At 64.0% G+C, this 57,671-nt stretch carries 48 protein-coding genes (1 of these 48 cut by a window edge); 27 read left to right on the forward strand and 21 right to left on the reverse strand.

Annotated elements, in window-relative coordinates; genetic code table 11:
- Positions 1-133: 133 nt before the first annotated feature.
- Positions 134-1,198, reverse strand: a complete 1,065-nt coding sequence (gene rlmM, locus M2S36_RS19000; protein ID WP_233687114.1) for a 23S rRNA (cytidine(2498)-2'-O)-methyltransferase RlmM — start codon at positions 1,196-1,198, stop codon at positions 134-136.
- Between the two features lie 216 nt (positions 1,199-1,414).
- Here rlmM and acnA point away from each other — a divergent pair, with 216 nt between their 5' ends.
- The 3 genes from acnA (at position 1,415) to M2S36_RS19015 (ending at position 6,773) form a co-directional block, all read left to right on the forward strand.
- Positions 1,415-4,156, forward strand: a complete 2,742-nt coding sequence (gene acnA / locus M2S36_RS19005; protein ID WP_207831723.1) for an aconitate hydratase AcnA — start codon at positions 1,415-1,417, stop codon at positions 4,154-4,156.
- A 76-nt stretch (positions 4,157-4,232) separates the two neighbouring features.
- Positions 4,233-5,009 (forward strand): CPBP family intramembrane glutamic endopeptidase, encoded by a 777-nt coding sequence (locus M2S36_RS19010; RefSeq protein ID WP_333957633.1) that lies wholly within the window; start codon positions 4,233-4,235, stop codon positions 5,007-5,009.
- Positions 5,010-5,207: 198 nt separating this feature from the next.
- Entirely contained in the window at positions 5,208-6,773 is a 1,566-nt protein-coding gene (locus M2S36_RS19015; RefSeq protein WP_333957634.1) for a methyl-accepting chemotaxis protein, read from the forward strand.
- A 241-nt stretch (positions 6,774-7,014) separates the two neighbouring features.
- Here M2S36_RS19015 and M2S36_RS19020 read toward each other — a convergent pair whose 3' ends face one another.
- The 5 genes from M2S36_RS19020 to M2S36_RS19040 all read right to left on the reverse strand — a co-directional run bounded on the left by M2S36_RS19020 (position 7,015) and on the right by M2S36_RS19040 (position 10,363).
- Positions 7,015-7,899, reverse strand: coding sequence for a pseudouridine synthase (locus tag M2S36_RS19020; RefSeq protein WP_207831729.1), 885 nt, complete (start codon positions 7,897-7,899; stop codon positions 7,015-7,017).
- A gap of 51 nt (positions 7,900-7,950) precedes the next feature.
- Positions 7,951-8,259, reverse strand: a complete 309-nt coding sequence (locus tag M2S36_RS19025; protein WP_207831731.1) for a transcriptional regulator — start codon at positions 8,257-8,259, stop codon at positions 7,951-7,953.
- A gap of 65 nt (positions 8,260-8,324) precedes the next feature.
- On the reverse strand, positions 8,325-8,756 hold the full coding sequence (locus M2S36_RS19030; RefSeq protein WP_207831733.1) for a D-Ala-D-Ala carboxypeptidase family metallohydrolase: 432 nt from the start codon (positions 8,754-8,756) through the stop codon (positions 8,325-8,327).
- 87 nt (positions 8,757-8,843) lie between these two features.
- Positions 8,844-9,083, reverse strand: coding sequence for a glutaredoxin family protein (locus M2S36_RS19035; RefSeq protein WP_019096182.1), 240 nt, complete (start codon positions 9,081-9,083; stop codon positions 8,844-8,846).
- Positions 9,084-9,154: 71 nt separating this feature from the next.
- Positions 9,155-10,363 (reverse strand): ammonium transporter, encoded by a 1,209-nt coding sequence (locus tag M2S36_RS19040; RefSeq protein WP_207831735.1) that lies wholly within the window; start codon positions 10,361-10,363, stop codon positions 9,155-9,157.
- A 314-nt stretch (positions 10,364-10,677) separates the two neighbouring features.
- Between M2S36_RS19040 and M2S36_RS19045 the strand changes: the two genes are divergently transcribed.
- The 8 genes from M2S36_RS19045 (at position 10,678) to dacB (ending at position 19,794) form a co-directional block, all read left to right on the forward strand.
- Complete coding sequence (locus M2S36_RS19045; protein WP_063913869.1) at positions 10,678-10,992, forward strand: DUF883 family protein; 315 nt, start codon at positions 10,678-10,680, stop codon at positions 10,990-10,992.
- A gap of 9 nt (positions 10,993-11,001) precedes the next feature.
- Positions 11,002-11,376 carry a phage holin family protein gene (locus M2S36_RS19050; RefSeq protein ID WP_013971683.1) on the forward strand — a complete coding sequence of 125 codons (375 nt, stop codon included), beginning with the start codon at positions 11,002-11,004 and terminating at the stop codon, positions 11,374-11,376.
- Positions 11,373-11,702 (forward strand): hypothetical protein, encoded by a 330-nt coding sequence (locus M2S36_RS19055; RefSeq protein ID WP_207831737.1) that lies wholly within the window; start codon positions 11,373-11,375, stop codon positions 11,700-11,702. Before M2S36_RS19050 ends, M2S36_RS19055 begins: the two co-directional genes overlap by 4 nt.
- 189 nt (positions 11,703-11,891) lie before the next feature.
- The gene (locus M2S36_RS19060; protein ID WP_063913867.1) at positions 11,892-13,223 is read left to right on the forward strand and encodes a deoxyguanosinetriphosphate triphosphohydrolase; all 1,332 of its coding nucleotides are present in this window, start codon (positions 11,892-11,894) and stop codon (positions 13,221-13,223) included.
- A gap of 283 nt (positions 13,224-13,506) precedes the next feature.
- Positions 13,507-14,124: a response regulator transcription factor gene (locus M2S36_RS19065; RefSeq protein WP_207831741.1), complete on the forward strand. Its 618-nt coding sequence runs from the start codon at positions 13,507-13,509 to the stop codon at positions 14,122-14,124.
- An 8-nt stretch (positions 14,125-14,132) separates the two neighbouring features.
- Positions 14,133-17,765 (forward strand): ATP-binding protein, encoded by a 3,633-nt coding sequence (locus tag M2S36_RS19070; RefSeq protein WP_333957636.1) that lies wholly within the window; start codon positions 14,133-14,135, stop codon positions 17,763-17,765.
- Between the two features lie 41 nt (positions 17,766-17,806).
- Positions 17,807-18,151: a YggL family protein gene (locus tag M2S36_RS19075; protein ID WP_004376110.1), complete on the forward strand. Its 345-nt coding sequence runs from the start codon at positions 17,807-17,809 to the stop codon at positions 18,149-18,151.
- A 185-nt stretch (positions 18,152-18,336) separates the two neighbouring features.
- Positions 18,337-19,794 (forward strand): D-alanyl-D-alanine carboxypeptidase/D-alanyl-D-alanine endopeptidase, encoded by a 1,458-nt coding sequence (dacB, locus tag M2S36_RS19080; RefSeq protein ID WP_333957638.1) that lies wholly within the window; start codon positions 18,337-18,339, stop codon positions 19,792-19,794.
- Between the two features lie 130 nt (positions 19,795-19,924).
- Here the strand turns inward: dacB and M2S36_RS19085 are convergent, their stop codons facing one another.
- Together M2S36_RS19085 and rlmKL are read right to left on the reverse strand one after the other, a co-directional pair.
- On the reverse strand, positions 19,925-22,315 hold the full coding sequence (locus tag M2S36_RS19085; RefSeq protein ID WP_207831746.1) for a sensor domain-containing diguanylate cyclase: 2,391 nt from the start codon (positions 22,313-22,315) through the stop codon (positions 19,925-19,927).
- 94 nt (positions 22,316-22,409) lie between these two features.
- The gene (rlmKL, locus tag M2S36_RS19090) at positions 22,410-24,602 is read right to left on the reverse strand and encodes a bifunctional 23S rRNA (guanine(2069)-N(7))-methyltransferase RlmK/23S rRNA (guanine(2445)-N(2))-methyltransferase RlmL (protein WP_207831748.1); all 2,193 of its coding nucleotides are present in this window, start codon (positions 24,600-24,602) and stop codon (positions 22,410-22,412) included.
- Between the two features lie 561 nt (positions 24,603-25,163).
- Between rlmKL and rmf the strand changes: the two genes are divergently transcribed.
- Positions 25,164-25,379, forward strand: a complete 216-nt coding sequence (gene rmf / locus M2S36_RS19095; protein ID WP_003248687.1) for a ribosome modulation factor — start codon at positions 25,164-25,166, stop codon at positions 25,377-25,379.
- A gap of 216 nt (positions 25,380-25,595) precedes the next feature.
- Here the strand turns inward: rmf and M2S36_RS19100 are convergent, their stop codons facing one another.
- Entirely contained in the window at positions 25,596-26,618 is a 1,023-nt protein-coding gene (locus tag M2S36_RS19100; RefSeq protein ID WP_207831749.1) for a quinone-dependent dihydroorotate dehydrogenase, read from the reverse strand.
- Between the two features lie 238 nt (positions 26,619-26,856).
- On the opposite strand from M2S36_RS19100, the gene M2S36_RS19105 reads away from it, so the two are divergent.
- The 5 genes from M2S36_RS19105 (at position 26,857) to cobA (ending at position 32,544) form a co-directional block, all read left to right on the forward strand.
- On the forward strand, positions 26,857-28,071 hold the full coding sequence (locus M2S36_RS19105) for a CmpA/NrtA family ABC transporter substrate-binding protein (protein ID WP_333957644.1): 1,215 nt from the start codon (positions 26,857-26,859) through the stop codon (positions 28,069-28,071).
- A gap of 11 nt (positions 28,072-28,082) precedes the next feature.
- Positions 28,083-28,658, forward strand: coding sequence for an ANTAR domain-containing response regulator (locus tag M2S36_RS19110; RefSeq protein WP_207831753.1), 576 nt, complete (start codon positions 28,083-28,085; stop codon positions 28,656-28,658).
- A 226-nt stretch (positions 28,659-28,884) separates the two neighbouring features.
- Positions 28,885-30,096, forward strand: coding sequence for a nitrate/nitrite transporter (locus M2S36_RS19115; RefSeq protein ID WP_333957645.1), 1,212 nt, complete (start codon positions 28,885-28,887; stop codon positions 30,094-30,096).
- Between the two features lie 9 nt (positions 30,097-30,105).
- On the forward strand, positions 30,106-31,776 hold the full coding sequence (locus M2S36_RS19120; protein WP_207831755.1) for a bifunctional protein-serine/threonine kinase/phosphatase: 1,671 nt from the start codon (positions 30,106-30,108) through the stop codon (positions 31,774-31,776).
- A gap of 27 nt (positions 31,777-31,803) precedes the next feature.
- Positions 31,804-32,544, forward strand: coding sequence for a uroporphyrinogen-III C-methyltransferase (gene cobA, locus M2S36_RS19125; RefSeq protein ID WP_207831757.1), 741 nt, complete (start codon positions 31,804-31,806; stop codon positions 32,542-32,544).
- 182 nt (positions 32,545-32,726) lie between these two features.
- Here cobA and M2S36_RS19130 read toward each other — a convergent pair whose 3' ends face one another.
- From M2S36_RS19130 to ppsA, 8 genes are all read right to left on the reverse strand, one after another.
- Complete coding sequence (locus tag M2S36_RS19130) at positions 32,727-33,764, reverse strand: OmpA family protein (protein WP_063913856.1); 1,038 nt, start codon at positions 33,762-33,764, stop codon at positions 32,727-32,729.
- Between the two features lie 111 nt (positions 33,765-33,875).
- Positions 33,876-34,442, reverse strand: a complete 567-nt coding sequence (sigX, locus tag M2S36_RS19135; RefSeq protein WP_003248665.1) for an RNA polymerase sigma factor SigX — start codon at positions 34,440-34,442, stop codon at positions 33,876-33,878.
- Positions 34,443-34,554: 112 nt separating this feature from the next.
- Positions 34,555-35,379 (reverse strand): mechanosensitive ion channel family protein, encoded by an 825-nt coding sequence (locus M2S36_RS19140; RefSeq protein WP_004376138.1) that lies wholly within the window; start codon positions 35,377-35,379, stop codon positions 34,555-34,557.
- A 2-nt stretch (positions 35,380-35,381) separates the two neighbouring features.
- Positions 35,382-35,654 carry a hypothetical protein gene (locus M2S36_RS19145; protein WP_004376140.1) on the reverse strand — a complete coding sequence of 91 codons (273 nt, stop codon included), beginning with the start codon at positions 35,652-35,654 and terminating at the stop codon, positions 35,382-35,384.
- Between the two features lie 122 nt (positions 35,655-35,776).
- Positions 35,777-36,772 (reverse strand): zinc transporter ZntB, encoded by a 996-nt coding sequence (locus tag M2S36_RS19150; RefSeq protein WP_207831759.1) that lies wholly within the window; start codon positions 36,770-36,772, stop codon positions 35,777-35,779.
- Between the two features lie 27 nt (positions 36,773-36,799).
- Positions 36,800-37,291 carry a ribonuclease E activity regulator RraA gene (gene rraA, locus M2S36_RS19155; RefSeq protein WP_207831761.1) on the reverse strand — a complete coding sequence of 164 codons (492 nt, stop codon included), beginning with the start codon at positions 37,289-37,291 and terminating at the stop codon, positions 36,800-36,802.
- Positions 37,292-37,510: 219 nt separating this feature from the next.
- A complete protein-coding gene (locus tag M2S36_RS19160; protein WP_333957647.1) occupies positions 37,511-38,503 on the reverse strand; it encodes an alpha/beta fold hydrolase in 993 nt (330 codons plus the stop codon).
- 102 nt (positions 38,504-38,605) lie between these two features.
- Positions 38,606-40,981, reverse strand: a complete 2,376-nt coding sequence (gene ppsA, locus M2S36_RS19165; RefSeq protein WP_207831821.1) for a phosphoenolpyruvate synthase — start codon at positions 40,979-40,981, stop codon at positions 38,606-38,608.
- Between the two features lie 177 nt (positions 40,982-41,158).
- Here ppsA and ppsR point away from each other — a divergent pair, with 177 nt between their 5' ends.
- Positions 41,159-41,977 carry a posphoenolpyruvate synthetase regulatory kinase/phosphorylase PpsR gene (ppsR, locus tag M2S36_RS19170; protein WP_063913850.1) on the forward strand — a complete coding sequence of 273 codons (819 nt, stop codon included), beginning with the start codon at positions 41,159-41,161 and terminating at the stop codon, positions 41,975-41,977.
- 166 nt (positions 41,978-42,143) lie between these two features.
- Here the strand turns inward: ppsR and M2S36_RS19175 are convergent, their stop codons facing one another.
- Positions 42,144-47,009 carry an NAD-glutamate dehydrogenase gene (locus M2S36_RS19175; RefSeq protein ID WP_233687123.1) on the reverse strand — a complete coding sequence of 1,622 codons (4,866 nt, stop codon included), beginning with the start codon at positions 47,007-47,009 and terminating at the stop codon, positions 42,144-42,146.
- A gap of 274 nt (positions 47,010-47,283) precedes the next feature.
- Here M2S36_RS19175 and M2S36_RS19180 point away from each other — a divergent pair, with 274 nt between their 5' ends.
- Complete coding sequence (locus M2S36_RS19180) at positions 47,284-47,637, forward strand: hypothetical protein (RefSeq protein WP_013971664.1); 354 nt, start codon at positions 47,284-47,286, stop codon at positions 47,635-47,637.
- Between the two features lie 161 nt (positions 47,638-47,798).
- Here the strand turns inward: M2S36_RS19180 and M2S36_RS19185 are convergent, their stop codons facing one another.
- Entirely contained in the window at positions 47,799-48,704 is a 906-nt protein-coding gene (locus M2S36_RS19185; RefSeq protein ID WP_207831764.1) for a LysR family transcriptional regulator, read from the reverse strand.
- A gap of 123 nt (positions 48,705-48,827) precedes the next feature.
- Here M2S36_RS19185 and lysA point away from each other — a divergent pair, with 123 nt between their 5' ends.
- The 4 genes from lysA (at position 48,828) to soxR (ending at position 52,146) form a co-directional block, all read left to right on the forward strand.
- A complete protein-coding gene (lysA, locus tag M2S36_RS19190; RefSeq protein ID WP_233694779.1) occupies positions 48,828-50,060 on the forward strand; it encodes a diaminopimelate decarboxylase in 1,233 nt (410 codons plus the stop codon).
- Between the two features lie 211 nt (positions 50,061-50,271).
- Positions 50,272-50,715, forward strand: a complete 444-nt coding sequence (locus M2S36_RS19195; protein WP_063913847.1) for an acetyltransferase — start codon at positions 50,272-50,274, stop codon at positions 50,713-50,715.
- Between the two features lie 59 nt (positions 50,716-50,774).
- Entirely contained in the window at positions 50,775-51,512 is a 738-nt protein-coding gene (locus M2S36_RS19200) for a GntR family transcriptional regulator (RefSeq protein ID WP_207831768.1), read from the forward strand.
- Positions 51,513-51,690: 178 nt separating this feature from the next.
- Positions 51,691-52,146 carry a redox-sensitive transcriptional activator SoxR gene (soxR, locus tag M2S36_RS19205; RefSeq protein WP_207831770.1) on the forward strand — a complete coding sequence of 152 codons (456 nt, stop codon included), beginning with the start codon at positions 51,691-51,693 and terminating at the stop codon, positions 52,144-52,146.
- Between the two features lie 107 nt (positions 52,147-52,253).
- Here the strand turns inward: soxR and M2S36_RS19210 are convergent, their stop codons facing one another.
- Positions 52,254-52,550, reverse strand: a complete 297-nt coding sequence (locus M2S36_RS19210; RefSeq protein WP_207831772.1) for a DUF3144 domain-containing protein — start codon at positions 52,548-52,550, stop codon at positions 52,254-52,256.
- A 143-nt stretch (positions 52,551-52,693) separates the two neighbouring features.
- Between M2S36_RS19210 and M2S36_RS19215 the strand changes: the two genes are divergently transcribed.
- From M2S36_RS19215 to M2S36_RS19225, 3 genes are all read left to right on the forward strand, one after another.
- Entirely contained in the window at positions 52,694-53,554 is an 861-nt protein-coding gene (locus M2S36_RS19215) for a CAP domain-containing protein (protein WP_207831774.1), read from the forward strand.
- Positions 53,555-53,778: 224 nt separating this feature from the next.
- Positions 53,779-54,561, forward strand: coding sequence for an aldolase (locus M2S36_RS19220; RefSeq protein ID WP_207831776.1), 783 nt, complete (start codon positions 53,779-53,781; stop codon positions 54,559-54,561).
- A gap of 44 nt (positions 54,562-54,605) precedes the next feature.
- On the forward strand, positions 54,606-55,493 hold the full coding sequence (locus M2S36_RS19225) for a dihydrodipicolinate synthase family protein (RefSeq protein ID WP_333957649.1): 888 nt from the start codon (positions 54,606-54,608) through the stop codon (positions 55,491-55,493).
- A 38-nt stretch (positions 55,494-55,531) separates the two neighbouring features.
- Here the strand turns inward: M2S36_RS19225 and pdxR are convergent, their stop codons facing one another.
- Positions 55,532-57,043: a MocR-like pyridoxine biosynthesis transcription factor PdxR gene (pdxR, locus tag M2S36_RS19230; protein ID WP_233687130.1), complete on the reverse strand. Its 1,512-nt coding sequence runs from the start codon at positions 57,041-57,043 to the stop codon at positions 55,532-55,534.
- Positions 57,044-57,146: 103 nt separating this feature from the next.
- Here pdxR and M2S36_RS19235 point away from each other — a divergent pair, with 103 nt between their 5' ends.
- Positions 57,147-57,671: the 5' portion of a benzoate/H(+) symporter BenE family transporter gene (locus tag M2S36_RS19235; RefSeq protein ID WP_207831782.1), read on the forward strand. 690 nt of this gene lie beyond the right edge of the window; only the first 525 of its 1,215 coding nucleotides appear in the window; its start codon is at positions 57,147-57,149; its stop codon lies off the right edge, out of view.

The following is a 57,671-nucleotide window of genomic DNA, read 5'->3' on the forward strand; positions in this document are numbered from 1 at the left end:
TGACGGGCATCCATGCCCGTCACCTCCCTCCGCAGTCCCTTCGCTCGGCCTCCTGAAGTCGCAATCTGCGGCGCCTGAACTATCGCGCGCTTAGAAGCAAAAGCCGAAGCAAGAGCAAAGCGATTCGCTGTGCTCAGCGCGGTTTCAAGTCCATCCGGCGCAGATGGCAGGTCACTTCCTCACGGTCGTGGTACAGCTGCTTGCAGGCAATCGACACCTTGATCTTGCGCGCCTTGAACGTCGCCTCCATGCGGTCGAGCAGCCGGCGTACTTCGGCGTAGCGCTGCTTCATCGGCAGCTTCAGGTTGACCACCGCCTCACGGCACAGCCCCTCACCCAGCCAGGTCTCGATCAGCGAAGTGGTACGCGCCGGCTTCTCGACGATGTCGCACACCATCCAGTCCACCGGCTGCTTCGGTTGCCAGGTGAAACCATCGGCCATCAGGTGCTGGACCAGCCCTGTGTCCATCAGGCTTTCGGCCATCGGCCCATTGTCGATGGCAGTCACCAGCATGCCCCGGCGCACCAGTTGGTAGGTCCAGCCACCCGGCGAAGCCCCCAGGTCGACACCGGTCATGTCATCGCCCAGGCGCTGTTCCCACTGCTCGCGCGGAATGAACTGGTGCCAGGCTTCTTCCAGCTTGAGGGTCGAGCGGCTGGGTGCCTCGCGGGGGAATTTCAAACGCGGGATGCCCATGGGCCACAGCGCGCTGTTGGTAGCAGGGGCAACGCCAGCGAACACCCGGCGGCCGCTGATGAAGGTGAGCAGCAGGCGTGGGCGGCTGGCATCGTCGACCAGGCGGCCGGCCTTTTCCAGGGCCTTGCGCAGCGGCACCTCGAACTTGCGGCAGAAGGTAGACAGTTCCTTGCCTTCGTTGCTGTCCAGCACCTCCAGCCACAGGCTGCCGAACACCGGAAAGTCGGCCAGGTGCGCCAGCAACACACTGATACGGTCGCTTTCCGGCAGTTCGACATAACCGCCACGGGCCCACTGCCGCGGGAAAATCAGCTGGTTGAAGCGCAGTTCCCCCATCAAGCGCTCGGCACCGCCCTCCTCGCTACAGACAAACTCGGCACTGGCACTTTGCGGCTTGCCTTTGGCATAGCCGGCAACGCCCAGGCGGGCGGCATGTTCGCTGATTTCGGCGCACACCTCACCCTCGAAACCGGGCCGGCAATGCATGAACAGGGTATTCATCTCTCACTCCACTACGGCTGGCGCACCACAGGCGCTGGCAGGGCGGCGATGATAAAGGAAGATCGGAACCTGCGACACGCCCCGCCGGTCCAGAAAAGGGTCAGGTGACGCAAAGCGGTCTAACCTGACCTTTCAGCCAGGTCCGTGCCGTGCGGATCGACACAGAGCGGTGCCACCGGCAGATCTTGCCAGGCACCGGCGCAGAAGGAGTTGGCAATGCCCTCGCTCGATAGCCTGAATACCCTCAAATCCCTCAAGGTCGGCGACCAGACCTACCATTACTTCAGCCTCACCGAGGCCGCCCGCCAGCTGGGCGACCTGCAGCGTCTGCCCATGTCGCTGAAGGTGCTGCTGGAAAACCTGCTGCGCTGGGAGGACGGCAAGACCGTCACCGGCGACGACCTGCGCGCCCTCGCCCAATGGCTGGGCGAGCGGCGCTCCGACCGCGAGATCCAGTACCGCCCCGCGCGGGTACTTATGCAGGACTTCACCGGTGTGCCGGCCGTGGTCGACCTGGCCGCCATGCGCGCAGCCATGGCCAAGGCCGGTGGTGACCCGCAGCGAATCAACCCGCTGTCACCGGTGGACCTGGTAATCGACCATTCGGTGATGGTCGACCACTACGGCACGCCGCAGGCCTTCAGCGAGAACGTCGATATCGAAATGCAGCGCAACGGCGAGCGCTACGCCTTCCTGCGCTGGGGGCAGAGCGCCTTCACCAACTTCCGCGTGGTACCGCCGGGCACCGGTATCTGCCACCAGGTCAACCTGGAATACCTGGGCCGCACCGTCTGGACCCGTGAAGCCGATGGTCGCACCTACGCCTTCCCCGACACCCTGGTCGGCACCGATTCGCACACCACCATGATCAACGGCCTGGGTGTGCTCGGCTGGGGCGTGGGCGGCATCGAAGCGGAGGCGGCCATGCTCGGCCAGCCAGTGTCGATGCTGATCCCCGAAGTGATCGGCTTCAAGCTGACCGGCAAGCTGCGTGAAGGCATCACCGCCACCGACCTGGTGCTGACGGTGACGCAGATGCTGCGCAAGAAGGGCGTGGTGGGCAAGTTCGTCGAATTCTATGGTGATGGCCTGGCCGAGCTGCCCTTGGCCGACCGTGCGACCATCGCCAACATGGCCCCGGAATACGGCGCCACCTGCGGCTTCTTCCCGGTCGACCAGGTGACCCTGGACTACCTGCGCCTGTCAGGGCGCCCCGAGGCGACCGTGCAACTGGTCGAGCAGTACTGCAAAGCCCAGGGCCTGTGGCGGCTGCCGGGCCAGGAGCCACTGTTCAGCGACAGCCTGGCGCTGGACATGCAAGAGGTCGAGGCCAGCCTGGCCGGGCCCAAGCGACCGCAGGACCGGGTGGCCCTTGGCCAGGTCAGCCAGGCCTTCGACCACTTCATCGAACTGCAACCCAAACCGCTGGCCAAAGAGGTCAGCCGCCTGGAAAGCGAAGGTGGCGGCGGCGTGGCGGTAGGCAACGCCGACCAGGCCGGGGAAATCGAATACAGCCATCAGGGCCAGACCCAGATCCTGCGCGATGGCGCCGTGGTGATCGCCGCGATCACCTCGTGCACCAACACCTCCAACCCCAGCGTGATGATGGCCGCCGGGCTGGTGGCGAAAAAGGCCCTGGAAAAAGGCCTGAAGCGCAAACCCTGGGTCAAGAGCTCGCTGGCGCCAGGCTCCAAGGTGGTGACCGACTACTTCAAGGCCGCCGGGCTCAGCCCTTACCTCGACCAACTGGGGTTCGACCTGGTCGGCTATGGCTGCACCACCTGCATCGGCAACTCCGGCCCGCTGGATGACGCGATCGAAAAAGCCATTGGCAGCGCCGACCTCACCGTGGCCTCGGTGTTGTCGGGCAACCGCAACTTCGAAGGCCGCGTGCACCCGCTGGTCAAGACCAACTGGCTGGCCTCGCCGCCGCTGGTGGTGGCCTATGCCCTGGCCGGCAGCGTGCGCCTGGACCTGACCCGCGATCCGCTGGGCACCGGCAAGGACGGCCAGCCGGTGTACCTGCGCGACATCTGGCCCAGCCAGCAGGAAATCGCCGCCGCCGTAGCCAAGGTCGACACGGAAATGTTCCACAGGGAATACGCCGAAGTGTTCGCCGGCGATGCACAGTGGCAGGCCATCCAGGTACCGCAGGCGGCCACCTACGTATGGCAAGCCGACTCCACTTATATCCAGCACCCACCATTCTTCGACGACATCGGCGGGCCACCCCCGCAGATCACCGACATCCAGGGTGCGCGGATCCTGGCGCTGCTGGGTGACTCGGTGACCACCGACCACATTTCCCCGGCCGGCAACATCAAGGCCGACAGCCCGGCCGGGCGCTACCTGCGTGAGCAGGGCGTGGAGCCACGCGACTTCAACTCCTACGGCTCGCGGCGTGGCAACCATGAAGTGATGATGCGCGGCACCTTCGCCAACATCCGCATCCGCAACGAAATGCTGGCGGGCGAAGAAGGCGGCAATACCCTGCACGTGCCCAGTGGCGAGAAGCTGTCGATCTACGACGCGGCCATGCGCTATCAGCAGGAAGGCACCCCGCTGGTGGTGATCGCCGGCCAGGAATACGGCACCGGTTCGAGCCGCGACTGGGCGGCCAAGGGCACCAACCTGCTGGGGGTCAAGGCGGTGCTGGCGGAAAGCTTCGAGCGCATTCACCGATCCAACCTGGTTGGCATGGGTGTGCTGCCACTGCAGTTCAAGGCCGGGCACAACCGCAAGCAACTGGGGCTGACCGGCAAGGAGCGGATCGATGTGCTGGGCTTGCACGGCGCGCAGATCCGCCCGGGCATGAGCCTGCCCTTGCGTATCACCCGCGCAGATGGGCAGCAGGAACAGATCGAGGTGCTGTGCCGGATCGATACCGTGAACGAGGTGGAGTACTTCAAGGCGGGGGGTATATTGCATTATGTGTTGCGACAGCTGATTGCGAGCTGAGGCGGGTATGCTTGGGTCCGCTGCCGGCGATGGACCGCGCAGCGGACCCAACATTGTTCAATCAGAAGGACCACTTGTGCCTCGCTTCCACCTGATCGCACTTTTACTCCTGGCGCTCGGCTACACCCTCGCCCTGAGGCACGGCAACCTCGGTATCGCCACCCTGCCCACCTTTCTCGCCCTGCTCGCCAGCGCTCTGCTCGCTCGCCGTCCCCAGCGCTGGCAACAAGCCCTGGGCCACACCTTGTTCATCCTGCTGGCCATCGCCCTGGCCCTGCACTGGCTGCCCGGTTTCAACGCGGCCAAGGTCATCGACGGCGTCATCTTCAGCCCCGGCGCCCTACCCTTCACGATGTACCTGAACCTGGACAAACCGCTGATCGGCGCGTGGCTGCTGCTGGCCTGCCCTTGGCTGATCCTGTGGCGCAGCCAGGGCCTGGTGACCAGTCTGCTGTACGTCCTGCCCCTGACCCTGCTTGCCTGCCTGGGTGGTGCCTGGGCACTTGGCATGCTGGCCTGGGCCCCGAAATGGCCCGACCAGGCCTGGCTCTGGCTGCTGAACAACCTGCTGCTGGTAAGCCTGACCGAAGAACTGCTGTTCCGCGGTTACATCCAGGCCGGCCTGCAACGGTTGTTGCGCCACCAAGGGCTGGCATTGTTCGCCGCCGCCTTGCTGTTCGGCCTGGCCCACCTGGGGGCCGGCTGGCAATGGGTGTACCTGGCCACCCTTGCCGGTATCGGCTACGGCCTGGCGTACCGCTGGGGCGGTTTGGCCGCCGCGGTGCTCTGCCATTTCGGCCTGAACCTGGTGCACTTCACCCTCTTCAGTTATCCGATGCTAGCTCTTGGCTAGCCAATCGGTCACCATTCGACTTATCCGTCATTAAACAGCAGTAAAAACGCAATAATGACGCTAACTTGCTTGAACGTGCTCGCGGAATAACCCATAGCAACTGATGGCTTATTGCCGCGGATCAAGCACATTAAATATTCATTCAATAAAACCAGCGGCTTGCCGATACCTGTCGAAAGCCCTGCGGACTATCAACCCATGCGTAACAACCAGCCGATTACCCAGAGAGAACGGACTTTCCCTGCCCAGCAGCGGTTGATCTCCACCACCAATGCCAAAGGTGTGATCACTTACTGCAACGATGCCTTCATCGAGATCAGTGGTTTCACCCGCGAGGAGCTGACCGGTGCGCCGCACAACCTGGTACGCCACCCCGACGTGCCGTCTGCCGTGTTCGCCCACATGTGGCAAACCCTCAAGCAAGGGCAGCCGTGGATGGGCATCGTCAAGAACCGCTGCAAGTCCGGCGACCACTACTGGGTCAACGCCTATGTCACGCCGATCTTCGACAACAATCAGGTCGTCGGCTTCGAGTCGGTGCGGGTCAAGCCCACCGCCGAACAGATCCGCCGTGCCGAGGCGCTGTACCAGCGCATCAACCAGGGCAAGCCGCCGGTACCGCGCCGGGACAAATGGCTGCCGATACTGCAGGACTGGCTGCCGTTCATCCTGATCAGCCAGGTGGGCTTCCTGATCGGCAACTGGCTGGGCCATTCCTGGGGCTTCGCCCTGGCCGCCGGGCTTTCCGTACCGCTGGGCCTGCTGGGCCTGGGCTGGCAGCAGCGCGGCCTCAAGCGCCTGCTGCGCCTGGCCGAACAGACCACCTCCGACCCGCTGATCGCGCAGATGTACACCGACAGCCGTGGCGTGCAAGCGCGCCTGGAAATGGCCATGCTCAGCCAGGACGCGCGCATGAAAACCTGCCTGACCCGCCTGCAGGACAGCGCCGAACACCTCAGCGAACAGGCGCGCCAGTCCGATGTCCTGGCACACAAGAGCTCTTCGGGCCTGGAACGCCAGCGGGTGGAGACCGAGCAGGTCGCCGCTGCGGTCAACCAGATGGCCGCCACCACCCAGGAAGTGGCCAACCACGTGCAGCGCACTGCCGATGCCACCCAGGAAGCCAACCGCCTGACCAGCCAGGGCCGGCAGATTGCCGGTGAAACCCGCGAGGCCATCGAACGCCTGTCGGCAGCCGTAGGCGAGACCGGGCAGACAGTGACGCAACTGGCCAAGGACAGCGACGAGATTGGTGGCGTGGTCGATGTGATCAAGGGCATCGCCGACCAGACCAACCTGCTGGCGCTGAACGCAGCCATCGAAGCGGCACGAGCCGGTGAAATGGGCCGTGGCTTTGCCGTGGTGGCTGACGAAGTACGCCAGCTGGCCCAGCGCACCGCCGAGTCCACCGGGCAGATCCACGGCCTGATCGCCAAGCTGCAAAAAACCGCCAGCAATGCCGTGCTGACCATGGAAACCGGCCATCGCCAGGCGCAGGAAGGCGTTGACCGTGTGATGCAGGCCGACGAGGCCCTGGTTGGCATCAGCGAAGCGGTGGCCAACATCACCGACATGGCCACACAGATTGCCGCCGCAACCGAGGAGCAGACTGCAGTGGCTGACGAGATCAGCCGCAACATCAGCACCATTGCCGAACTGGCCGACCAGACCGCCGAACAGGCGCAGCACTCGGCACTGCTCAGCGAAGAGCTGACCAGCACGGCGGGTACCCAGTACTCGCTGGTGGAGCGGTTCAACCGCTAGGGCAGCTTCCAAGGGTACGGCATGCACTTTTTACGTGCGCCGTACTTGTGGGAGTAAATGTCTTGCTCAAGATCTAAAAGATTGCGTGGTCACTGTGGGAGCGGGTTCACCCGCGAACACCGGCGAAGCCGGTGCCATCTACCGCGCAGGCTTCTTCGCGGGTGAACCCGCTCCCACAGGGGACCGCGCAAGCTTTCAGAGTGCATTTACAGCAGTTGTTCCTGCGATGAGCGCGTGAGCATTACCAGTCCAGCTGCAAGCGGCTCTCGAAGTAGCGCTCTTCCCCACTCAGCGGGTCTGCAAAACGCAGGCTCTGCGCCAGCAGTTTCAGCGGCCGCTGGTAGTCGTCCTCGTCGTTGAGCAGTTGCGGATAGAACGGGTCATTGCTGATCCCCGCCCCCAATGCCGCCATGTGCACGCGCAACTGATGGGTCTTGCCGGTCACCGGCGACAGCCCGTAACGCCACAGCTCGCCATTCTTCTCCAGCACTTCGGCCAGGGTTTCGCTGTTGGCCTCCCCCTCTACCTCATGCATGCGGAAAAACGGCTCGCCATGCACCAGACGGCTTTTGTGCACCAGCGGAAATGCATGCTGCGGCATGGCCGCGGCAATGGCCTGGTAGCGCTTGTCGATGCGTCGTTCGGGGAACAGCCGCTGGTAGGCACTGCGGCTCTGCGGGTTGGCGGAAAACAGCACAAGCCCGGCGGTATGCCGGTCGATACGGTGCAACGGCACCAGGTGCGGGTTGCCCAGCCGGCGGATCAGGCGGCGCAGCAAGGTCTGCTCGACGTATTCACCGGTCGGCGTCACTGGCAGGAAATGCGGTTTGTCGGCCACCACCAGGTGCTCATCCACATGCAGCACCACCTCCTGCACCGGGATCGGCCGCTCGTTCGGCACTTCGCGGAAATAGTGCAGACGCATGCCGCGCTTGTACGGCAGCCCGGCCGACACCGCCCGCCCCTCGGCATCCAGCACCCGACCACGGGCAAAGCGGTCGAGCCATTGGGCCCGATCAATGGCCTTGAAATGGTCACACAGGCAGTCGAGCACGGTCGCCCAGTTACCGGGTGGCAGGCACACCGTGCTGGCTTGCTGGCGGGCGGGGTCGAAAGGCGTGGTCATGGCAGGGCTCGAAACGTTCACGGCCGCGCATTATCCCCCAAGCCCACGCCCTCAACCAGCCTGGACCATCGCCTCGCTGCGCTCCTTGAGCCAGCGCAGCACCTGCACGGGCTCCCAGCGGCCCGGGTCGTAGAGGGCATACAGCAACCCCTGGTAACCCACCACATCCAGCCCGCGGTGGTAGCCGGCACGCTGGAACAAGGCCTCGATCTCGGCGAAACAGGTATTGAAGTGGACCTTGCCAAACGGCGTGCGGTCGTCGGTCACCAGGCCTTCGAGACGCAGTTCCAGAACGGCGTCGGCCACCCGCTCGACGGGCATGCGGTTGACGCTGTACTTGAGTTGCTCGACATTGAGCATGGTTTCACCCTGATACTGTACTTATATACAGCATACGAACATCCCCTTGCTGGCGTCAATGCGCTTCATCGCAGCCCCGGCAGGTAGCCGCTACCTTTGCGAATGGTCAGCACCTGCCGCCGCGGCGTGTCGCGCGTTACCGACAGGTGCACCCACCTGTCGAATTCCAGGATGAGTTGATCGAAGGGCACGGCACTTTCGCTGATCCGCCGCACGGTTTCCCGCGGGCTGAGTTTTATCACCGTGAAGTCTGCTGCCAACCCCTGGATATGCTGGCTATTCGCGGCACCGCCAATCGCCCGGTTTAGCTGCTCACTGCGGTAACCGCTGCTGACGATGACTGGGGCATTGAACAGTGCGCGCACCTGTTCCAGCGCACAGCACAGCAGTTGCAGGTTGGCCCTGGCTTCAGGAGGTGGTGAGTTGTCGAATCCGTCCCTGGCAGCGAGTTGAGAAACGATCATTTCATCAAGCGTGAAATGCGGGGTGATCAACATGGCGAGGCTCCCGATGACTGAATGTGGCACCGGATCATCAGCTCACATTCATCACCTTGGAGCAGGGTTGCAGCTCCTCTGGAGCCATTACTGCGCGAGAAACGCCACCACCTGTTCGGCATCGAACGGCCAGTGCAGTTCGCCGCCGTTGTCACAGCGGCGCAGCACGGGAATGATCAGGCCATAGCGCTCGAACAGGGCTTCGTTCTCGGCAATGTCGACCAGCTCCACCAGCAGGCCATGATCGACGAAGGGCATCAGCACCGCCTCGGCCACTTCACACAGGTGGCAGCCGAGGGTACCGAACAGTTGGCATTCAGGCAGCATGGGGCAAGTCCGGTTTGGCAGGTAGAAAGCCTATTCTAGGTCTGTCCTGCCCACCGTGCACCTGACCTGGCTCAATCCTGGCTGGTCGCGCCGATCCGGTGTAGCGACAGGTCTGCGCCCTGGAACTCCTGCTCATGGCTCAAGCGCAGGCCATGCAGCGCGCGGATCGTACCGTAGACGGCGAAACCACCGGCCAATGCCACCAGCACGCCCATCAGGCTGCCCAGCAACTGGCTGACCAGACTGACGCCGCCCATGCCGCCCAGGGCCTCCTGGCCGAACACGCCGCAGGCAATGCCCCCCCATACGCCGCACAGGCCATGCAACGGCCACACGCCCAGCACATCGTCGATCTTCCAGCGGTTCTGTGCCGCAGTGAAGGTCCAGACAAACAGCGCGCCCGCCACCAGACCGGTAGCCAGCGCACCGATCGGGTGCATCAGGTCGGAGCCGGCACACACTGCCACCAGCCCGGCCAGCGGCCCGTTATGCAGGAAGCCTGGGTCGTTACGCCCGGCCAGCAAGGCCGACAGGGTGCCACCGACCATGGCCATCAGCGAGTTGATCGCCACCAGGCCGCTGACGCCCTGCAGGGTCTGGGCACTCATGACGTTGAAGCCAAACCAGCCGATGATCAGGATCCACGACCCCAATGCCAGGAAGGGAATGCTCGACGGCGCAAACGCCACCAGCCGACCATCACGGTAGCGCCCACGGCGAGCGCCCAGCAGCAGCACCGCCGCCAGCGCCAGCCAGCCGCCCATGGCATGCACCACCACCGAACCGGCAAAGTCATGGAACGGCGCGCCGAAGCGTGCCTGCAACCAGGCCTGTACGCCCAGGTTGCCGTTCCACACCACACCCTCGAAGAACGGGTAAATGAACGCCACGATCAACGCCGTGGCACACAGTTGCGGCACAAAGCGCGCCCGCTCGGCGATGCCCCCGGAGATGATTGCCGGAATCGCCGCGGCGAAGGTCAGCAGGAAGAAGCACTTGACCAGCGCATAGCCATGGTCGGCCGCCAGCGCTGCCGCTGGCTGGAAGAAGTTGACCCCGTAGGCGATCCAGTAGCCGATGAGGAAGTACACCAACGCCGAGATGGCGAAGTCGCTGAGGATCTTCGACAAGGCGTTGACCTGGTTCTTGTAGCGTACCGTGCCCACTTCGAGAAACGCGAAGCCGGCATGCATGGCCAGCACCAGAATGGCCCCCATGAGAATGAACAGGGTGTTGGAACCGTGGACCAGGGAGTCCATCGCGCTGTGCATGTTTTCCATGAAATAGGCAGACCTGCTGAAAAAGGCACCAGGACAGTTCAAGAACCTGCATCCCTGCACCGAATCGGTGCCAGCCCCCTGCCCTGTTTCGGTGAGCCGGGCGGAGCCTGCGTGGTTTTTTCTTGGGTTTGTCGTGGATTGGGTTAAGGTTTATCGGTATCCGCTGCGCTGGCGCCCTTAATCGGCGCAATACCCGACCGGGGCGCCCCGCAACGTGGCAAAGCACTTAGCAAGGCCCATACCAGCGCCGGCACTTGAACCTTCGGCGCATGCTATTACTCGAACTACCAACACTCATCGACAGGGAGACACCCATGGCCAGCAAATCGGCAAAGACTGCACAAGAGATATTGATGGCTGACTTCCAGGCACTGGTCCGCGACACCGAGAAACTGCTGGCCGACACCGCCAACCTGGCCGGCGACCAGGCAGACGAGTTGCGTGAACAGATCCACGACCGCCTGGCCCAGGCCCGCGAAACCCTGCAACTGACCCAGGACTCGGTGCGGGAGCGCGGCCAGGCAGCGTTGGGCAGCGCCGAGCAGTACGTACAGGAAAAACCGTGGCAGGCGATCGGCATTGCCGCTGGCGTCGGCCTGTTGATCGGCCTGCTGGCCAACCGGCGCTAAGGGGTCCCCATGGAGAATGACGCCAACGGCGCCAGCGCCTCGGGCAAGCGCCTGGGCGCGGCTGCGCTGGGGCTGTTGCACAGCCATATCGAACTGTTCGGCATCGAGTTGCAGGAGCAGAAGGGGCGCACCTTGAGCCTGCTGCTGTTCGCCGGCCTGGCCCTGGTTTTTGCCCTGCTGCTGCTGACGGCGCTGTCCGGGCTGTTGCTGGTGCTGCTGTGGGACAGCTATCGCCTGGCCGGCATCATCGGCTTGTGCGTGTTCTACGGCATCGCCGCGCTGTACTGCGGGTTGCGCCTGAAGGCAGCAGTGTTCGACGAGTCGTCGCCCTTTGGCGCCACCCTCGAGGAACTCGCCAAGGACCGGGAGCGCCTGTTGCCATGAGCCTGCCAGAACTGCCAAACACCCGTAACCCGCGCGAACTGCGCAAGGCGCTGTTGCGCCTGCGCATGGAAATGCACCGCCAGGAAATCCGCCACGAATCCGCGCAACTGCTGGAGCCACTGCGCCGCGTGCGCGGCATGGGCAGCTCGCTGCACGACGGGCTGGGCATCAAGCATGCACCGCTGTGGGGGATTGGCGCCGTGGTGGCGCTGGGCTTCCTCACCGGCAAGGGCGTGCGCAGCGGCAACCTGACGCGGCTGGTGCGCCTGGGCTCCAGCCTGCTGCCACTGCTGCGCCTGTACCTGCAAGGCAGCCGCCGCCCCTGAGCGTTTTCCGTCGACTGCACCGGCCCTATCGCCGGCAAGCCGGCGCCCACCTCGACCGCATGGGCCTCAAGCCATGCGCAATCCGTGTGGGCGCTGGCTTGCCGGCGATAGGGCCATTGCAGGCTTACCCCTTGCGCTGCCCTTCCGGACACCGGAAGCTATACCCCTCGATCCACAGGAGACCGCGCCTTGGACTGGCACACCCTGCTCACCCGCGAACGCCTGGGCAAAGCCCTGTACAGCGCCGATGAACTCGGGCGCAGCCCCTTCCACAAAGACCACGACCGCATCATCTTCTCCGGTGCCTTCCGCCGCCTAGGGCGCAAGACCCAGGTGCACCCGGTTTCCAGCAACGACCATATCCACACCCGCCTGACCCACTCGCTGGAAGTCAGCTGCGTCGGCCGCTCACTGGGCATGCGCGTCGGCGAAACCCTGCGCGACAGCCTGCCGGACTGGTGCGCCCCCAGCGACCTGGGGATGATCGTACAGTCGGCCTGCCTGGCCCATGACATCGGCAACCCGCCGTTCGGCCACTCTGGCGAAGACGCCATCCGCCACTGGTTTCAGCAGGCCGCCGGGCGCGGCTGGCTGGACGACATGAGCGACGACGAGCGCGCCGACTTCCTCAACTTCGAAGGCAACGCCCAGGGCTTTCGCGTACTCACCCAGCTGGAGTACCACCAGTTCGACGGCGGTACCCGGCTGACCTATGCCACCCTCGGCACCTACCTGAAGTACCCGTGGAGCGCGCGCCACGCCGACGCCCTGGGCTACAAGAAGCACAAGTTCGGCAGTTACCAGAGCGAACTGCCACTGCTCGAGCAGATCGCCCGCAAGCTCGGCCTGCCGCAACTGGAACACCAGCGCTGGGCGCGCCACCCGCTGGTCTATCTGATGGAAGCCGCAGATGACATCTGCTACGCGCTGATCGACCTGGAAGACGGCCTGGAAATGGAGCTGCTGCAATATGCCGAAGTCGAAGCGCTGCTGCTCGACCTGGTCGGTGATGACCTGCCGGAAACCTACCGCCAGCTTGGCCCTGGCGACTCACGGCGACGCAAGCTGGCAATCCTGCGTGGCAAGGCCATCGAGCACCTGACCAACGCTGCCGCCCATGCCTTCGTCGAGCAGCAGCAGGCCTTGCTGGCCGGGCAACTGGCGGGCGACCTGGTCGAACACATGCACGGCCCGGCCAAGCGCTGCGTGCTGCAAGCCAAGGACATGGCACGCAACAAGATCTTCCAGGACAAGCGCAAGACCCTGCACGAGATCGGCGCCTACACCACCCTGGAGATTCTGCTCAACACCTTCTGTGGTGCCGCCCTCGAACAGCACGGTGGACGCACGCCCTCGTTCAAGAGCCGCCGCGTACTGGACCTGATCGGCAACAATGCCCCCGACCCGCACGGTTCGCTGCACAGTGCCTTCCTGCGCATGATCGACTTCATCGCCGGAATGACCGACAGCTATGCCAGCGAAATGGCCCGGGAAATGACCGGGCGCTCCAGCCCGACCTGAGCCTGCCGGTGCCGCCCCGGGCATCGCTCGGAGCTGCACCGTGTAGTGTGGGAAACTTCCTACATATACTGGCGGCAAGTTAAACAGCACGAATATAAATCAATGAAAAGTTACCAATCACGCTTTGACATCGAGTTAAACGCGCCTGTTTCGTAGCCCGTTTTGTTTTATCTTGTAAGCCATTTCCCATATAGAGCTAATAGCCCTTCCTCGCATGCCCGATGACTTCCAACTGCGATAAGGTTCCGCCTGTCACCCTCAGTCGCCCGTAGGGAAGTTGAACATGCATTCCATATTTATTGTCGACGACCATCCCGTCATTCGCCTGGCCGTCCGTATGTTGCTGGAAAACCAGAATTACAAGGTTGTCGGCGAGTCGGACAACGGCGTGGACGCCATGCAGATGATTCGCGAAACCGCTCCTGACCTGGTCATCCTCGACATCAGCATCCCCAAGCTAGACGGGCTGGAGGTGCTTGCCCGCTTCCAGGCCATGGCCCTGCCCCTGAAGGTGCTGGTACTGACTGCGCAGTCTCCCGCATTGTTTGCCGTGCGCTGCATGCACTCGGGTGCTGCGGGCTACGTGTGCAAGCAGGAAGACCTGAGCGAGCTGCTCAGTGCAATCAAGGCCGTGCTGGCCGGTTACAACTACTTCCCCAGCCAGGCAATAAAGCATAACCAGGCGGTAGATGCCGACCTGCAACTTTTCCGTCAGGTGAATGACCGCGAACTGATGGTGCTGCAACTCTTCGCCCAAGGCCGCAGCAACAAGGAAATTGCCAAGGGCATGTTCCTCAGCAGCAAGACCGTCAGTACCTACAAGAAGCGTCTGATGCACAAACTTAAGGTCAATACACTGGTCGACCTGATCGAAATGGCCAAACGCAACGCGCTGGTCTGAGGGTCGTCATGGCGCGCCTTATCGTTCGCCTGCTGCTCACCCTGCTCCTGTTCAGCGGCATGGCGCAGGCTACCCATCACGAGGCCTCGTCCTATGCCCTGCTGGCACGGTCATCGGCCAGGCCGGCACCGCCTGCGCTCACGGACGAACAACGACAATGGCTCGAAAGCCGTCAGGAACTGGTGCTGGGTACCTCGGCACCGGACTACCCGCCGTTCGACATCACCAGTGGCGGCCGCGACTACCAGGGCCTTACCGCCGAGTACGCGAGCCTGATCGGCAAGGCCCTGCAGTTGCCCGTGCGGGTGCTGCGCTTTTCCAGCCGGCAGGCAGCGGTGGAGGCGCTGCGGCACGGTGATATCGACCTGCTTGGCAGCGCCAACGGCTACGAAGCGGCCAGCGATGGCCTGGCGCTGTCGCACCCCTATGCCATCGACCAACCGGTACTGGTAACGCGGGAGGACGAAAGCCGGGCACTGGACATGGGCCTGGACGGCATGCGCCTGGGCATGCTCTACCATTACCTGCCCCGGCAGGAGGTGAAAAGCGCCTACCCCAAGGCCGAGCTGCTGGCCTTCGGCTCGTCCAGCCAGGCCCTGAATGCCGTGGCGTTCGGCCAGGCCGACGTGTTCATCGGCGATACCATTTCCACCCACTACCAGCTCAATCGCAGCCACCTGCCGCGCCTGCGCATGGCCAGTTTCGGCAAGCACGAAGCCATCGGCTTCGGGTTTGCCCTGCGCCAGCAGGACAGGCTGCTGATGGAATTGGTGAACGCGACCCTGGAAAGCCAGACCCCAGCCATACGCGCCAGTATATTCAAGCGCTGGAGCGCCGGTAGCGACCTGCTGCTGACCGACCGCAGGCTGCAACTGACCGACGCAGAAGAACAATGGCTGCAGGACCACCCGGTGATGCGCGTGGCGATCGACGACACCGCTGCACCGGTCTCCTATTTCGATGGCTCGGGGCATTTTCGCGGTATCACCGCCGACCTGCTCGAACTCATTCGCCTGCGCACCGGCTTGCGTTTCGAAGTGCAGCGCGCCAGCGGCCTCGCCGACATGATTGCCCGCCTAAAGGATGGCCGCGCCGATGTGATCGCTGCATTGGCCAACGGCGGGGTAAGCGAAGACGACCTGCAAATCAGCCGGCCCTACCTGGAAAGCGCCTATGTACTGGTCAGCCGCAAGGACAAAAAGCCCTTCACCTCGCTCGAGCAACTGCAGGGGCATCGCATCGCCATTACCCGCTACAGTGCCATGGACGCCATGCTGTCGCGGCACTATCCACAAATCGGCTGGGTCGAGACCGAAAGCGCGTTCTATTCCATGGCGTTGCTCAACAGCGGTGCCGTCGATGCGGTGATCACCACCTTGATCGACGCCAACCACGCCCTGGCCGGCAACCCCGAACTGGTCATCCGGGCCACCGTCGGCAGCGAACCTGCCAACTTCGCCATGGCCACCAGTGCCTCGTCCCGGGCGCTGGTGTCGATCCTCGACAAGGCGCTGCTGAGCATCTCGCCGGAAGAACTGGGGGTAATCAACAACCGCTGGCGCGGCTTCAGCCTGCACGAGGATGGCAACGACCAGGGTTATCGCCGGCTGGCGATACAGGTGGTACTGGGCACCGCCGTGCTGTTGCTGCTGGCCTTGCTGTGGAACGCTCGCCTGCGCCTGCAGATTCGCCAGCGGCAACGCGCCGAGCGGGCGCTGAACGACCAGTTGGCGTTCATGCGCGCCCTGCTCAACGGCACGCCCCACCCCATGTACGTGCGTGACCGCGAGGGCTGCCTGCAAAGCTGCAACTACAGCTACCTGGAAGCCGTGCAGGCCCGCTCCGACGAGGTCATCGGCAAACAACTGGAGGGCAGCCTGTTCGCCGATTGCGAGCAGACCCGGCAGATCCACGCCGATTACCTGAAGGTGATGGCCGAAGGCTCGCCACTGATCATGGACCGGCCGCTACGGATCAAGGGCCGCGAGATGACCATCTACCACTGGATTCTGCCGTATCGCGACTCACTGGGTGAGGTGCAGGGCATCATCGGTGGCTGGATCGACATAAGCGATCGCCGCCATCTGGTCATGGAGCTGCGCCGGGCCAAGCAGCAGGCCGACGATGCCAACCGCGCAAAAAGCACGTTCCTGGCTACCATCAGCCACGAAATCCGCACCCCGATGAATGCAGTCATCGGCATGCTCGAGCTGGCAGTCAAACGTGCCGACCAAGGTCGGGTAGACCGCGGCGCGCTGGAGCTGGCCTACCATTCGGCCAAGGACCTGCTGGGCCTGATCGGCGATATCCTCGACATCGTGCGCATCGAGTCCGGGCACTTGTCCCTCGCCCCGGAGGCCGTCGACCTGGCGGCCCTGGTCGAATCGGTAGGGCGCATTTTCGAGGGCCAGGCGCGGCAGAAAGGCCTGGCCCTGGAGGTGATGATCGCGCCGGCCGCACGCTGCCATGCGCTGCTCGACCCCCTGCGTTTCAAACAGGTACTGTGCAACCTGGTGAGCAACGCTATCAAGTTCACCGAGCACGGCCAGGTGCGCATCTGCGTCAACGTGGTGGAGGACGACACCAGTACCCCCGCAGTGCTGGAGCTGGAAGTGCGCGACAGTGGCATCGGCATCCACCCCGACGACCTGCAACGCCTGTTCAACCCGTTCATCCAGGCCAACCCGCATAGCCAAGGCGCCCGCGCGGGTACCGGCCTGGGCCTGGCCATCTGTCGCAACCTGTGCGAAATGATGGGAGGCAGCCTGACCATCAAGAGCCTGGAAGATGTCGGCACCCAGGTGCGCCTGAAGATGCCGCTGCAGCGGGTTGATGCCGCAGCGCAGCCGGCCCCGCTGATCGAGAACCTCGACGTGCCCGACCCACGGCTGAACGTGCTGGTGGTCGACGACCACCCGGCCAACCTGCAACTGATGGCACAGCAGCTTGGCTACCTGGGCCTGGAGCACACCAGCGCCCGCGACGGTCGCGAAGGCCTGGCTACCTGGCGGGCGGGCGATTTCGATGTGCTGGTGCTCGACTGCAACATGCCGCACATGAACGGCTATCAGCTGGCCACCGCCGTGCGCACCGAAGAACGCCATGGCAAGCGGCCGCGCTGCACCATTCTTGGCTACACCGCCAACGCGCAGCCGGAGGTACGCCGCAAGTGCCTGAGCGCCGGCATGGACGACTGCCTGCTCAAGCCTATCAGCTTGGCCACGCTCAGCCAGCGCCTGGCCGGCATCCACCCGCGCCGTCAGCAAAAACGGCGGCGCAAGCTGTACCAGCTGGACGGCCTTGCCGCAGTGGTCGGGCATGACCCGATCGACCGCCAGCGCTTCCTGCAGGCCTTGCAACAGAGCCTGCAGGCCGATCTGGCCACTTTGATGGCACTGCATCCGCAGCACGACAGCGCTGCCATTGCCGAACAGGCGCACAAGGTGCTCAGCGCCGCGCGGATGCTGGAAGCACCCGAGCTGATAACGGCCTGCGAAGCCCTGGAGGCCAGCGGCTTGCCCACCGCCCAGCTACGCCTTCGGCGCCAGGCACTGGCGCGGCATATGTGCCGGGTAGAACGCGCCCTGGCCAAGGAACTGGCCACAGGTACCTGCACACAGGCAGGCAGCCAGGCGTGTTAACTGGTAGACTGCGCGGCGTTATTACCTAAGAGGATTGTTTCATGGCCACAAACCGCTCCCGTCGCCTACGCAAGAAGCTGTGTGTCGACGAGTTTCAGGAATTGGGCTTCGAGCTGAACCTGGAGTTCAAGGAAGATCTGGACGACCAGGCAATCGATGCTTTCCTCGACGCGTTCCTGGCAGAAGCCATGGATGCCAATGGCCTGGACTATGTAGGCGGTGACGATTTCGGCCTGGTGTGCTCGGTCAAACGCGGCTCGGTCAGCGAAGAACAGCGTGCAGCCGTTGAAGCCTGGCTCAAAGGCCGCAGCGAACTGACCAAGATCGAAGTCAGCCCGCTGCTGGACGCCTGGTATCCGGAAAAGCCGATCAACAAGGCCGAGTAATTCCGGCCCGGCTCGATCGCTGAAAAGGCCACCCCTACGGGTGGCCTTTTTTATTGGCGTGCTTTTCCGTCGAACGTGGCGCATCGTCGCTGCGCTTGGGGCATAATGCGTATTCTTTCATCCTGGGGCCATCATCCCTTACAGCCCCAATGCCCTTTTCCCTCGCCGTAGGGTATTTATTCATTATGATCAAAACGCTTCGTCCCCTCGTTCTTGCCGGCCTGTTGTTGCCACTCGCCCTGCCCAGCCAGGCCGCCGCCGTCAATACCACGCTGCCTGTCAAAGTGCAGCAGGCCCTCAAGGCCAACAAGCTGCAGGATTCGGCCCTGTCGCTGGTGATGCTGCCACTGGACGGCCCCGGCACACCGACCGTGTTCAATGCCGATGTCTCGGTGAACCCGGCCTCGACCATGAAACTGGTCACTACCTACGCCGCCCTCGAACTGCTCGGCCCGACCTTCCAGTGGAAAACCGAGTTCTACACCGACGGTACCCTGAGCAACGGTGTACTCAACGGTAACCTGTACCTCAAAGGTGGCGGCGACCCCAAACTGAACATGGAAAAACTGTGGTTGCTGATGCGTGACCTGCGCGCCAATGGCGTGCGCACCATCACCGGCGACCTGGTGCTGGACCGCAGCCACTTCGTGCAGCCCAACCTGCCGCAGTTCAACGACGATGGCGGCGATGAGAACAAGCCGTTCCTGGTCAAGCCCGACTCGCTGCTGGTCAACCTCAAGGCCCTGCGCTTCGTGGCTCGCAACGATGGCGGCAAGGTCACCATCGCGGTCGAACCGCCGATTGCCAGCATCCGCATCGACAACCAGGTCAAGGCCGTGGCCTCCAAACAATGCTCGGGAGATGTGCGCTACAACCCGGTGCAACAGGCCGATGGCATCAGCGTAACGGTCAGCGGCCAGCTGGGTGACGGCTGCAACTCGCAGACCTACCTGTCGCTGCTCGACCACCCGACCTACGCCGCCGGTGCCGTGCGCGCGATCTGGAACGAACTGGGTGGCAGCATCCAGGGTGGCGACCGCTTCGAGAACGTTCCCAAGGGCGCACGCCTGTTGGCCCGCGCCTTCTCGCCAGACCTGGTGGAAGTGATCCGCGACATCAACAAGTACAGCAACAACACCATGGCCCAGCAGCTGTTCCTGAGCCTTGGCGCGCAGTTCCGCACCGATGCCGATGGTGACGACGCCCGCGCCGCCCAGCGCGTGGTGCGCCAGTGGCTGGCGAAGAAAGGCATTACCGCACCGCACCTGGTGATGGAAAACGGCTCCGGCCTGTCGCGCGCCGAACGGGTCAGCACCCGGGAAATGGCCGCCATGCTGCAGGCCGCCTGGAAAAGCCCCTATGCTGCCGAGTTCATGAGCTCGATGCCGCTGGTGGGCATGGACGGCACCATGCGCAAGCGCCTGAAGCGCACCGCCATGACCGGTGAAGGGCACATCAAGACCGGCACGCTGAATACCGTGCGGGCGATTGCCGGCTTCAGCCGTGACAGCAACGGCCATACCTGGGCGGTGGCGGCGATCCTCAACGACCCGAAACCATGGGGCGCCTCGCAGGTACTCGACCAGGTGCTGCTGGACCTTTACCGCCAGCCGAAACTGGCCGGCAGCACGACAGCCAACTGATCGCCAGCCAGTACCGGCCTCTTCGCGGCTAAAGCCGCTCCCACAGGTACATCACAGGTCTTGAACCCTGCGCTGTACCTGTGGGAGCAGCTTTAGCCGCGAAAGGGCCGGTACCGACAACCGCGAACGCTCAGGCCAACTCCCCCTCCACCCGGTCCCGCCCGCCCTGCTTGGCCGCATACACCCCTGCATCAGCCCGCAACAACAAGGCATCGGCCCCTTCCCCCGGTCGCCAGCCGGCCACACCAAAACTCGCGGTCACCTTACCCACGCCTTCCACTGGAACATCGCGCACCCCTTGCCACAGTTCCAGCGCCAGCAGCCGCGCCTGCTCGGCATCGCTACCCGGGCACAACACCATGAATTCCTCGCCACCCAGCCGGCAGAACACATCGGTACGCCGTAGACGCTGGCCGATACGCAGGCACAGGCTGCGCAGCACGTGGTCGCCGGCGGCGTGGCCGAAGCGGTCGTTGATGCGCTTGAAGTGATCGATGTCAAGCATGATCACCGCCAGCGCCAGGCCGTCGCGCTGGGCCCGCTCCAGTTCGTACTTGAGCCGCTCCTGGAAATAGCGGCGGTTATGGATACCGGTCAGCGAGTCGGTCACCGACAGCGCACGCAACTCTTCCTCCACGCCCTTGAGGTCGGAGATGTCCGTCAGGTAGCCGTGCCACAAGGTGCAGCCCTGCTCGCCCACTTCCGGCGTCGCCTCGCCACGCACCCAGCGCAACCCGGCACGCGGCAGGCAGACACGGTATTCTTCGCGCCAGGGCGACAGGTGTTCTGCCGAGTAACGCACCGACCGGCGCACACGCTCCAGGTCATCCGGGTGGATGCGCTCGAACACCACCGTGGCATCCTCGCGCAACTGCTGCAGGTCGACTTCATAGATGTCGTACAGGCCCATGCTGGCGTACGGAAAGCAGGAATGGCCGTTGCCATCCAGGCGGTACTGGTAGATGCCCCCCGGTACCTCGGCACTGAGCTTCTCCAGAAGGCGGTCACGCGCCGCCAGCGCCTCATGCACCCGACGCCGTTCAGTGACATCGATGCAGATCGCCAGGTAGCCAATCCACAATCCGTGTTCATCGAGCATGGCGGTGACCAGCATGTTGGCCACCAGTTGGCTGCCGTCGGCGCGCACCAAGGTCCACTCCCCCGGCTCGGCGCCATGCTCCTGCACCGTTTCGGCAAACATGGCCTGGCCGCCTGCAATCGGCCGGCCGTAACGCAGGCTCAATGCATGGGCACGCCGGCTCAACTCCTCGGGCAGCACCAGGTCCTCCAGGCGCAGCTGGCCGATCGCCTCGCTGGCCGGGTAGCCGAGCATGCGCTCGGCGCCGGCGTTGAAGGTGCTGACCACACCCTTGAGGTTGGTGGCGATGATCGCCACTTGGGTTGCAGCATCCAGCACGCTGCGCAGCTGGTTGTGGGTGCCACGCAGGGACTGCTCGCTGACCCGCAGTTCGGCGGTGCGCTGCTCGACCAGGGCCAGAGCGCGCTGGCGCTGACTGAACAGGCTGTAGAGCAAGACGCTGAGCAGCAGGCTCAACAAGCCGCCAAGCAGGCTCACCGCCAACACCGCAGAGGAACGGTTGGCCTGCACGAAGGCCAGGCTCGGCCGGATACTCAGTTGGAAGTGGCGGTCAGCCAAGTGCAACAGTTGGTTGCTGGCCAGCTCCAAGGGTGCGAGCGGGTTCTGCGAATCGAACATCACTTCGGGGCCATTCCGCCCGGTGGGGTCGACGATGCGTACGACCAGGTTGTCGTCTGTCGCCACCGGGCGCCCGTCACTGGCAAGCTCACGCATGCTCAGCAAGGCCATTACATAGCCCACTGCCGAGCCGCGGGGGTTGGCATCGGAAAACACTGGCGCCACCATCAGCAGGCCACGCGCATCCGAGCTGGTATCGAACATGGCCAGCGGCTCGGACACCGCCATGCTGCCCGGCCCCAGCGCCCGCGCCAAAGCCGCCAGGGGCACCTCCTGGCCGGCGAGGTCCAGCCCATAGGGCAGCCCGGGCAATTCACCCGACTGGCTATAGAGTACCGGGAAGTAATGGTCGCGCTGGGGGGATGGGCGCCACTGGCCTTGCTCATCCTGGTCGCGGATAACATAGCCCGGGCCGGAATGCGCACTGGCCTGGCGCTCGAACTCGTCGCGTTGCGCGGCTTCGACACGCGGCGCCCAGGCGTAGGCCAGGGTCCGCTGCAGCAATGGGCGGGCGTAGCCGTCGAACTCGTGTGGAGTGATTGCGTTGGAAAAGCTGAAAAACCGCCGCAGCCCATCCAGGCGCTGCTGCTGTTCGTCAAACCGCTCGGCGATTAGGCTGAAACGCTCGCTGGCCAGCAACTCGAAGCGCTGACGCAGCTGCTGCTTGTAGAAGGTTTGCGCGGCAAGGGCCAGTACGCTCGTCAACAGGCCGCCCGCAACCAGGGCGACCAACGCCGCCCCCCAGGCGGGCACGGCCTCTGTGCACAGGCCAAGCAACCGCGCACGCACGCCACCCTTTGACATACACCCATCTCGTCACGTCAGCGTCCTGCGGATTATCTTGCCCTGCCCTCAGTTATAGCTATTGGCCATTAGCCGCGCAATGTACCTCGTCGCCTCACCGAAGCTGCAAACGCCAGGCCCGATGGATGCGGTTATTGCGGGCGAAGTCGGGGTCCAGCGTCTGGGCCGTGATTTCCTCCACCGCGTAACGTGCCATCAGGTGCTCGTCCAGCTGGAACTTGCGGAAGTTGTTGGAGAAGTACAGCACGCCACCGGGCGCCAGTCGGGCCATGGCCAGGTCCAGCAGTTGCACGTGGTCACGCTGCACGTCGAACACGCCTTCCATGCGCTTGGAGTTGGAGAAGGTCGGCGGGTCGATGAAGATCAGGTCGTAGCTGTCGCGGTTGCCTTCCAGCCAGGCCATCACATCGCCCTGCTCCAGGCGGTTGCGCTCGGAGAAGCCATTGAGCGCCAGGTTTCGCCGCGCCCAGTCCAGGTAGGTTTTCGACAGGTCGACGCTGGTGGTGCTGCGCGCGCCACCCTTGGCTGCATGCACGGTGGCCGTGGCGGTGTAGCAGAACAGGTTGAGGAAGCGCTTGCCAGCGGCTTCGCGCTGGATGCGCATGCGCATCGGGCGATGGTCGAGGAACAGGCCGGTATCGAGGTAGTCGGTGAGGTTGACCAGCAGCTTGACGCCACCTTCGCTCACTTCCTGGAAGCGGCCCTCGGTAGCCTGGCGCTCGTACTGGCGCGTGCCGCTCTGCCGCTCGCGACGCTTGAGCACCACACGCTGCGGCGCAATGCCCAGGGCCTGCGGGATCGCTGCCAGCGCGTCGAGCAGGCGCGCCTGGGCCTTGTCCGGGTCGACCGAACGTGGCGCGGCGTATTCCTGTACGTGCACCCAGTCCTGGTACAGGTCGACCGCCAGGGCATACTCGGGCATGTCGGCATCGTACAAGCGGTAGCAATCGACCTGCTCGCGGCGAGCCCACTTGCCCAGTTGCCTGAGGTTTTTCTGCAGGCGGTTGGCGAACATCTGCGCCCCTTCCGACAGGCGCGCCGGCTCGCTGGCCAGCGCTGCCTGCTGGCGGATTTCCGCGCCTTCAGGCTGCGCCTCGCGGCGCTCGCCGGTGACGAACTGGTCAGGCTGCACCTTGAACAGCAGCAGCTTGCACGGCAAGGCGCCGTTCCAGAATGCATACTGCTTGTGGCTGCGAATACCCATGCGCTTGCCCAGCTGCGGCGCGCCGGTGAACACCGCCGCCTCCCAGCCCATGCAGGCCTGGCGCAGGCGCTCGCCGAGGTTCTGGTAGAGGTACAGCAGGCTGGCTTCATCACCCAGGCGCTCGCCATAGGGCGGGTTGCTGATGACCAGGCCTTTCTGGTTCTGGTCCGGGCGCGGCTCGAAGGTGCTGACCTCGCCCTGGTAGATCTTCACCCAGTCGCCCAGGCCGGCACGCTCGACGTTGTTGCGGCCTGGCTGGATCAGCCGCGGGTCGGCCTCGTAGCCACGGATCCACAGCGGTGGCTTGGCCAGGCCGGCCTGTGCCCGCGCCTGCGCTTCGTCATGCACCTTGCGCCACAACGCCGGCACATGGCCGAGCCAGGCACTGAAGCCCCAGCGTTCACGCTTGAGGTTGGGCGCGATATCGGCAGCGATCATCGCCGCTTCGACCAGGAAGGTACCCACACCGCACATCGGGTCGGCCAGTGCGCCACCTTCAGCGGCAATGCGCGGCCAGCCGGCGCGGATCAGTACTGCCGCCGCCAGGTTTTCCTTCAGCGGCGCGGCGCCTTGCTGCAGGCGGTAACCACGCTGGTGCAGGCTGTGCCCGGAGAGGTCGAGGGACAGAATGGCTTCGCCACGGTCCAGGCGCAGGTGCACGCGCACATCAGGGTCGATCTTTTCCACCGATGGGCGCAGGCCTTCGCGGTTGCGCAGCTTGTCGACAATCGCATCCTTGACCTTCAGCGCACCGAAGTGGGTGTTGTCGATGCCCGAACCATGACCGCTGAACTCCACCGCCAGGGTGCCGTCGGCTGCCAGGTGATCGGCCCAGTCGACCGCATGCACACCGTCGTAGAGGTCGTCGGCGTTCTTCATGGAGAAGCGCTTGAGTACCAGCAGCACTCGGTTGGCCAAGCGTGACCACAGGCACAGGCGGTACGCGGTTTCCATGTCGGCGGCGCCGCGAATGGCCGAGGTGTGCTCACGCACGTCGTCCAGGCCGAGGCCCCGGGCCTCTTCGGCAAGCAGGCCTTCAAGGCCTTTGGGGCAAGTGAGGTAAAGTTCGAAACGGTCCGACATGAGTAATCCAGCGCCTTGGGCTATTTGACTGACGGGGCAACGCATCACCCCGCGATGTTTGCCCGCACACCTTTCCAGCAGGCGTGCGGGTGGCCTTTCCCGGCACGCGAGTGCGCGATGAAAGGCCGGGCCGCCTGACCGATCTGCGCTTGGCCCAGTGGCAAAGACAGCTTAGATCATCAGGCAGTACGAAAAATTCTGGCGATACCGGGGCCGATGTGACCCTTCGTCGCATTTCAAATTATTTCTGTCATCTGCAAGCACCGCTGGCGAAATGACGTCAATGATCGGCAAACCCCGATCATAGCGGGCTCAACGCTAAACAAGGTTGAGTCGCATTTATTTACTTATCCCCTCACCCTTGGAAAGGTTACGTGCTTATGACAAATCGATCATTCACACCGTGACTCGCATTCGATAGAACTGGTCTCAGGCCACTTCGCAACGAGGTGGCACTTTCAGCTCGCCACGCCGGCAGCGAGCGCACACCGGCAGAAAGACTCTGCCCGGCCTCGGAGAGGCCGACGGGACATTACAGTCAACAAGTGAGGGCAACACCCTATGAGAAGACTTAAGCGTGATCCGTTGGAAAGAGCATATTCACGTGGCTACCAATACGGGGTCACCGGCAAATCCCGCGAACTTTGCCCCTTCAATCTTCCTTCTGTTCGCCAAGCCTGGATCAACGGCTGGCGCGAAGGTCGCGGTGATAACTGGGACGGAATGACTGGCACCGCTGGCATCCATAGACTCAACGAAAATCACGCCGTTGGCTGAACGAGGACACTGAATTCGATTCACCATGCACGCCCTATCCGGGCGGCGGGCGAAGGCCCAGGGGCCCCTTGATGGGGCCCTTTTTTATGCCTTGGCAAATGTTATCAAATGCACCGGCCCTTTCGCGGGTAAACCCGCTCCCACAGATGCCCTGCTGCCTTCAAGCGCTGTGCAATACCAGTAGGAGCGGGTTTACCCGCGCATTGGCCTGTCAGGTTACCTGGACATTGCTGCGATAGCGTCCACCGCCTCGCGAATCAACGCCGGCCCCTTGTAAATGAAGCCGGAGTATATCTGCACCAGGCTCGCCCCGGCAGCGATTTTCTCGGCGGCATGGCGGCCTTCGGTAATGCCACCCGCGGCAATGATCGGCAGCTTGCCGCCCAGCTCACCCGCCAGCACCTTGACGATATGGGTGCTCTTCTCCAGCACCGGCGCGCCCGACAGGCCGCCCGCCTCGCCACCGTACGGCAGCCCTTCGACACCTTCACGCCCCAGCGTGGTGTTGGTTGCGATCACCGCATCCATGCCCGATTCCATCAGTGCGGCGGCCACCAGGGCGGTTTCTTCATCGCTCATGTCCGGGGCAATCTTGATTGCCAGCGGCACGCGCTTGCCATGCGTGCCGGCCAGCTGCTCACGGCGCTCGGCCAGGGCATCGAGCAACTGCTTGAGCGAATCGCCGAACTGCAGGCTGCGCAGGCCCGGGGTGTTTGGCGAACTGACGTTGACCGTGATGTAGCTGGCGGCGGTGTACACCTTGTCCAGGCAGATCAGGTAGTCATCGACGGCACGCTCCACCGGAGTGTCGAAATTCTTGCCGATGTTGATGCCCAGCACGCCGTTGTAACGCGCAGCCCGCACCCGGCCAAGCAGGTGATCAACGCCCAGGTTGTTGAAGCCCATGCGGTTGATGATGGCCGTAGCCTCCGGCAGGCGGAACAGCCGTGGCTTGGGGTTGCCCGGCTGCGGGCGCGGGGTGACGGTGCCGATTTCGACGAAGCCGAAGCCCAGCTGGGCGAAACCGTCGATGGCCGCGCCGTTCTTGTCCAGGCCGGCCGCCAGGCCCACCGGGTTGGCGAAGTTCAAGCCCATGACCGTAACCGGCAAAGCCGCCGGCTGCTTGCACAGCATGCCGTTGAGGCCGAGACGGCCACCGGCGCCGATCAGGTCCAGGGACAGGTCGTGGGAGGTTTCCGGGGAAAGCTTGAACAGCAGCTGGCGGGCCAGGGTATACATGGGCGGGCAAGGCTCGGGGTGAGTGAGGGGGCGATTATAGCCAGCGTGGGGCTGGCATGACAGCAAATCGTGGGGCTGCTGCGCAGCCCATCGCCGGCAAGCCGGCTCCCACAGGGACAACACAAGGGCTGAAACCTGCGCTGTACCTGCGGGAACTGGCTTACCGGCGACGAGGCCAGATGGCACATCGGTTGCACCGAAGAAGCCCACAGCCTTATCAGTACGGGCGAGGAACCTTGTGAACACTGTACCCCGAGCAACGCCCCTGGCCTGGGTCAACGGCAGCGACGCGCCGGAAAAGCCCAGCCTGAACATCGGCTACATGGCCCTGACCGACTGCGCCTCGGTGGTAGTCGCCGCCACCCAGGGCTTCGCCCAGCAGCACGGCCTTACCCTCAACCTCAAGCGCCAGGGTTCCTGGGCCGGGCTGCGCGACAAGCTGGTCAGCGGCGAGCTGGATGCCGCGCACTGCCTGTATGGCCTGGTCTACGCCGTGCACCTGGGCATCGGCGGTGTACCGGCCAGTGCCATGGCCGTGCTCATGGGGCTGAACCAGAACGCCCAGGCCATCAACCTGTCCCCGGCCCTGCAACGCAAAGGCGTGACCAACCCTGAAGCATTGGCGCGCCTGGTGCACCAACATGGCGCACGCCTCACCTTCGCCCAGACTTTCCCCACCGGCACCCACGCCATGTGGCTGTATTACTGGCTGGCCAGCCAGGGCATCCACCCACTGCGCGATGTCGACAGCGTGGTGGTGCCGCCGGCGCAAATGGCCGCGCATATCCAGGCCGGGCGCATCGACGGCTTCTGCGTGGGCGAACCCTGGGCCGCCGATGCAGTGGCCACGGGCCAAGGCTTCACCCTGGCCACCAGCCAGTCGATCTGGCCGGACCACCCGGAAAAGGTCCTGGCCTGCGCCCGCACCTTCACCGAGCAATACCCCAACAGCGCCCGCGCGCTGATCAAGGCGGTCCTCGCGGCCAGCCGCTTCATTGAGCAAAGCCCGGAAAACCGCCGCAGCACTGCGCAACTGCTCAGCGGCAGCGCCTACCTGGACACCCCGCTGGCGAGTATCGAACCGCGCCTGCTCGGCAGCTATCACGATGGCCTGGGCAACCACTGGCAAGATCCGCACGCCCTGCGCCTGCACGACCACGGCCGGGCCAACCTGCCGTACCTGTCCGACGGCATGTGGTTCATGACCCAGTTCCGCCGCTGGGGCCTGCTGCGCGAAGACCCCGACTATCTCGGCGTGGCACGCCAGGTCCAGCAGTTGGCACTCTATGGCGAGGCAGCACAAAGCCTGGGCGTGGCCTGCCCCGAGCAGCCGATGCGCAGCAGCCTGTTGATCGACGGCAGCCGCTGGGACGGCAGCGACCCCTACGGTTATGCCCGCAGTTTCAGCCTGCATGCCTTGGGCGACCTGCCCGATGCCCGTGTCGGCGCGTGAGGGGGACCACCATGTTGCGCATCCTGCTGATCGACGACACCCGGAGCAAACTCGGCCGCCTCAAGGCGGCATTGAGCGAGGCCGGCTTCGAGGTCATCGAAGCGCCAGACCTGACCATCGACCTGCCCGCCTGCGTCGAAACGGTGCGCCCGGACGTAGTGCTGATCGATACCGATTCACCAGACCGCGATGTGATGGAACAGGTGGTGCTGGTCAGCCGTGACCAGCCGCGGCCCATCGTGCTGTTCACCGACGAGCACGACCCGGGGGTGATGCGCCAGGCGATCCAGGCGGGAGTCAGCGCCTACATTGTCGAAGGCATCCATGCCGCGCGGCTGCAGCCGATCCTGGACGTGGCCATGGCGCGTTTCGAAAGTGACCAGGCGCTGAAGGCGCAGCTGCTTGCGCGCGACCAGCAACTGGCTGAGCGCAAGCGCATCGAGCAGGCCAAGGGTTTGCTGATGAAGATGAAGGACTGCAACGAAGAGCAGGCCTACACCCTGATGCGCCGCCAGGCCATGAGCCGGCAGCAGAAGCTGATCCAGGTGGCCGAGCAGATCATTGCCATGCACGAGATGCTGGGGTGACGGGACTGGCATGAGACTTTCACAGGCAACAAAAATGTCATGCCAGCCTCTGCCAACAGTTGCCCCATGTCTTGAGTTGGCCCATCTCTTGCTGAACAAATATCACCGGTAGCCAACGGCGGTTGCCCCACTTAATCCCCGACAAAGACGTCGCTCTCCCCTCCACCCCCGTGGAGCGGGTAGCGGCGTCTTTTTCGTTCCGCTGCATTGCCGAGTGAGGTGTTCGATGAGTACCAGCTTCTGGAAATCCGGGCATGTGCCCACGCTGTTCGCCGCGTTCCTGTACTTCGACCTCAGCTTCATGGTCTGGTACCTGCTTGGCCCACTGGCAGTGCAAATTGCCGCCGATCTGCAACTGAGCGCACAACAACGGGGCCTGATGGTGGCCACGCCGATCCTGGCCGGGGCGGTGCTGCGCTTCGCCATGGGTGTGCTGGTCGACCGCCTGTCGCCCAAGACCGCCGGGTTGATCGGCCAGGTGGTAGTCATCGTCGCCCTCGCCGCTGCCTGGCACCTGGGCGTGCACAGCTATGAACAAGCGCTGCTGCTGGGCGTGTTTCTCGGCTTTGCCGGCGCTTCGTTCGCCGTGTCACTGCCGCTGGCCTCGCAGTGGTACCCGCCACAGCACCAAGGCAAAGCCATGGGCATTGCCGGTGCCGGCAACTCCGGCACGGTGTTCGCCGCCCTGCTGGCCCCGGCGCTGGCTGCAGGCTTTGGCTGGAACAATGTGTTCGGCTTTGCGCTGATCCCGCTGTCGCTGGCCCTGGTGGTATTCGCCCTACTGGCACGCAATGCTCCGCAGCGGCCCAAGCCAAAAGCCATGGCCGACTACCTCAAGGCCCTGGGCGACCGTGACAGCTGGTTGTTCATGTTCTTCTACAGCGTCACCTTCGGTGGCTTCATCGGCCTGGCCAGCGCCCTGCCCGGCTATTTCAGCGACCAATATGGCCTGAGCCCGGTCACCGCCGGCTACTACACCGCCGCCTGCGTGTTCGCCGGCAGCCTGATGCGCCCACTCGGCGGCGCCTTGGCCGACCGCTTCGGCGGCATCCGCACCCTGCTGGGCATGTACAGCGTGGCAGCCATCTGCATCGCGGCGGTCGGCTTCAACCTGCCCAGCGCAGCCGCCGCACTGGCGCTGTTCATCAGCGCCATGCTCGGCCTGGGCGCCGGCAATGGCGCGGTGTTCCAGTTGGTGCCGCAACGCTTCCGCCAGGAGATCGGGGTGATGACCGGGCTGATCGGCATGGCCGGCGGCATCGGAGGCTTCCTGCTGGCGGCCGGGCTTGGCACCATCAAGCAGCACACCGGCGACTACCAACTGGGGCTGTGGCTGTTCGCCAGCCTGGGCTTGCTGGCCTGGTTCGGCCTGCACGGCGTGAAACAGCGCTGGCGCACCACCTGGGGCTCGGCTGCGGTTACCGCGGCGCGGGTCTGAGGCACAGCCATGAGCCTGCAACTGAGCTTTGCCCAGGCCAGCGCCACCGGGCCACGCGAGGAAAACCAGGACGCCCTGCGCCTGGTTACCCCGGCGCCGGAGCTTGCCGCCAGCAAGGGCTACCTGTTCGCCCTCGCCGACGGCGTCAGCCAATGTGCCGATGGCGGCCTGGCAGCCCGGGCCAGCCTGCAGGCGCTGGCCCTGGACTACTACGCTACCCCCGCAACCTGGAGCGTGCCCCAGGCTCTCGACCGCCTGCTGCTGGCGCAGAACCGCTGGCTGCGCGCCCAAGGTAACGGCCAGCCATTGCTGACCACCCTCAGCGCGCTGGTGCTGCGTGGCCGGCGCTTTACCCTGGCACACGTAGGCGACTGCCGCGTGTATCGCTGGCACGCCGGGCGCCTGCAGTGCCTGAGTAAAGACCATGTGTGGGACCAGCCCGGCATGCAGCATGTGCTCAAGCGCGCGCTGGGCCTGGACCAGCAGCTGCTGGTGGATTATCTGGAAGGCGAGCTGCAGCCAGGCGAGCGTTTTCTGTTGCTGAGTGATGGCGTATGGGCCAGCCTGGGCGACCAGCACATCCAGGCGGTGCTGCGCGAGCAACCCGACCTGCAACTGGCCGTCGACACCCTGGTCGCCAGCGCGCACTTCAACGGCAGCCAGGACAACGCCAGCGCCTTGCTGGTGCAGGTCGAGCAACTGGGCACAGCCAACCTGGGTGACACCCTGGCGCAGTTGCAGCAATGGCCGGTGCCCGGCCCGCTGCGTGAGGGCCAGGCCATCGATGGCTGGCAAGCCGAAAAGCTGCTTTCGCACAGCCGCCAGTCACTGCTGTACCGGGTGCGCGATGGCCAGGGCCAAGCCTGGCTGCTGAAGACCCTGCCCGCCGCACGCGAGCAGGAGCCCGGCGCAGCACAAGGGCTGTTGCTGGAAGAGTGGTTCCTGCGCCGGGTCGCTGGCCGGCACTTCCCCGAACTGCACGCAGCCAGCCAGCGCCAGCACCTGTACTACGTGATGCGCGAATACCCCGGCCAGAGTCTGGCGGCGCTGCTGGCCGAACACGGCCCGCTGCCCATGCCGCAGTGGCTGGAGCTGGCCCGGCAACTGCTGCAGGCGGTCGGCGTACTGCACCGGCGCAACCTGCTGCACCGCGACATCAAGCCAGAGAACCTGCACCTGGGCAGCGATGGCCAGCTGCGCCTGCTGGACTTCGGCCTGGCTTACTGCCCAGGCCTGTCCGAAGACCCGCAGCATGAGTTGCCGGGCACACCGTCATACATTGCCCCGGAAGCGTTCGACGGCCTGCCGCCCAGTCCACGCCAGGACCTGTATGCCGTGGGCGTAACGCTCTATCACCTGCTGACCGGCCACTATCCGTACGGCGAGGTGGAGGCCTTCCAGCGGCCGCGCTTCGGTCAGCCGGTCAACGCCGCACGCTACCGCCCCGACCTGCCGGAGTGGCTGCAGCACAACCTGCAGCAGGCGCTGGCAGCCGACCCGGCGCAACGCTTCGAAACCGCCGAACACTGGTTGCTGCTGCTCGAACGTGGCGACCGCCAGGAACTGCCCAGCCGGCCACGGCCATTGCTGGAGCGCGAGCCGTTGAAGGTCTGGCGCACCCTGGCCCTGCTGTCCTTGCTGTTCAACCTGATATTGCTGCTCACCCTGCTCAAGGGCTGAACGCGCCTTGCCGATGAGGAAACCCTGATGAATGCAAAAGTCTGGCTGGTTGGTGCTGGCCCTGGTGACCCTGAACTGCTCACCCTCAAGGCTGTACGCGCCTTGCAGCAAGCCGCCGTGGTGATGATCGACGACCTGGTCAACCCGGCGGTGCTGGAGCATTGCCCGCAGGCCCGGGTGATTGCCGTGGGCAAGCGCGGCGGCTGCCGCTCTACGCCGCAGGCGTTCATCCAGCGCCTGATGCTGCGCCATGCGCGGCAAGGGCGCTGCGTGGTACGGCTCAAGGGCGGCGACCCGTGCATCTTCGGCCGTGGCGGTGAAGAGGCGCTGTGGCTGCAGGGACATGGCATCGAGGTGGAAGTGGTCAACGGCATCACCGCCGGCCTGGCCGGCGCCACGCAATGCGGGATTTCCCTGACCTCACGGGGTGTGAGCCGAGGCGTGACGCTGGTCACGGCACATACCCAGGACGACAGCGAGCTGAACTGGGCGGCCTTGGCCCAGGGCGGGACGACGCTGGTGGTGTACATGGGCGTGGCCAGGCTGGAGCAGGTACGCCAAGGGTTGCTGGACGGCGGCATGGCACCGGGGATGCCGGTGGCGATGATCGAGAATGCATCGTTGCCACAGCAGCGGGAGTGCAGGAGCGATGTGCGGGGGATGGTGGAGGATGCGCGGAGGTTTGGCTTGCGTAGCCCGGCGATATTGGTGATTGGGGAGGTGGTTGGGGAACAGGTGGTTCAGGAATTGGTGGCAATTGCAGGATGATACAGTGCCTGTAAAGGCCCCTTCGCGGGCTTGCCCGCTCCCACAGGTTCGTCGTATCCCGCAGGCTATGCGCAATCTCTGTGGGAGCGGGCAAGCCCGCGAAAGGGCCGACACACACCCCACAAATCCCAGGCAAAGAAAAACCCGGCCGAGGCCGGGTTTTTCATCAAGCTTCAAACCAATTACTTGGCCTGGGCTTCTACCTGAGCTTCAACGCGACGGTTGATAGCGCGGCCTTCTTCGGTGGCGTTGTCGGCAACCGGACGGGTTTCGCCGTAGCCAACCGAGTCAACACGGCTGGATTCTACGCCGTACTGCTGGGTCAGGACCTGCTTGACAGCGTTGGCACGACGCTCGGACAGCTTCTGGTTGTAAGCGTCTGGGCCGACGGAGTCAGTGTGACCTTCCACGGTGGTGGTGGTCTGTGGGTACTGCTTCATGAAGTCAGCCAGGTTCTTGATGTCGCCGTAGCTGTTTGGCTTGACGACCGACTTGTCGAAGTCGAACTTGACGTCCAGCTCAACGCGAACGACTTCGGCAACAGCCGGGCAGCCATCGGCGTCAACGGTAACGTTGGCCGGGGTGTCAGGGCACTTGTCGACGTTGTCGCAAACGCCGTCGTTGTCGGAGTCGGAGCACACTTCGGCAACTGGAGCCGGAGCGACTTCAGCTTGCTTCGGGCTACCGCCGAAGTTCAGACCAACACCAACGGTCGGACCCCACTCGGTGTTGCCGTTGTCGATGTTGTACATGGCTTCTACGCCGGCACGGGCGAAGAACATGTCGGTGATGTACCACTTGGCGCCAGCGCCAACGTTGGCGAAGGTGGAGTGGTCGCGGCCGCTACGAGTGGCCTGACCCAGGCTCTCGTGAGCGAAACCGGCGGAAACGTACGGACGCAGAGCGTCGCCCACGGTACCGAAGTGGTAGGTGGCGTCGAGCTTGGTCTTGGAACCTTTGATGTCTTTGTTGAAGACTTCACCACGAGCGTTGTGGGTCTCGTTGTAGCCGAGGTCCAGGGAAACGTCGTCGGTCAGGAAGTAGCCCAGGCGAACACCAGGATTGGTGCCGTCGTTCTTGAAGTTACGTTCGCTGTCGTAGTACTGCTTGGTAACGTTGCCTTCGATTTCTACAGCGCCTTGGCCTTGAGCCAGAACGCCGAAAGAAGTAGCAGCGACGAGCGAGCCAATGGCCAAGCCCAAGGTGTTTTTCAATTTCATCCGTTAAATCCCCATCTGGTGATAGTTAAGCAGTCCCACCACAAACAAGGGGGACAACTCGACGGCTAGTCTAGCAGAACTCGCCGGTTCGTTAGAGATATTTGCAGGCCACTAAGTTTCATCGAGGCCGGCAAATTTCTCCCGAAGCTTGTCTAGCGCGCGCTTGTAGCGCATTTTCGTGGCGCTCAGGCCCATGTGCATGATGTCGGCGATTTCCTGAAATTCCAGCTCTGCGACAAAACGCAGCACCAGGATTTCCCGGTCAATCGGGTTCACATGCACCAGCCATTTGTCCAGCCCGCCTTTTTCTTCCGGCTTCGGAGCCTTGTCTTCGGACGCCTCTTCCACAGGGTCCAGACTCAAGGCATCCATCAACCGACGTTTACGGCGCTCCTTGCGGTACTGGGTAATGCATTCGTTGTAGGTGATGCTGTAGAGCCAGGTCTTGAACTTGGACTTACCCTCGAAGTTCTTCAGCCCGTACAGCACTTTCAACATGACTTCCTGACAGACATCGTCCGCGTCACGGTCGTTCCCCAGATAACGCGCACAGACGTTGAACAGGGTCCGTTGGTAGCGCCGCATGAGCTCCTCATAGGCGCGGGTAACGTGGTACAGCTCCTCATGCGAACGCGCCACCAACTCTTCGTCGGTGAGCTCGCGGGGGTCATAACGCATGGGCGGCGAATGAACTTTATTCAAAACGGATCTGGCCGACAGTCAGGTCAATGTCGCCGCGCGACCCCGTGGGTCGATTTTCGCGGCGGCATACATTAACAGCTTTGTGCGGTTAGCGGCTATTGACTCGCTGTTCAAGCAGCTCGCGGTTGGACAGCGACACCAGTTCGCCATCATCGGTCAGCAGTGTCGTCTTCACCGTACCGATCTCCTCGATATGCCCTTCGACCTCTCCAATCCGCACCTGCTGGCCCACCTGGTACAGCTCGCGCACGTAGATGCCGGCCAGAATCTGCCCGGCGATTTCGCGGCTGCCAAGGCCCATTGCCAGTGCAACGGCCAGACCAACGGTAATCAGCCCGATCACGATCACATGGTTCAGCAGGTCGGTTTTTACCTCCAGCTGGCTGATGGCCACCGAGATGCTGATGATGATCACCAGGCCCTGGGTGATACGCCCCAGGCCCGCCGAGTATTCCAGGCCGATGCCTTCGGCAGCGCCGCGCACCAGGCCGTTGGCCACCTGGGCCAGCAGCACGCCGGCCAGCAGCACCAGGGCTGCGCCGAACACCTTCGGCAGGTACAGGGCGAGCATGTCGAGGGTTGCCGAAACCCGCTCCAGGCCCAGCGATTCAGCGGCCGAGACCAGGAAGATGAGCAGCACGAACCAGTAGACGATCTTGCCGATCAGGGTCGAGATCGGTACCTGGATACCGACCCGGCCGAGCATCTTGGTCAGGCCGGTGCCGGCCATCAGGCGGTCCAGGCCGAACTTGGCCAGCAGTTTGGACAGCAGCGTGTCGAGCAGCTTGGCCACCACGAAACCGAGCAGCACCACGACCAGCGCGCCGAACAGGTTGGGGATGAAGTTCGCTACCTTGGTCCAAAGGGCAGTCATGGCGGTGACCAGGCTCTGGGTCCAGAGATCGAGTTCCATATTCAATCGGCCTTATCTGCTTTGCTGCCGTTGGCAGCGTTGCGGGAAGAGTGTCGACGCACCGGCGCCACATGCGCCGCGCCATTGTTCACGGCGATCAGCAGCGCCTGGCTCCAGCGGCCAAGCAGGCTGAACAGATCACCTGCGCCAACCTGGCGGTTGGCGGTTTTCAGCACGCGACCCAGGCAAGCGGCGTCGTCCCGGTCATCCCGGTCATTGCCGGAGGGTGACGCCTTGAGCAGGTCGCGCAGGGATTCTTCAAACGGATCGTGCATGGGCACCTCGCGCAGTGTCAGTCAGAGACGAGATGGCCGGGCGATGGGTCACACATCGCATTGGGACGAGTGTTTCAAAATGAATGCGTGCCCGCGAAGAGGCCAGAACAGGCAGAACATTTCTAGACCCACCGCAACCGCCGGAACAGCCACCACTGCCCCACCGCCAGCCCCAGCACGATGATGCAGGCAAACAGGAAGCCATAGGGGTTTTCCGCCCCCGGGATGCCCCCGACATTGATGCCCAGCAGCCCGGTGATGAAGCTCATGGGCAGGAAGATGCAGGTGATGATGCCGAAGCGGTACATGGTGCGGTTCATCCGCTCGCTGCGCCGGCGATCCTGGCTTTCCAGCACCAGTGCGGCCCGCTCGCGGGTCAGCTCCAGCTCTTCGAGGTAGCGGATCAGGCTATTGTTCAGCTCGTTCCAGTAATCGGCGTCGGCATCGACGAACCAGCTCCATTTGCTACGCGACAGCTGGGCGTAGATCTCCCGCTGAGGAGCAAGGAAACGCCGCAGACCGGCGGCACGCCGGCGGATCTGCTGCAGGCAGCCGTTCTCCGGAGTGTACCGTTCGTCGGATTCAACCTTTTCTTCCTCCAGGTCGACCAGTTCGGACAGGTCGCTTACCAGGCCCTGAACCTTTTCGGTCAGCAGTTCGCCCATCAGCAGCAACAGCTCGGAAGCCGATTTCGGGCCCCTGCCCTCTTCAAGCTGCTGGAGAATCTCGTCACTGGCGCGCAACGGCCGCAGGCGCAGCGAGATGACCCGCTGCGCCTCGGCGAAGATGCGCACCGAGACCATGTCCTCGGGCTCTGCACCCGGGTTGAGGTTGACCCCGCGCAGGAACAGCAACAGCTGCTCATCGGCCATGGGCAGCAGGCGCGGCCGGGTGTTTTCTTCCAGCAACAGCTCGCAGGCGAACGCACTCAGGCCGCTGTCGCGCAGCAGCCAGGTGCGGGTTTGCGGATGGCTGCGGTCCCAGTGCAGCCACAGGCTCTGCTCGGGTTGCAGTTGCAAGTCGTCCAGCTCGGTACGGGCAATCGAGCGCGCGCCGCCTTTGCCATCGAGCACCAGGGCGTGTACCAGCCCCCACTGCGCGTTGTCTTCCTCGAACATCAAAGCTCCATCAGCGCGGGCGGCGCATCACGCCGGCATTTTCAGCGGGCTTGGCGAGACCAGCACGCCATTGTTGTCTGCATACACGTACTCGCCCGGGCGGAAGGTCACCCCGGCGAAGGTCACTGGCACGTTGAGCTCGCCGATGCCGCGCCTGTCGGTCTTCATCGGGTGGCTGGCCAGGGCCTGCACGCCGACGTTGGTCTGGATCAGCACGTCGACGTCACGCACGCAGCCATAGATCACCAGGCCTTCCCAGCCGTTTCTGGCAGCCTTTTCGGCAAGCATGTCACCGAGCAGTGCTCGACGCAGCGAGCCACCACCATCCACGACCAGGACCTTGCCCTTGCCATCGAGCTCGACCTGCTCCTTGACCCGCGAGTTGTCTTCGAAGCACTTGATGGTGACGATCTGGCCGCCGAACGAATCGCGGCCGCCGAAATTGCTGAACATCGGTTCCAGCACCTGCACCAGGTCAGGGTAGGCGTCACACAGGTCGGGCGTTACGTAATGCTGCATGGGAAGCTCCTGTCAGTCACAACGAAAGCGGGTATCGTCCAAGGCTACACCGTAGAGCCCATTGCAGTCATCCGGGACCAGGCAGTCAGTTGTGTTTTGCCTGTTTCGGCCCTTTCGCGGGCACGCCCGCTCCCACAGGGATCACACAGGGGCTAAATGCTGTGAGGTCCATGTGGGAGCGGGCGTGCCCGCGAACAGGCCAGTACAGGCAACGCAAATTCAACCGGCGGGCACAGGCTCCACCATCACCGTGGACGCATGCACCGGCACCAGCGGATCCCGCAGCCAACACTCCACCAACGGCCACACCTGCACCTGCGCGGCCTTGCTCACCAGCATGTCGACATGCCCGAAAGCCTCGAACCCTTCCTCGCGCCCCAGCCGCAGAAATTGCTTGCGCTCGCCGCCCAACTGCTCGAACAGCTTGCGGCAGGCCCACACCGGGTCCTGGAAATCCCCCGCGCCAGCCACGGCCAGCAGCGGCACATCCACCTCGGCCAGCCCCGCCCACCAGTCGTTCTGCTTGTCGCCAAAACGTCCGAACAGGCCATGCCAGCGCATGCTCTCCAGCGCCAGGCCGATCGGCTCGTCCTCCGGCCCACGCTTGAAGCGCGGCCCGGAAATCTGCCCCCAGCGCTTGAGCAGCAGCTTCGCCCCCCACGTCAGTGGCGGTACCTTCAACGGCCAGTACACGCGGCTGATCTGGGTACCGAACAGCGCCACGCTGGCCACCTGCTCGGCAGCCAGAAAGCCACCGCCCAGCGCTGCCACCAAGGTCGTACCCCCCAAGGAGTGGCCGACCCAGTGCGGCGCCTGCCCCGACTGCTCGCGCACGAAAGCCGCAATCAGCGGCAGGTCATCGCGGGCATAGGCAGCAACGCTGTTGTGCTTCCAGTCATGGTTGCGCGGCGACAGGCCATGGCCGCGCATTTCCGGGATCCACACATCGAAGCCGGCGCGGGCGAGATAGGCCCCCAGGCCAACCCCTTTGGGCGAATACCAGAAGCGGCGGTTGGAGAAGCTGCCGTGCAGGAGAACGACCGGCACGCCCTGGGCCTGGTCCTGATCGGCCAGCCCCAGACGGGTGACAGCCAGCTCGACGCTGGGGTCAGGGCTGTTGCCGGCCTTGATCCGGTACACGTCTTCGCTGAGGTCGCCGCGGCGTTCGGCACTGAGCAGGGCCACGGGGAATAGAGTGCTGCTGCTTTGCATAAGGTTGCTTGGTGCACAAAAAAGGGCGGGATCCATTGCTGGAGCTCGCCCTGGAAAAAACCAGGCGGGGGTGCGCCAGACGCACCCCCGCGTTTTACTGCATCAGACCGCGCCTTGGCCTTCAGCCAGGTAGAACCAGGTTTCAAGTACCGAGTCCGGGTTCAGCGACACGCTGTCGATGCCCTGCTCCATCAGCCACTTGGCCAGGTCCGGGTGGTCCGACGGGCCCTGGCCGCAGATACCGATGTACTTGCCAGCCTTGTTGCACGCGGCAATGGCGTTGGCCAGCAGCTTCTTCACCGCCGGGTTACGCTCGTCGAACAGGTGGGCGATGATGCCCGAGTCACGGTCCAGGCCCAGGGTCAGCTGGGTCAGGTCGTTGGAGCCGATCGAGAAGCCGTCGAAGTATTCCAGGAACTCTTCGGCGAGGATGGCGTTGGACGGCAGCTCGCACATCATGATCACGCGCAGGCCGTTGTCGCCACGAGCCAGGCCGTTTTCGGCGAGCAGGTCTACGACCTGGCTGGCTTCGCCCAGGGTACGCACGAACGGCACCATGATCTCGACGTTGGTCAGGCCCATCTCGTTGCGCACGCGCTTCAGGGCACGGCACTCGAGCTCGAAGCAGTCACGGAACGATTCGCTGATGTAACGCGAAGCGCCACGGAAGCCCAGCATCGGGTTTTCTTCTTCCGGCTCGTACAGCTTGCCGCCGATCAGGTTGGCGTACTCGTTGGACTTGAAGTCCGACAGGCGCACGATGACCTTTTTCGGGTAGAAGGCCGCTGCCAGGGTGCTGATGCCCTCGACCAGCTTCTCGACATAGAAGCCGACCGGGTCGTTGTAGCCGGCAATACGCTTGTCGACGCTGTCTTTCAGGTCGGCTGGCAGGCCGGCGTAGTTCAACAGTGCCTTGGGGTGCACGCCGATCATGCGGTTGATGATGAACTCCAGGCGCGCCAGGCCGACACCGGCGTTGGGCAGCTGGGCGAAATCGAAGGCGCGGTCCGGGTTGCCGACGTTCATCATGATCTTGAACGGCAGGTCGGGCATGGCATCGACCGAGTTCTGCTTGACGTCGAAGCCCAGCTCGCCCTCGAAGATGAAGCCGGTGTCGCCTTCGGCACAGGACACGGTCACACCCTGGCCATCTTTCAGCACCTGGGTGGCGTTGCCGCAGCCGACCACGGCCGGAATACCCAGCTCACGGGCGATGATCGCCGCGTGGCAGGTACGCCCGCCACGGTTGGTGACGATGGCGCTGGCGCGCTTCATCACCGGTTCCCAGTCCGGGTCGGTCATGTCGGAGACCAGCACGTCGCCAGGCTGGACCTTGTCCATTTCCGATACGTCGTTGATCACGCGGACCTTGCCGGCGCCGATGCGCTGGCCAATGGCACGGCCTTCGACCAGTACGGTGCCCTTCTCTTTCAGCAGATAGCGTTCCATGACGTTGGCGCTGGAGCGGCTCTTCACCGTCTCAGGGCGCGCCTGGACGATGTACAGCTTGCCGTCATCACCGTCCTTGGCCCATTCGATGTCCATCGGGCGTTGGTAGTGCTGCTCGATGATCATGGCCTGCTTGGCCAGCTCGCTGACCTCGGCATCGGTCAGGCAGAAGCGCGCGCGCTCGGCGCGGTCCACTTCGACGGTCTTGACCGAACGGCCGGCCTTGGCTTCTTCGCCGTAGACCATCTTGATCGCCTTGCTGCCCAGGTTGCGGCGCAGGATGGCCGGGCGGCCGGCCTGCAGGGTGTTCTTGTGCACGTAGAATTCGTCAGGGTTGACCGCACCCTGCACCACGGTTTCGCCCAGGCCGTAGGCACCGGTGATGAACACCACGTCGCGGAAGCCCGACTCGGTGTCGAGGGTGAACATGACACCGGCAGTGCCGGTTTCGGAACGGACCATGCGCTGCACGCCGGCGGACAGGGCCACCAGCTTGTGGTCGAAGCCCTGGTGCACGCGGTAGGCGATGGCACGGTCGTTGAACAGCGAGGCAAACACTTCCTTGGCCGCGCGGATCACGTTGTCGACGCCACGGATGTTGAGGAAGGTTTCCTGCTGGCCGGCGAACGAGGCGTCCGGCAGGTCTTCGGCGGTGGCCGAGGAACGCACGGCAACCGCCATGTTGTCGTTGCCGGCAGCCATTTCGGCGAAGGCCGTACGGATTTCCGAATCCAGACGTGCCGGGAAGTCGGCTTCCATGACCCACTGGCGAATCTGCGCGCCGGTCTTGGTCAGGGCGTTGATATCATCCACGTCGAGTGCGTCGAGTGCGGCATGGATACGGTCGTTGAGACCACTCTGTTCGAGAAAATCGCGGTACGCCTGCGCCGTAGTGGCAAAGCCGCCCGGCACCGATACACCAGCACCTGCGAGGTTGCTGATCATCTCGCCCAGGGATGCGTTCTTGCCCCCCACATGCTCCACATCATGGACGCCGAGCTTTTCGAGGGAAACTACGTACTCTACCAAGGTGATCTCTCCACTGACTGTATTGGAAAAGCTCAAGGGCGCCCGCCTGCCTTCGTTGACTTGGCCGGACGCTTGTGGCCTGTACCTGGAAAATAAGTGAGAATGCCGACAGCCGCATTCGGCAAACCGAACTTATCATATCCAAGAAACGTCATCAGCTTAAGGCCCAGATCGCAAATGAAACGAACCGCGTTCTTCATCTCCGACGGCACCGGCATCACCGCCGAAACCCTGGGCCAGAGTCTGCTCGCTCAATTCGAGAGCATTCCATTCAGTAAATTCACCCGTCCCTACATCGATTCGCCGGAAAAGGCGCGGACCATGGTCCAGCAAATCAACGCTGCGGCCGAGCGTGATGGTGTACGCCCGATCATCTTCGACACCATCGTCAATCAGGACATCCGTGAGATCCTGGCTACTTCGAATGGCTTCATGATCGACATCTTTTCTTCGTTTTTGTCCCCGCTGGAACAGGAATTGACCGCCCATTCGTCGTATTCGGTCGGCAAGTCGCACTCCATTGGCGGCAATTCCAACTACATGGAACGCATCGAGGCGGTGAATTTCGCCCTCGACAACGACGATGGCGCGCGCACCCACTATTACGACAAGGCCGACCTGATCCTGGTCGGTGTATCGCGCTGCGGCAAGACCCCCACCTGCCTGTACATGGCCATGCAATTCGGCATCCGCGCCGCCAACTACCCGCTGACCGAAGACGACATGGAGCGCCTGCAGCTGCCGGCGGTGCTGAAAAAGCACCACAACAAGCTGTTCGGCCTGACCATCGACCCTGACCGCCTCACCGCCATCCGCCACGAACGCAAGCCCAACAGCCGCTATTCCAGCTTTGCCCAGTGCGAGTTCGAAGTGCGCGAGGTGGAAAGCCTGTTCCGCCGGGAGAACATTCCCAACATCAATTCCACGCATTTTTCGGTGGAAGAGATTTCGGCGAAGATCCTGGTGGAGAAAGGGGTGGAGCGCAGGTTCAAGTAAGCCTGTACCGGCCTCTTCGCGGGCACGCCCGCTCCCACGGGGACCTCACTACACTCAAGCCTTGTGATGCTCCTGTGGGAGCGGGTTTACCCGCGAAAGGGCCAGCACAGGAATACAAAAAAAGCCCCGGCATCGCTGCCGGGGCTTAGTTTTACTCACCTTGGGCTCAGGACGGCACCACCGCCGCCTGCCCGCTCATGGCCAGGTCGACCAGCTCGCGGTTGGCCACCGCGTACATCGCATAGTCGGTGCCGGTGGCATTGCGCAGGTCATCCAGCATGGCGCGCCAGCGCTCCACCATCACCCGGTGCTGCTCGGCCCACAGCGCCACACGGGCGTCCATGTCTTCCGGTGCATCGGCCATCTGCAGTACCGAGATGGTGATCGCCCGCTGCTGCAGGTCGATGTCGTCGCGGAACGCCTCGCGGGCCAGTGCCTGCCAGTTGTTTTCCACCGGCAGGTTGCTGATTTCCTGCAGGTACCAGGTCAGGTCCAGCGCGCTGCCCACGGCGAAGAACGCCTTGGCCACCTGTGCCGGGTCATGGCCGGTAACGTCCGAAGCCTCGATGATCGGCAACAGGGTGTACAGGTGGGTAGTGCCGGCCACCATGCGCGCCAGCAACTCCGGTACACCAGCCTCGACGAAGCCCTGGTAGCGCACCATCCAGCGCTCGCGGGTCGGGCCTTCGAGCAACTCGTCGAGCTTGAGCCCCAGTTGCGCGATCTTCGGCCCGAAGTGCGCGGTGTCACGCCCGGCGTCCTGCTCGTTGCGGCGGCTGCGCAGGAACCAGCGGGTGGCACGGCGGCCCAGGCGCATCAGCTCGTCCATCAGGGTCAGCTGGATCTCCGCCGGTACCTGGTAGTCCAGTGCCTCGATCTGGCGGAACCAGTGCGGCAGGTGGAAGATGTCGCGCACGATCACATAGGCCCCGGCCACGTTGGCCGGGCTCATGCCGGTCGACTCTTTCAGGCGCTGGACGAAGGTGATGCCCATGTTGTTGACCAGGTCGTTGGCGATCTGGGTGCTGACGATTTCGCGTTTCAGGCGGTGGCGGCGCATGGACTCGGCGAACTTGCTGACCAGCGACGGCGGGAAGGCGGTTTCCATGTCGCGGGTCAGGTAGTCGTCGTCCGGCACCAGCGACTTGAGCAGCTGTTCCTTGAGGTCGATCTTGCTGTACGAGATCAGCACCGACAGCTCGGCGCGGGTCAGGCCCTGGCCGGCGGCCAGGCGTTCGGCCAGCTGCTCTTCGGATGGCAGGAACTCGATGGCGCGGTCCAGCTTGCCACGGGCTTCCAGGTCGGCCATCAGGCGCTTGTACTCGGCAATCCGCTCGCGGGCGCGGCGGGCAGCCAGCGACAGCGCCTGGGTCTGCTTGTAGTTGTTGCCCAGCACCAGGCCGGCCACTTCGTCGGTCATGCTGCCCAGCAGCTGGTTGCGCTGCTTCTCGGTCATGTCGCCACCCTGCACCACTTCGTTGAGCAGGATCTTGATGTTGACCTCGTGGTCGGAGCAGTCCACGCCGCCGGCGTTGTCGATGAAGTCGGTGTTGGTGGCGCCGCCGTGCAGGCCGAACTCGACCCGGCCGAGCTGGGTCATGCCCAGGTTGCCGCCCTCGCCCACCACCTTGCAGCGCAGTTCGTTGCCATTGACACGCAGCGCGTCGTTGGCCTTGTCGCCAACATCGGCGTGGCTCTCGGTGCTGGCCTTGACGTAGGTACCGATGCCACCGTTCCACAGCAGGTCTACCGGTGCCTTGAGCAGCGCGTTGAGCAGCTCGGTCGGGGTCAGGCGATCGGCATCAATGGCGAAGCGCTCTTTCATCTGCGGGCTGATGGCGATGCTCTTGGCACTGCGCGGGAAGATACCGCCGCCTTCGGACATGATGCTGGTGTCGTAGTCGCTCCAGGCCGAACGCGGCAGGTCGAACAGGCGCTTGCGCTCGGCAAAGCTGGAGGCAGGCTCCGGGTTCGGGTCGATGAAGATGTGCAGGTGGTTGAACGCGGCCACCAGTTGCAGCTTGTCGGACATCAGCAGGCCGTTGCCGAACACGTCGCCGGCCATGTCGCCGACGCCAATGACGGTGATCGGGTCTTCCTGCACGTTGATGCCGCGCTCGCGGAAGTGGCGCTGCACGCCCACCCAGGCGCCGCGTGCGGTAATGCCCATCTTCTTGTGGTCGTAACCGGCCGAGCCACCCGAGGCGAAGGCGTCGCCCAGCCAGAAGCCGTAGTCGATGGCGATGCCGTTGGCGATGTCGGAGAACGTCGCGGTGCCTTTGTCGGCCGCCACCACCAGGTACGGGTCGTCATCGTCATGCCGCACCACGTTGGCCGGCGGCACCACGCCACCGTCCTTGAGGTTGTCGGTGATGTCCAGCAGGCCGGAAATGAAGATGCGGTAGCACGCCACGCCTTCGGCGGCGATCTCGTCACGGCTGCCGCCCAGCGGCAGGCGGCGCGGCAGGAAGCCGCCCTTGGCGCCGACCGGCACGATTACCGAGTTCTTCACCTGCTGGGCTTTTACCAGGCCCAGCACCTCGGTGCGGAAGTCTTCCTCACGGTCGGACCAGCGCAGGCCACCACGGGCGACGTTGCCAAAGCGCAGGTGCACGCCCTCGACCCGTGGCGAGTAGACGAATATCTCGAACTTGGGCACTGGTTTAGGCAGTTCGGGGATCAGCTTGGGGTTGAACTTGAAGCTGAAGTACGACTTGTTGTGGCCGTTGGCGTCCGGCTGGTAGAAGTTGGTGCGCAGGGTGGCCTTGATCAGGTCCAGGTAGCGGCGCAGGATGCGGTCTTCGTTCAGCACCTGCACGTCATCCAGCGCGGTCAGGATGGCTTGCTCCAGACGCAGTTGCTTGTCATCCAGGTCGTCCTGGGTGAGCTTGCGCGCCAGGTAGAAGCGGGTCTTGAACAACCGGGTCAGCTCGCGGGCGATGTCGGTGTGGTTGTTCAGGGTGCTGGCGATGTAGCCCAGGTCGAAGCCCAGGCGGATCTGCTTCAGGTACCGGGCGTAGGCACGCAGCAGCGCCACGTCGCGCCATGGCAGGCCGGCGGTCAGCACCAGGCGGTTGAAGGCGTCGTTCTCGGCATCGCCACGGACGATGTGGATGAAGGCGTCCTGCAGGATGTCATTGAGCTGCTGGATGTCCAGGCTCAGGCCTTCGCTGTAGGTGAAGGCGAAGTCGTGGATCCAGTAGCCGCGGCCACTGGCATGACGCAGGCGGTACGGGAACTCGCCGAGCACGCGCAGGCCAAGGTTTTCCAGGATCGGCAGCACGTCGGACAGCGCCAGCGGAGTGTCGGCGTGGTACAGCTTGCAGTGCAGGATGCGCTCGCCGGCCTGGGTCAGCGGCTGGTAGAAGCTCATCGCCAGCGGCTTGCTTTCCGACAGGTTCAGCACGTGCTGCAGGTCGACCACCGCCGAGTGCGCGGCGAAGCGCTCGCGGTAACCGGCCGGGAAACCTTTGGGGAAGTCGGCGAGGATGTTGGTGCCCTGGGCTTCGCCGAAGTTCTCGATCACCAGCGCCGAGTAGTCGTCATTCCACGAGCGGCAGGCCTGGATCACTTCGCGTTCCAGTTGCTGCGGGTCGATGTCGATGCGGTTTTTCGGGTCTACCCGCAGAATCAGCTGCACACGGGCCAGCACCGATTCGGAGAAGAAGGTCCAGAACTCGCAGTCGCTGGCCTTCAGGCGCTCCATCAGCACCTGCTGGATCTTCTGCCGCACTTCGGTGGAGTAGATTTCCCGCGGTACATAGGCCAGGCAGTAGCAGAAGCGGCCGTACGGGTCCTTGCGCAGGAACACGCGGATCTTGTTGCGCTCCTGGATCTGCACGATCGACATGACCGTGCTGAACAGCTCGTCGACCGGGGTCTGGAACAGGTCGTCGCGCGGCAGCACTTCCAGCACCTGGGCCAGTTCCTTGCCCAGGTGGGCCTTGGGATCGAAGCCCGAGCGGCGCTCGACTTCGGTGACCTTCTCACGGATATAAGGGATGGCATGCACGCTTTCGCCGTACACCGACGAGGTGTACAGGCCCATGAAGCGATGCTCCTTGATCACCTTGCCGTCGGCATCCAGCTGGCGGATCGACACGTAGTCCGGGTACGCCGGGCGGTGTACGCGGCTGGGCAGCGCGGCCTTGGCGAACGACAGCAGCAGCGGCTCGTTGAGGTAGGCCACGGCGTAGTCTTCGATGCGCAGCTCGTCGCTGGTCAGGCCCACGCGCAGGCGGCGCGGCAGGCCGAGGAACGACTGCTCGTCGTAGACCATCTGGCCGCCGTCGGCGTCGCCCTTGACGGTGAATTCTTCGTAGCCCAGGAAGGTGAAGTGGTTGTCCAGCAGCCACTCGAGGAACGCCTTGACCTCGCCCTTTTCGTGTTGCGCCGGGCCAAAGGCGGTCTGCTCCACCTCCGCCACCACTTCACGCAGCTTGGCCTTCATCGGTTCGAAGTCGGCAACCACCACCCGCACCTCGGCCAGCACCTGCTCGATCTCGCGGGCCAGTACCGTCAGCTCGGCGGCGTTGGCGCAACGATCGATCTCCAGGTACATCAGCGACTCATGGCGTACGCCCTCGCCCTGGGTGCCCTTGGGCAGCAGTTCCAGCAGCTCGCCCTTGGTGCCGCGGCGTACGCTGAGCACGGTGGTCTGCAGGGTGTGGATGCTGTAGCCGCGGCGGTTGAGCTCGGTACGCACCGAGTCGACCAGGAACGGCAGGTCGTGGTGCAGCACTTCGACCACGGTGTGGGTCGATTGCCAGCCATTGCGTTCGTAATCGGGGTTGTACACCCGCACTTGCGGGTATTCGGGGTCGAAACGCTCGATGATGCGCCAGGCTGACAGGGTGCAGCCGGCCAGGTCGGAAAGCCTGCGTTGGGTGAGTTCGTCCAGAGAGATGATGCCGAAGAACTGCTCGGCGAACAGCGCGACTTGTGGCAGGGACTGTTCGCTGATGTGCTGCGCCAGGGCCGCTTGCAGTTGGTGCTGGAAGTCGGCTTTGCTGGCTGCGGTGAAGAACGCCATCTGTGGTACTCCGCTTGGGCTTTGTAATAGTTGAAGCGTCGCTGCGTGCGCCGTGTACGGATCAACGATAGCCAACCCGTGGCAAGGCGGACGGTAAAACCAGGCGTTGAACGTGCGCAGGCACGCCCAGGGCTCGCCGAAGCTTAACGACTGATCGGTCATCAAGGCTTGCAGCGCTGCGACAATTTCGGTCAAGGGGCGGTAACTTTACGTTTATGCCTGCCGGCAAGACTGTCAGAATTCCCTTCCGTTTCCTTTGATCCGAGCCTTGTCCATGCAAATCAATACTGCCCTGCTGTTCGCCACCCCTTGCGATGACGAGGAAGACAACATGGCGACCCTGTGCTGCCACAGCGACAAGGGTCAGATGTTCCTGCTGACCCGCTACCCGGACGAAGACACCGTCGACCTGACCCTGGATGACGAGCCGTCGACACTGGACGGGTTGAAAGTGACCCTGAGCGCCAAGCGCCTGCTGATCGAAGTGGCGGCCGGCGACCGCGATGCACTGAAGGGCGATGAGGTGCTGGAGATCAACCTGACCAGCGAGTTGAGTGACATGGATGAAGTGAAGGAAACCCTGGAGAACATCCTGGCCGGGACTGGTACCTTCGTCTGCGAGCTGTAACGAACTGAATACCGGCGCTGCCCCTGTGGGAGCGGGCATGCCCGCGAACACCGGCACAGCCGGTGCCATTCATCGCGCCGCCTGTTTCGCGGGCTTGCCCGCTCCCACAGTGATCGCGCCAGCTTTCAGGTTTTGTGCAAGGCAGTTCCCCCCCACAACGATCATGCCAGCGCTTGCTGCATCTCCCGGGCCTGCACCCGCAACGCCTGGCAAAACGGCTCCACCGCTGCCGAAGCCGGCCGATGGTCCGGCCTTATCAGCATCACCTGGTACGGCACCGACACCCGCAACCGCCGAATCGGCAACCCGCCCTGCGCCGCCTCCAGCCCACTCAGCGGGTTGATGATCGCCACCCCCAGGCCCTGCCGGACCATGGCGCACACCGAGGCAGCACTGGTGGTCTCGATGACCGTGCGGCGGTTCACCCCCGCCGCACGGAAGTGCTGGTCCAGGCGCTGCCGGTAGGTGTCGAGGCTGGCCAGGTTGATGAAGTCGACCTCGTGAAAATCGCTCAACTCCAGCTCGGCCCGGGCCTGCAGCGGATGCCCCTCGGGCAGCACGCACACCATGTTGGCGCTGAACAGCAATTCGCCGTAGGCGCCACGCGGTATCTGCTCGACCTCGGTCAGGCCCAGGTCATGCTGCTGGGCCACCAGTGATTCCTCCAGCAAAGGCGACTCCTGCGCCAGGATACTCACGCTCACGCCCCGGTGCTGCTGGTGAAAGCGCTGGCAAGCCTTGGGTAGCAAGGTCTGGGAAAACAGCGGCAGACAGGTTATGGCCAGCCGACCCTGTTCGAAATTGCGGATGGCCTGGGCAAAGCGGTCGATGCGCTCCAGCCCTACGTAGGCCCGCTCAACCTCCTCGATCAGCAGCAACGCCTGGGCGGTCGCCACCAGGCGCCCACCCTCGCGCTCGAACAGGTTCAGCCCGGTTACCTGCTCCAGCCGCGCCAGTTCGCGGCTGACAGTGGGCTGCGAGGTGAACAGCAGGCGCGCCGCACCAGTGACACTGCCAGCGGCCATGATGGCGCGGAACACTTCAATATGGCGGACGGACAGTTTCATGGCAAAACTCGGTAAGTCGGCAATGGTCATATCAGATATGAATGACCGACAGAAAAATAGCTATTTTTCTGAATTCCTGCTTTGGCTCATCCTCGTGGCCTTCCTTATATGAGTAACGCCACCATGACTGCACCCTTCACTCTTCTGGCCGACGCAGTTCGCCAGCACGGCTCGCCGCTGTGGGCCTACGACGCCGGCACCATCGCCGAACGGGTCGAACAGCTGAAGGTGTTCGACACCGTGCGCTTCGCCCAGAAGGCCAACCCCAACCTGCATGTGCTGCGCCTGATGCGCGCCCACGGTCTGGTGCTGGATGCGGTGTCGCTGGGCGAAATGGAACGGGCTTTTGCCGCGGGTGCAAGCGTGGATGGCGACCCTGCCGGCGTGGTGCTGACCTGCGATGCGCTGGACCGGCCGACCCTGGAGCGGGTGGTGGCCTCGAAGATCGAAGTCAACGCCGGCTCCATCGACATGCTGCGCCAACTGGGTGAACGCTCTCCTGGCCACCGCGTGTGGATCCGCATCAACCCCGGCTTCGGCCACGGCCACAGCCGCAAGACCAACACCGGTGGCGAGAACAGCAAGCACGGCATCTGGCACGAAGAGCTGGGCGAAGCGCTGGCCTGCGTTAAAACCCATGGCCTGCACCTGGTGGGCGTGCACATGCACATTGGCTCCGGGGTGGATTACCAGCACCTGGAGCAAGTGGCCCGCTCGATGATCGAGCTGATCGGCCGCCTGGGCGTGGACATCGAGGCGTTCTCCATTGGTGGCGGGCTTTCCACCCCGTACCGCAGCAGCGACAAGCCGGTCGACCTGCAACGCTACGCCCGGACCTGGGCCGTGGCACGCAAGGAAATCGAAGCGATGCTGGGCCACCCCGTGCGCATGGAGATCGAGCCAGGGCGCTTCCTGGTGGCGGAATCGGGTTACCTGGTGGCCGAGGTGCGCGCCGTGAAGCAGGTGGGCCGCAATACCTTCGTCATGATCGATGCCGGCTTCAACGACCTGATGCGCCCGGCGATGTACGGGGCCTACCACCGCATGACCCTGCTCGACGCCAACGGCCAGCCGGTGGAGCGCCCACGGCAGCCGACCGTGGTGGCCGGGCCGCTGTGCGAGTCAGGCGATGTATTTACCCAGGATGACCAGGAACTGACCCCGCATGACCTGCCCCTGGCGCAGGTGGGTGACCTGCTGGTGATCCACGACGCCGGGGCCTATGGCGCGTCGATGTCGTCGAACTACAACAGCCGGCCTTTGCTGCCGGAGTTCCTGATCGAGGATGGGGCGCTACGGATGATTCGCCGCAGGCAGACGGTGCAAGACCTGCTGGGTCTGGAGGCGGGCTTCTGAGATCGCGGGTAAACCCGCTCCCACAGGTACGGCGCCGGGCTCGAGGGCAGTGCCGTGCTTGTGGGAGCGGGTTTACCCGCGAAAGGGCCGGCCCGGCCGACACATCAACTGATGTCCTGCCCCACCGTCCATTGCCCCGCCCCACACAATCCGGGTACCCTTTTTCTTCATCCCGCACTCCCCAGGCCATACACCGCCCAGGCATGACTCCATGATCATTCGCCAAAGCATCGCTGCAGACCACCCGCAGCTGCTCGACATCTGGCTGCGCGCCGTGCGCGCCACCCATCACTTTCTGCAAGCGTCCGACATCGAGGCGCTGCTGCCGCAATTGCGCGACGTCTACCTCCCGGCCGTCGAACTCTGGGTTGCGGTAGACACCGATGACCGCCCGCTGGGGTTCATCGGCTTCAATGAAAACCACGTGGAGATGCTCTTCGTCGACCCCGAACGCCACGGCCAGGGCATAGGCCGCGCGCTGCTGGATTTCGGCCGTCAGTCGCGCAGCACGATGAGCGTCGATGTCAACGAGCAAAACCCGCAGGCAGTGGGGTTCTATCGGCACTACGGTTTCATCCAGACCGGCCGCTCAGCGCTGGACGGCGAAGGCCGGCCGTTCCCGTTGTTGCATATGAGCCTGCCCGCCCAGGCCTGATTTCCGGTGCCGCTTTGCGCCCCTGGCGCTGCTACAAATTCGCGAGACAGACCAACGGCATGAACCCGACGCGCTATACCACCGTGGCAAAGGACTTGATGGAGGGCATCGCCAGCGGCCGCTACCCGGTGGGCAGCCTGCTGCCGACCGAGTTCGAGCTGTGCGACCTTTACGATGTAAGCCGGCACACGGTGCGCACGGCGATCAACCAGTTGCTCAACCAAGGGCTGGTATCGCGGCGCAAGCGCGTGGGCACCCGGGTGGAGGCCAGCAGCCCGCGCGGTGGCTACTCGCAGTCACTGGCCAGCGTGGCGGACCTGGCACACCTGGCGGAAACCCAGCAACGGGAAATCCAGGACGTGCGCCACTTCGTCGCCGACCTGAGCGAGGCGGCGCGGCTGGGGCTGGTACCGGGCGAGCATTACTTCTGCGTGTCGAGCGTCCGCGTCGACCGTGTCCACAACGCGGCGCCGCTGTGCTGGACCGATGTGTACGCGCAGCGCGACTATGCCGCGGTCATAGATTTGGCCCGCGAGCACCCCGACCAGCTGATTGCAGGGCTGATCGAGCAGCACTATGGCCGGGCGATCGCAGTGGTCGACCAGCAGGTGCGGGCAGTGTTGCTGACCGCGGAAATGGCCCGGGTGCTGAAGGCCGAGGCAGGCTCACCGGGGCTGAAGATCATTCGCCATTACCGCGAGGAAAACGGCGACCTGATGGCGGTTTCCGAGACGGTGCACCCGGATGACCGCTTTACCCTGGTTACCCAGATACGCCGCGATCGGTCGCCGCCCTGATCGGGCAATCGGGGCCGCTATGCGGCCCATCGCCGGCAAGCCAGCTCCCGCAGCGTTCGCGCATGGTTTGAGGTCAATGCGGTCGCGGTGGGAGCGCCGGGCGTGCTCCGGGGGAAAGCGGTTGCGAAGGAGATCGGGCAGGACTATAAGAGCTCAACTTAACTTGAGGTCGGCAGGCATGACAGCGGACAACACACGGATGCTAACGGTAGGTGAAGTGGCCAAACGCAGCGGCGTGGCGGTGTCTGCACTGCACTTCTACGAGACCAAGGGGCTGATCGCCAGCATCCGTACGGCGGGTAACCAGCGCCGTTATCCTTCGCTGGTGTTGCGTACGCTGGCCATCATCAAGGTGGCGCAACGCACGGGTATTCCGCTTGAGGAAATCAGGCAGGCCTTCAGCCGCTACGCGCCCAACAGCAAACTCACGGCAGCGCAATGGGGCGAGATGTCGACCGCCTGGCGCGAAGACCTGAACGCCCGCATTCGCACCCTGGAAGCGTTGCGCGACAGCCTGGACAACTGCATTGGTTGCGGCTGCCTGTCGCTGGAAGAATGCCCGCTGCGCAACCCCGAGGATGTGCTGGGCAAGGAAGGTACCGGGGCGCGGATTCTGGAAAAGAAGGCCCGATAAGGCTGCGCTGGCGGGTAGAAGACTGAATTCGCAAGCGGTCGGCTCCCACAGGGTCCCTGCTAATTCAATGAGCCTTGTGCAGTTCCATGAGATCGCGCCCCCATGGTTCAGTCGCTTTTGCCCAGCACATACCGGTCAAAATGCTCGATGTGCTCGTCCAGGTTGTCCTCGAGCATCATCCGGTATTGCTCGCAGAAATACTTCAACAGCTCCTCCCGCGCGGCAGCCAGTTCGGCACTGGTCTTGAAACTGCGGGCACTCATCCAGGCATTGAAGCGCGAGGCGCCGAAGGTCAGTGAGGCACTGACCTTGCCCAGGTCTTCCATTTTCTCGATCTGCTGGTTCGCCAGTTCGATATGCGCATCCGCGCGGTCGTAAAAAGCCTGATCGGTAGCTTGTGTCATTGCGGTTTACCTTGTTGCAGCATTCAAGTTGAGTACCCGCGAAAAATTGTACCGCGTACACGTGAACCTGTATTGAGCCGCACAGTCTTAGCCGAGCCCTCAAATCGGCCTTGCCGTCGTTATCCAACAGAGCCATTCACCCCATGCGCCAAGCAGTCCGTCGCTCCCCCTTTGTCTCGCTCTGCTTCATCCCTTTTTTCCACCTGTTCGCCAACCCCGCCCATGCCAGCGGGGAAAGGCAACTGGTGGCAGCCATCAACGACTATCGCACCCAGCCACAACGCTGCGAGCGGCGCATTGTCCGGGGCTCGACGCCGCTGGTGCTGAAACCGAAACTGGCATTGCCGGTCGGCTACGACGGGGGTTTGCGAGAAGGATTGAAGGCTGCGGGTTATCAGGCGGTGAAGGTGCGGGCCATCCGCCTGGTCGGCGCGCAAGATGCCGAGGAGGCCTTTGACATGCTCCGCAGCGACTACTGCGCAGCCCTGCTCGATAGCCAATATGCCGATATCGGTGTGAGTCGCTCACGCAACGAATGGCGGGTGCTGCTGGCTCGGCCCCTGCTCGATGCCCAGCTTGGCGATAGGCGATCGGCAAGCAACGCGCTGCTGGCACAGGTGAACGCTGCACGGGCGAAGCCGCGCCTGTGTGGTCGCAAGCGCTTTGCCGCTGCACGCCCGTTGACCTGGAACACCGCCCTGGGAACGGCGGCGCAGCGCCACAGCCGGGCGATGGCCAACGACAATTTCTTCGCGCACCGCGACCTCGACGGTGATCTACCCGCGGATCGGGCATGGGATGCCGGCTACCGTGGGCGACAGATCGGCGAGAACATTGCCGCAGGCCAGGGGTCACCGAGCAAGGCGATGGCAGGCTGGCTGGCCAGCCCCGGGCATTGCGCCAACCTGATGAACCCGGTGTTTACCCAGGTAGGTGCGGCCTTTGCCGAGAACTCGCGTAGCGATAACGGCGTTTACTGGACGATGCTGTTCGGCGCGCCTTGAAGGGCACGTGCCAGCCCTCTGACCAGGGCTGGCCTGCCAATCGTTGCCCTGCACCACCTCTGACAACCCCGCCATACCTTCCCCCGCGCAGTCTCAGATGACTGGCGCTGGTGATGACACATCGCTTGCATATGACACTTTGTGTCATTAATATCGCATTTGTGTCCTGACGGCGTTCCTCGCCGATCAGCAATCCATCGCCCCTCCCCATGCAGGTACCGCCCATGACGACCACCATGCAGACCCCCAAGGACCAACTGGTCAAACTCGCCCAGCAGCAGATGCTGACGGCGCTGGCCGACAACACCTACACCCCTCGACAAAAACTCGCCCTCACCTGCCGCATCCTGTTCGACGGTGGCCACGACTCCGGCCTGGCCGGGCAGATCACCGCCCGCGCCGAGCAGCCTGGCACCTACTACACGCAACAACTCGGCCTGGGCTTCGACGAGATCGCCGCTTCCAACCTGCTGGTGGTCGACGAAGACCTCAACGTGTTGCAAGGCCGCGGCATGGCCAACCCGGCCAACCGCTTCCACAGCTGGCTGTACCGCGCACGCCCCGACGTCAACTGCATCATCCACACCCACCCGCTGCACAGCGCCGCCCTGTCGATGCTGGAAGTGCCACTGGCCATCTCGCACATGGACCTGTGCCCGCTGTTCGACGACTGCGCATTCCTCAAGGAATGGCCCGGCGTACCGGTGGGCAACGAAGAAGGTGAAATCATTTCCAGGGCGATCGGCGACAAGCGCGCGATCCTGCTTTCCCACCACGGCCTGCTGATCGCCGGCCGCTCGATCGAGGAAGCCTGCGTGCTCGCCCTGCTGTTCGAGCGCGCAGCGAAGATGCAGCTGCTGGCCATGGGCGCCGGTGACATCCGCCCCATCCCGGATGCCCTGGGCAAGGAAGCCCACGACTGGATCTCCACCCCCAAACGTCATGGCGCCGCGTTCAGCTACTACGCACGCCGTGCCTTGCGTGCCCATGGCGATTGCCTGGGCTGATCGAAGCTGTACCCTTTCCTTAACAACGGCAGAGGTGCCTGGTTATGTCTACACCTGTAATTCGCGGCGTTATCGGCTACACCATCACTCCCTTCACGCCAGACGGCACGCTCGACCTGGATGCCTTGGGCACGTCCATCGACCGCCTGATCGCCGACGGCGTACACGCCATCGCACCGCTGGGCAGCACAGGCGAAGGCGCCTACCTGTCCGACAGTGAATGGGAAACGGTGGTGCGCTTCAGCCAGGCGCGCATTGCCGGCCGCGTGCCCAGCGTGGTCAGCGTCTCCGACCTGACCACCGCACGTACCGTGCAGCGCGCCCGCCTGGCACAGGCATGCGGCGCCACCGCGGTGATGGTGCTGCCCATCTCCTACTGGAAGCTCACCGAAGCCGAAGTGGTCGCCCACTACAAGGCGGTGGGTGCGGCCATCGACATTCCGGTCATGCTCTACAACAACCCCGGCACCAGCGGCACCGACCTGTCGGTGGAGCTGATCCTGCGCATCCTCAACGAAGTGCCGAATGTGACCATGGTCAAGGAAAGCACTGGTGACATCCAGCGCATGCACCGCCTGTTCAAGGCCACCGATGGCCAGGTGGCCTTCTACAACGGTTGCAACCCGCTCACCCTGGAAGCCCTGGTGGCCGGCGCCACCGGCTGGTGCACCGCCGCACCCAACCTGATCCCGGCGCTGAACCTGGCGCTTTGGGACGCGGTGCAGCAAGGCGACCTGGCCGAAGCCCGCGCGCTGTTCTACCGCCAGTACGAACTGCTGGAGTACATCACCCGCCGAGGTCTGCCCACCACCATCAAGGCCGGTTTGAAAATGCTCGGCCAGGATGTCGGCGCGCCACGCCTGCCCCTGCAGCCGCTGGATGCGCAAGGCAGCGACTATCTGAAGAGCCTGCTGGTAGAGCTGGCCAACTGACCGCGACAACGGCCCCGGCGGCGTCCTGCTGCCGGGCCTCAGCGCAACAGCTTTGCGCCCCCTTGGCTGGCCTCGACCTGACGCAATACCTTCGCCAGTTTCGCCACGGCCATCGCCAGCTCGCCCGGGGTATGCGCCGCAAACCCCATCAACACTCCCGCCTCCCCCCTCGACGACGCATACAGGGCACTGAGCCCCAACAGGTCTATGCCTGCCGCCTGCGCCGCCTTGACCACGAGTTCTTCAGGCATCGGCCTGGTGAAAACACAGGGCATCTGCATGCCGCCCGCCGGCACGCGCGCGACAAGAAAATCGGACAGCTGCGCCTGCACCAGCGCCGCCAGTGCATCGCGGCGCTCGGCATAGATTGTCCGCATCAAGCGCACATGGGCACCGAAGTGCCCACCTTCGATGAACCTGGCCAGGGTCAGTTGTGCCAGCGAAGCCGTATGCCCGTCCTGCAACGTCCGCGCTGCGGTCATCGGCCCGACCAGTTGCGGCGGCAAGACCATGTAGGCAATGCGCAAGCCGGCGAACAGGGATTTGGTGAACGTGCCGATATAAACCGTCCGGTCGTGGGCATCCAGGCCTTGCACGCACGCGGTGGGTTTGCCGGCATAGTGAAACTCGCTGTCGTAGTCGTCCTCGATGATCCAGGCGCGTTGTTGCCGTGCCCACTCGATCACCGCCAGACGCCGGTCCAGGGACAGGGTCACGCCAGTAGGGAACTGGTGCGACGGGGTCAGGAAAACAGCCCTGGCATGGGGGGCCAACCGTGGGATCTGCTCGACCTGCATGCCGTCGGGGTCCACGGCCACGGCAATGCAATGCAGGCCAGCAGCAACCAGCGCCTTCCTGGCGCCATGGTAAGCCGGGTCTTCGATAACCACTTGGTCGCCGGCATCGGCCAGTACGTGGGCACACAGGCTGAACGCCTGCTGCGAACTGGTGAGGATCAGCACGCGATCGGCCGTGGCCTGTGCGCCACGCTCGAGATTGACGTAATCGGCAATCGCCCGCCGCAGTGGCTCGGTGCCTTGCGCGGCGCTGTGCAGCAGCGCCTGGGTGCCATGTTCCCTGAACACCTGCCGCTGCAGCTTTTCCCAGGTCTGCAAGGGGAAGTTGCGCGTTTCTGCCACCCCCGGCGCAAACGGCCGAGGGACGAAGAAATTGTGCACCCCGCCCTCCTGGCACAGCGCCTGGCCCCGGCGGCTGAGCGCTGGCGGCTCGACCGGGGCTTTCACCCTTCGGCCCCGGGCGCGCGCCGGCAGGTGCTGCGTACGGGGTGAGACGAAGCTACCACTACCCACCCGGCGCTCGATGAAGCCTTCGGCGTGCAACTGGCCATAAGCGGCCTCGACCGTGTCCCGCGACACAGCCAGCGAGGTCGCCAGTGCACGCGAGGCGGGCAAGGCCTTACCCACGGGCAATGCCCCTTCGAGAATCAGCTGGCGTATCGCCCGCTGGATCCGCACGTGCAAAGGCAGCGACGCGCGCGCCGGGTCGCCGATCCAGGCTTTCACCGACTCCAGTTGTGCATGCTTGAACATTGGTATGGCCATGTATCGAAAAGTGGCTGGGCTATACCGGCCATTCTAACGCTATAAAAACCAGGCTTTCCAACCCCTATGCGCCAGAACGCCCGAGGCCCCGATGAACACGCCCGCACACACCGCACCAACCCCGCTCCGGCTGACAGACATCCTTCACCCCGTGGTGGCGGGGATCGTTTCGGTCATCGTCAATTACGGCGGCACCTTCATCCTGGTGTTCCAGGCCGCCAAACTGGCCGGGCTGAGCCCGGAGCTGACTTCATCATGGGTCTGGGCCGTATCGATCGGCGTTGGCTTCAGTGGCCTGGCCCTGTCCTGGTACAGCCGCGAGCCGGTGATCACCGCCTGGTCCACGCCGGCCGCTGCGTTCCTGGTCACGGCGCTGGCCAGCGTGCCCTACAGCGAGGCCATCGGCGCCTACCTGCTGTCGGCCGCCGGCTTCGTGATCCTGGGGCTGACCGGTTACTTCGAACGCCTGGTGCGGGTCATTCCCGGCGGGATTGCCGCCGGGCTGCTGGCGGGTATCCTGTTGCAGTTCGGCATCGGTGCATTCGGAGGCCTGTCGGTCGACCCCGCGCTGGCCGGGCTACTGATCGCGGCCTATGTGACATTCAAACGCTTCACC

The sequence above is a fragment of the Pseudomonas sp. SF2 genome (assembly GCF_036858055.1).
In the GTDB taxonomy this organism is placed as follows: Bacteria; Pseudomonadota; Gammaproteobacteria; order Pseudomonadales; family Pseudomonadaceae; genus Aquipseudomonas.

Excerpts from the sequence above, each read along its gene's own strand:
- M2S36_RS19175 (WP_233687123.1), bottom strand. The coding sequence starts at position 47,009 with ATGGCGTTCTTCACCGCAGCCAGCAAAGCCGACTTCCAGCACCAACTG.
- M2S36_RS19045 (WP_063913869.1), top strand. The coding sequence starts at position 10,678 with ATGGCCAGCAAATCGGCAAAGACTGCACAAGAGATATTGATGGCTGAC.
- M2S36_RS19050 (WP_013971683.1), top strand. The coding sequence starts at position 11,002 with ATGGAGAATGACGCCAACGGCGCCAGCGCCTCGGGCAAGCGCCTGGGC.
- M2S36_RS19025 (WP_207831731.1), bottom strand. The coding sequence starts at position 8,259 with ATGCTCAATGTCGAGCAACTCAAGTACAGCGTCAACCGCATGCCCGTC.
- M2S36_RS19070 (WP_333957636.1), top strand. The coding sequence starts at position 14,133 with ATGGCGCGCCTTATCGTTCGCCTGCTGCTCACCCTGCTCCTGTTCAGC.
- rmf (WP_003248687.1), top strand. The coding sequence starts at position 25,164 with ATGAGAAGACTTAAGCGTGATCCGTTGGAAAGAGCATATTCACGTGGC.
- M2S36_RS19195 (WP_063913847.1), top strand. The coding sequence starts at position 50,272 with ATGATCATTCGCCAAAGCATCGCTGCAGACCACCCGCAGCTGCTCGAC.
- sigX (WP_003248665.1), bottom strand. The coding sequence starts at position 34,442 with ATGCGTTATGACCCCCGCGAGCTCACCGACGAAGAGTTGGTGGCGCGT.
- rlmKL (WP_207831748.1), bottom strand. The coding sequence starts at position 24,602 with ATGTCGGACCGTTTCGAACTTTACCTCACTTGCCCCAAAGGCCTTGAA.
- M2S36_RS19075 (WP_004376110.1), top strand. The coding sequence starts at position 17,807 with ATGGCCACAAACCGCTCCCGTCGCCTACGCAAGAAGCTGTGTGTCGAC.
- M2S36_RS19055 (WP_207831737.1), top strand. The coding sequence starts at position 11,373 with ATGAGCCTGCCAGAACTGCCAAACACCCGTAACCCGCGCGAACTGCGC.
- M2S36_RS19040 (WP_207831735.1), bottom strand. The coding sequence starts at position 10,363 with ATGGAAAACATGCACAGCGCGATGGACTCCCTGGTCCACGGTTCCAAC.
- dacB (WP_333957638.1), top strand. The coding sequence starts at position 18,337 with ATGATCAAAACGCTTCGTCCCCTCGTTCTTGCCGGCCTGTTGTTGCCA.
- M2S36_RS19110 (WP_207831753.1), top strand. The coding sequence starts at position 28,083 with ATGTTGCGCATCCTGCTGATCGACGACACCCGGAGCAAACTCGGCCGC.
- M2S36_RS19035 (WP_019096182.1), bottom strand. The coding sequence starts at position 9,083 with ATGCTGCCTGAATGCCAACTGTTCGGTACCCTCGGCTGCCACCTGTGT.
- lysA (WP_233694779.1), top strand. The coding sequence starts at position 48,828 with ATGACTGCACCCTTCACTCTTCTGGCCGACGCAGTTCGCCAGCACGGC.
- M2S36_RS19030 (WP_207831733.1), bottom strand. The coding sequence starts at position 8,756 with ATGTTGATCACCCCGCATTTCACGCTTGATGAAATGATCGTTTCTCAA.
- M2S36_RS19210 (WP_207831772.1), bottom strand. The coding sequence starts at position 52,550 with ATGACACAAGCTACCGATCAGGCTTTTTACGACCGCGCGGATGCGCAT.
- M2S36_RS19115 (WP_333957645.1), top strand. The coding sequence starts at position 28,885 with ATGAGTACCAGCTTCTGGAAATCCGGGCATGTGCCCACGCTGTTCGCC.
- M2S36_RS19160 (WP_333957647.1), bottom strand. The coding sequence starts at position 38,503 with ATGCAAAGCAGCAGCACTCTATTCCCCGTGGCCCTGCTCAGTGCCGAA.
- M2S36_RS19185 (WP_207831764.1), bottom strand. The coding sequence starts at position 48,704 with ATGAAACTGTCCGTCCGCCATATTGAAGTGTTCCGCGCCATCATGGCC.
- M2S36_RS19225 (WP_333957649.1), top strand. The coding sequence starts at position 54,606 with ATGTCTACACCTGTAATTCGCGGCGTTATCGGCTACACCATCACTCCC.
- soxR (WP_207831770.1), top strand. The coding sequence starts at position 51,691 with ATGACAGCGGACAACACACGGATGCTAACGGTAGGTGAAGTGGCCAAA.
- rraA (WP_207831761.1), bottom strand. The coding sequence starts at position 37,291 with ATGCAGCATTACGTAACGCCCGACCTGTGTGACGCCTACCCTGACCTG.
- rlmM (WP_233687114.1), bottom strand. The coding sequence starts at position 1,198 with ATGAATACCCTGTTCATGCATTGCCGGCCCGGTTTCGAGGGTGAGGTG.
- pdxR (WP_233687130.1), bottom strand. The coding sequence starts at position 57,043 with ATGTTCAAGCATGCACAACTGGAGTCGGTGAAAGCCTGGATCGGCGAC.
- M2S36_RS19065 (WP_207831741.1), top strand. The coding sequence starts at position 13,507 with ATGCATTCCATATTTATTGTCGACGACCATCCCGTCATTCGCCTGGCC.
- M2S36_RS19150 (WP_207831759.1), bottom strand. The coding sequence starts at position 36,772 with ATGTTCGAGGAAGACAACGCGCAGTGGGGGCTGGTACACGCCCTGGTG.
- M2S36_RS19215 (WP_207831774.1), top strand. The coding sequence starts at position 52,694 with ATGCGCCAAGCAGTCCGTCGCTCCCCCTTTGTCTCGCTCTGCTTCATC.
- acnA (WP_207831723.1), top strand. The coding sequence starts at position 1,415 with ATGCCCTCGCTCGATAGCCTGAATACCCTCAAATCCCTCAAGGTCGGC.
- M2S36_RS19120 (WP_207831755.1), top strand. The coding sequence starts at position 30,106 with ATGAGCCTGCAACTGAGCTTTGCCCAGGCCAGCGCCACCGGGCCACGC.
- M2S36_RS19140 (WP_004376138.1), bottom strand. The coding sequence starts at position 35,379 with ATGGAACTCGATCTCTGGACCCAGAGCCTGGTCACCGCCATGACTGCC.
- ppsR (WP_063913850.1), top strand. The coding sequence starts at position 41,159 with ATGAAACGAACCGCGTTCTTCATCTCCGACGGCACCGGCATCACCGCC.
- M2S36_RS19015 (WP_333957634.1), top strand. The coding sequence starts at position 5,208 with ATGCGTAACAACCAGCCGATTACCCAGAGAGAACGGACTTTCCCTGCC.
- M2S36_RS19130 (WP_063913856.1), bottom strand. The coding sequence starts at position 33,764 with ATGAAATTGAAAAACACCTTGGGCTTGGCCATTGGCTCGCTCGTCGCT.
- cobA (WP_207831757.1), top strand. The coding sequence starts at position 31,804 with ATGAATGCAAAAGTCTGGCTGGTTGGTGCTGGCCCTGGTGACCCTGAA.
- M2S36_RS19100 (WP_207831749.1), bottom strand. The coding sequence starts at position 26,618 with ATGTATACCCTGGCCCGCCAGCTGCTGTTCAAGCTTTCCCCGGAAACC.
- M2S36_RS19085 (WP_207831746.1), bottom strand. The coding sequence starts at position 22,315 with ATGTCAAAGGGTGGCGTGCGTGCGCGGTTGCTTGGCCTGTGCACAGAG.
- M2S36_RS19200 (WP_207831768.1), top strand. The coding sequence starts at position 50,775 with ATGAACCCGACGCGCTATACCACCGTGGCAAAGGACTTGATGGAGGGC.
- M2S36_RS19020 (WP_207831729.1), bottom strand. The coding sequence starts at position 7,899 with ATGACCACGCCTTTCGACCCCGCCCGCCAGCAAGCCAGCACGGTGTGC.
- M2S36_RS19180 (WP_013971664.1), top strand. The coding sequence starts at position 47,284 with ATGCAAATCAATACTGCCCTGCTGTTCGCCACCCCTTGCGATGACGAG.
- M2S36_RS19220 (WP_207831776.1), top strand. The coding sequence starts at position 53,779 with ATGACGACCACCATGCAGACCCCCAAGGACCAACTGGTCAAACTCGCC.
- M2S36_RS19145 (WP_004376140.1), bottom strand. The coding sequence starts at position 35,654 with ATGCACGATCCGTTTGAAGAATCCCTGCGCGACCTGCTCAAGGCGTCA.